The 56,247-nt window shown below is 69.0% G+C and carries 47 protein-coding genes and 2 pseudogenes (1 of these 49 cut by a window edge); 28 read left to right on the forward strand and 21 right to left on the reverse strand.

Annotation, left to right across the window (positions count from 1 at the left end; all coding sequences use genetic code 11):
- Positions 1-8: the start of an ergothioneine biosynthesis protein EgtB gene (gene egtB, locus ASF58_RS14520; protein ID WP_055953394.1), read on the reverse strand. 1,264 nt of this gene lie to the left of the window's left edge; the window shows 8 of its 1,272 coding nt (coding positions 1-8); its start codon is at positions 6-8; the stop codon falls past the left edge of the window.
- A gap of 213 nt (positions 9-221) precedes the next feature.
- Here egtB and murI point away from each other — a divergent pair, with 213 nt between their 5' ends.
- Entirely contained in the window at positions 222-1,100 is an 879-nt protein-coding gene (gene murI / locus ASF58_RS14525) for a glutamate racemase (RefSeq protein WP_055953397.1), read from the forward strand.
- 207 nt (positions 1,101-1,307) lie between these two features.
- Positions 1,308-1,925 carry a 30S ribosomal protein S4 gene (gene rpsD / locus ASF58_RS14530; RefSeq protein ID WP_055953400.1) on the forward strand — a complete coding sequence of 206 codons (618 nt, stop codon included), beginning with the start codon at positions 1,308-1,310 and terminating at the stop codon, positions 1,923-1,925.
- Between the two features lie 127 nt (positions 1,926-2,052).
- Here the strand turns inward: rpsD and ASF58_RS14535 are convergent, their stop codons facing one another.
- A complete protein-coding gene (locus ASF58_RS14535; RefSeq protein WP_055953403.1) occupies positions 2,053-2,325 on the reverse strand; it encodes a hypothetical protein in 273 nt (90 codons plus the stop codon).
- A 124-nt stretch (positions 2,326-2,449) separates the two neighbouring features.
- A complete protein-coding gene (locus ASF58_RS27495) occupies positions 2,450-3,214 on the reverse strand; it encodes a cold shock domain-containing protein (protein ID WP_055953406.1) in 765 nt (254 codons plus the stop codon).
- 379 nt (positions 3,215-3,593) lie between these two features.
- On the opposite strand from ASF58_RS27495, the gene ASF58_RS14545 reads away from it, so the two are divergent.
- The 6 genes from ASF58_RS14545 to ASF58_RS14570 all read left to right on the forward strand — a co-directional run bounded on the left by ASF58_RS14545 (position 3,594) and on the right by ASF58_RS14570 (position 9,865).
- Positions 3,594-4,064 carry a response regulator gene (locus ASF58_RS14545; RefSeq protein WP_055953409.1) on the forward strand — a complete coding sequence of 157 codons (471 nt, stop codon included), beginning with the start codon at positions 3,594-3,596 and terminating at the stop codon, positions 4,062-4,064.
- A gap of 186 nt (positions 4,065-4,250) precedes the next feature.
- Positions 4,251-5,351, forward strand: a complete 1,101-nt coding sequence (locus ASF58_RS14550; protein WP_055953412.1) for a Ppx/GppA phosphatase family protein — start codon at positions 4,251-4,253, stop codon at positions 5,349-5,351.
- Positions 5,348-6,064, forward strand: a complete 717-nt coding sequence (locus ASF58_RS14555) for an RlmE family RNA methyltransferase (RefSeq protein ID WP_055953416.1) — start codon at positions 5,348-5,350, stop codon at positions 6,062-6,064. Before ASF58_RS14550 ends, ASF58_RS14555 begins: the two co-directional genes overlap by 4 nt.
- Before the next feature lie 271 nt (positions 6,065-6,335).
- Positions 6,336-7,622 (forward strand): alpha-hydroxy acid oxidase, encoded by a 1,287-nt coding sequence (locus ASF58_RS14560; protein WP_055953419.1) that lies wholly within the window; start codon positions 6,336-6,338, stop codon positions 7,620-7,622.
- A gap of 439 nt (positions 7,623-8,061) precedes the next feature.
- On the forward strand, positions 8,062-9,258 hold the full coding sequence (locus tag ASF58_RS14565; RefSeq protein ID WP_055953422.1) for a hypothetical protein: 1,197 nt from the start codon (positions 8,062-8,064) through the stop codon (positions 9,256-9,258).
- 37 nt (positions 9,259-9,295) lie between these two features.
- Entirely contained in the window at positions 9,296-9,865 is a 570-nt protein-coding gene (locus ASF58_RS14570) for a hypothetical protein (RefSeq protein ID WP_055953425.1), read from the forward strand.
- A gap of 4 nt (positions 9,866-9,869) precedes the next feature.
- Here the strand turns inward: ASF58_RS14570 and ASF58_RS14575 are convergent, their stop codons facing one another.
- The 3 genes from ASF58_RS14575 to ASF58_RS14585 form a co-directional block, all read right to left on the reverse strand.
- The gene (locus tag ASF58_RS14575) at positions 9,870-10,292 is read right to left on the reverse strand and encodes a DUF779 domain-containing protein (protein ID WP_055953427.1); all 423 of its coding nucleotides are present in this window, start codon (positions 10,290-10,292) and stop codon (positions 9,870-9,872) included.
- A 154-nt stretch (positions 10,293-10,446) separates the two neighbouring features.
- Positions 10,447-11,967 carry an aldehyde dehydrogenase gene (adh, locus tag ASF58_RS14580; RefSeq protein ID WP_055953430.1) on the reverse strand — a complete coding sequence of 507 codons (1,521 nt, stop codon included), beginning with the start codon at positions 11,965-11,967 and terminating at the stop codon, positions 10,447-10,449.
- Between the two features lie 185 nt (positions 11,968-12,152).
- A complete protein-coding gene (locus ASF58_RS14585) occupies positions 12,153-13,577 on the reverse strand; it encodes a serine hydrolase (protein WP_082513084.1) in 1,425 nt (474 codons plus the stop codon).
- 366 nt (positions 13,578-13,943) lie between these two features.
- Between ASF58_RS14585 and ASF58_RS14590 the strand changes: the two genes are divergently transcribed.
- Together ASF58_RS14590 and ASF58_RS14595 are read left to right on the forward strand one after the other, a co-directional pair.
- Positions 13,944-15,113 (forward strand): multidrug effflux MFS transporter, encoded by a 1,170-nt coding sequence (locus ASF58_RS14590; RefSeq protein ID WP_103710171.1) that lies wholly within the window; start codon positions 13,944-13,946, stop codon positions 15,111-15,113.
- A 79-nt stretch (positions 15,114-15,192) separates the two neighbouring features.
- The gene (locus ASF58_RS14595; RefSeq protein ID WP_055953433.1) at positions 15,193-15,717 is read left to right on the forward strand and encodes a DoxX family protein; all 525 of its coding nucleotides are present in this window, start codon (positions 15,193-15,195) and stop codon (positions 15,715-15,717) included.
- A 21-nt stretch (positions 15,718-15,738) separates the two neighbouring features.
- On the opposite strand, the gene ASF58_RS14600 is transcribed toward ASF58_RS14595, so the two are convergent.
- Entirely contained in the window at positions 15,739-17,388 is a 1,650-nt protein-coding gene (locus tag ASF58_RS14600; protein ID WP_348271593.1) for an MDR family MFS transporter, read from the reverse strand.
- A gap of 105 nt (positions 17,389-17,493) precedes the next feature.
- Here ASF58_RS14600 and ASF58_RS14605 point away from each other — a divergent pair, with 105 nt between their 5' ends.
- The 4 genes from ASF58_RS14605 to panE all read left to right on the forward strand — a co-directional run bounded on the left by ASF58_RS14605 (position 17,494) and on the right by panE (position 21,581).
- Entirely contained in the window at positions 17,494-18,396 is a 903-nt protein-coding gene (locus ASF58_RS14605; RefSeq protein WP_055953439.1) for a DUF3313 domain-containing protein, read from the forward strand.
- A gap of 164 nt (positions 18,397-18,560) precedes the next feature.
- Entirely contained in the window at positions 18,561-20,054 is a 1,494-nt protein-coding gene (guaB, locus tag ASF58_RS14610) for an IMP dehydrogenase (protein WP_055953442.1), read from the forward strand.
- Between the two features lie 60 nt (positions 20,055-20,114).
- A complete protein-coding gene (locus ASF58_RS14615; protein WP_055953445.1) occupies positions 20,115-20,546 on the forward strand; it encodes an MAPEG family protein in 432 nt (143 codons plus the stop codon).
- 78 nt (positions 20,547-20,624) lie between these two features.
- Positions 20,625-21,581: a 2-dehydropantoate 2-reductase gene (gene panE / locus ASF58_RS14620; protein WP_055953449.1), complete on the forward strand. Its 957-nt coding sequence runs from the start codon at positions 20,625-20,627 to the stop codon at positions 21,579-21,581.
- Here panE and ASF58_RS26700 read toward each other — a convergent pair.
- Positions 21,575-21,748: a hypothetical protein gene (locus ASF58_RS26700; RefSeq protein WP_181017347.1), complete on the reverse strand. Its 174-nt coding sequence runs from the start codon at positions 21,746-21,748 to the stop codon at positions 21,575-21,577. The genes panE and ASF58_RS26700 overlap by 7 nt on opposite strands.
- A 165-nt stretch (positions 21,749-21,913) precedes the next feature.
- Here ASF58_RS26700 and ASF58_RS14625 point away from each other — a divergent pair, with 165 nt between their 5' ends.
- The gene (locus tag ASF58_RS14625) at positions 21,914-23,215 is read left to right on the forward strand and encodes an RsmB/NOP family class I SAM-dependent RNA methyltransferase (RefSeq protein ID WP_055953867.1); all 1,302 of its coding nucleotides are present in this window, start codon (positions 21,914-21,916) and stop codon (positions 23,213-23,215) included.
- A gap of 217 nt (positions 23,216-23,432) precedes the next feature.
- On the opposite strand, the gene ASF58_RS14630 is transcribed toward ASF58_RS14625, so the two are convergent.
- Positions 23,433-23,660, reverse strand: coding sequence for a hypothetical protein (locus tag ASF58_RS14630; protein WP_055953452.1), 228 nt, complete (start codon positions 23,658-23,660; stop codon positions 23,433-23,435).
- Positions 23,661-23,825: 165 nt separating this feature from the next.
- On the opposite strand from ASF58_RS14630, the gene guaA reads away from it, so the two are divergent.
- The 3 genes from guaA to ASF58_RS14645 all read left to right on the forward strand — a co-directional run bounded on the left by guaA (position 23,826) and on the right by ASF58_RS14645 (position 30,274).
- A complete protein-coding gene (guaA, locus tag ASF58_RS14635) occupies positions 23,826-25,382 on the forward strand; it encodes a glutamine-hydrolyzing GMP synthase (protein ID WP_055953455.1) in 1,557 nt (518 codons plus the stop codon).
- 429 nt (positions 25,383-25,811) lie between these two features.
- Positions 25,812-27,068 (forward strand): efflux RND transporter periplasmic adaptor subunit, encoded by a 1,257-nt coding sequence (locus tag ASF58_RS14640; protein ID WP_055953458.1) that lies wholly within the window; start codon positions 25,812-25,814, stop codon positions 27,066-27,068.
- Between the two features lie 32 nt (positions 27,069-27,100).
- A complete protein-coding gene (locus ASF58_RS14645) occupies positions 27,101-30,274 on the forward strand; it encodes a CusA/CzcA family heavy metal efflux RND transporter (protein ID WP_055953461.1) in 3,174 nt (1,057 codons plus the stop codon).
- A gap of 246 nt (positions 30,275-30,520) precedes the next feature.
- On the opposite strand, the gene ASF58_RS14650 is transcribed toward ASF58_RS14645, so the two are convergent.
- Together ASF58_RS14650 and ASF58_RS14655 are read right to left on the reverse strand one after the other, a co-directional pair.
- On the reverse strand, positions 30,521-30,853 hold the full coding sequence (locus tag ASF58_RS14650) for a hypothetical protein (protein ID WP_055953464.1): 333 nt from the start codon (positions 30,851-30,853) through the stop codon (positions 30,521-30,523).
- Between the two features lie 266 nt (positions 30,854-31,119).
- Entirely contained in the window at positions 31,120-32,742 is a 1,623-nt protein-coding gene (locus tag ASF58_RS14655; RefSeq protein ID WP_055953467.1) for an ABC-F family ATP-binding cassette domain-containing protein, read from the reverse strand.
- A gap of 170 nt (positions 32,743-32,912) precedes the next feature.
- Between ASF58_RS14655 and ASF58_RS14660 the strand changes: the two are divergent.
- The 3 genes and pseudogenes from ASF58_RS14660 to ASF58_RS14670 form a co-directional block, all read left to right on the forward strand.
- Positions 32,913-34,802 (forward strand): annotated as a pseudogene (locus ASF58_RS14660) (MHYT domain-containing protein); the annotation flags it as partial.
- Positions 34,803-34,837: 35 nt separating this feature from the next.
- The gene (locus tag ASF58_RS14665; RefSeq protein ID WP_055953871.1) at positions 34,838-35,251 is read left to right on the forward strand and encodes a response regulator; all 414 of its coding nucleotides are present in this window, start codon (positions 34,838-34,840) and stop codon (positions 35,249-35,251) included.
- A gap of 13 nt (positions 35,252-35,264) precedes the next feature.
- A complete protein-coding gene (locus ASF58_RS14670; protein ID WP_055953471.1) occupies positions 35,265-36,314 on the forward strand; it encodes a histidine kinase dimerization/phosphoacceptor domain -containing protein in 1,050 nt (349 codons plus the stop codon).
- A 7-nt stretch (positions 36,315-36,321) separates the two neighbouring features.
- Here ASF58_RS14670 and ASF58_RS14675 read toward each other — a convergent pair whose 3' ends face one another.
- On the reverse strand, positions 36,322-37,761 hold the full coding sequence (locus tag ASF58_RS14675; RefSeq protein ID WP_055953474.1) for an FAD-binding oxidoreductase: 1,440 nt from the start codon (positions 37,759-37,761) through the stop codon (positions 36,322-36,324).
- 249 nt (positions 37,762-38,010) lie between these two features.
- On the opposite strand from ASF58_RS14675, the pseudogene ASF58_RS14680 reads away from it, so the two are divergent.
- Positions 38,011-38,520: pseudogene (locus tag ASF58_RS14680) on the forward strand (IS1 family transposase); the annotation flags it as partial.
- 19 nt (positions 38,521-38,539) lie between these two features.
- A complete protein-coding gene (locus ASF58_RS25875; RefSeq protein WP_156375681.1) occupies positions 38,540-39,490 on the forward strand; it encodes a hypothetical protein in 951 nt (316 codons plus the stop codon).
- Positions 39,491-39,673: 183 nt separating this feature from the next.
- On the opposite strand, the gene ASF58_RS14685 is transcribed toward ASF58_RS25875, so the two are convergent.
- Positions 39,674-41,455, reverse strand: a complete 1,782-nt coding sequence (locus ASF58_RS14685) for a GGDEF and EAL domain-containing protein (protein WP_156375682.1) — start codon at positions 41,453-41,455, stop codon at positions 39,674-39,676.
- Positions 41,456-42,258: 803 nt separating this feature from the next.
- On the reverse strand, positions 42,259-43,269 hold the full coding sequence (locus tag ASF58_RS14690) for a 1-aminocyclopropane-1-carboxylate deaminase (RefSeq protein WP_055953477.1): 1,011 nt from the start codon (positions 43,267-43,269) through the stop codon (positions 42,259-42,261).
- A gap of 154 nt (positions 43,270-43,423) precedes the next feature.
- On the opposite strand from ASF58_RS14690, the gene ASF58_RS14695 reads away from it, so the two are divergent.
- Both ASF58_RS14695 and ASF58_RS14700 read left to right on the forward strand, forming a co-directional pair.
- A complete protein-coding gene (locus ASF58_RS14695) occupies positions 43,424-43,888 on the forward strand; it encodes an Lrp/AsnC family transcriptional regulator (protein WP_055953482.1) in 465 nt (154 codons plus the stop codon).
- A gap of 55 nt (positions 43,889-43,943) precedes the next feature.
- Positions 43,944-45,206 (forward strand): D-serine ammonia-lyase, encoded by a 1,263-nt coding sequence (locus ASF58_RS14700; protein ID WP_244477327.1) that lies wholly within the window; start codon positions 43,944-43,946, stop codon positions 45,204-45,206.
- A gap of 112 nt (positions 45,207-45,318) precedes the next feature.
- On the opposite strand, the gene ASF58_RS14705 is transcribed toward ASF58_RS14700, so the two are convergent.
- The gene (locus ASF58_RS14705) at positions 45,319-45,714 is read right to left on the reverse strand and encodes a helix-turn-helix domain-containing protein (RefSeq protein ID WP_055953489.1); all 396 of its coding nucleotides are present in this window, start codon (positions 45,712-45,714) and stop codon (positions 45,319-45,321) included.
- A 107-nt stretch (positions 45,715-45,821) separates the two neighbouring features.
- On the opposite strand from ASF58_RS14705, the gene ASF58_RS14710 reads away from it, so the two are divergent.
- Positions 45,822-46,568 carry a glucose 1-dehydrogenase gene (locus ASF58_RS14710; protein ID WP_055953492.1) on the forward strand — a complete coding sequence of 249 codons (747 nt, stop codon included), beginning with the start codon at positions 45,822-45,824 and terminating at the stop codon, positions 46,566-46,568.
- Between the two features lie 55 nt (positions 46,569-46,623).
- On the opposite strand, the gene ASF58_RS14715 is transcribed toward ASF58_RS14710, so the two are convergent.
- Genes ASF58_RS14715 through ASF58_RS14730 form a run of 4 tightly spaced genes read right to left on the reverse strand, consistent with a single transcriptional unit; the run spans position 46,624 to position 50,253 of the window.
- Complete coding sequence (locus ASF58_RS14715) at positions 46,624-47,589, reverse strand: aliphatic sulfonate ABC transporter substrate-binding protein (protein ID WP_055953494.1); 966 nt, start codon at positions 47,587-47,589, stop codon at positions 46,624-46,626.
- 14 nt (positions 47,590-47,603) lie between these two features.
- Positions 47,604-48,158 (reverse strand): cupin domain-containing protein, encoded by a 555-nt coding sequence (locus tag ASF58_RS14720; protein WP_055953497.1) that lies wholly within the window; start codon positions 48,156-48,158, stop codon positions 47,604-47,606.
- A 29-nt stretch (positions 48,159-48,187) separates the two neighbouring features.
- The gene (locus ASF58_RS14725) at positions 48,188-49,150 is read right to left on the reverse strand and encodes an ABC transporter substrate-binding protein (protein WP_055953499.1); all 963 of its coding nucleotides are present in this window, start codon (positions 49,148-49,150) and stop codon (positions 48,188-48,190) included.
- Entirely contained in the window at positions 49,150-50,253 is a 1,104-nt protein-coding gene (locus tag ASF58_RS14730) for an LLM class flavin-dependent oxidoreductase (protein ID WP_055953502.1), read from the reverse strand. The genes ASF58_RS14725 and ASF58_RS14730 overlap by 1 nt, the downstream gene beginning before the upstream one ends.
- A gap of 313 nt (positions 50,254-50,566) precedes the next feature.
- Here ASF58_RS14730 and ASF58_RS14735 point away from each other — a divergent pair, with 313 nt between their 5' ends.
- Both ASF58_RS14735 and ASF58_RS14740 read left to right on the forward strand, forming a co-directional pair.
- Complete coding sequence (locus ASF58_RS14735; RefSeq protein WP_055953505.1) at positions 50,567-51,952, forward strand: FAD/NAD(P)-binding protein; 1,386 nt, start codon at positions 50,567-50,569, stop codon at positions 51,950-51,952.
- 261 nt (positions 51,953-52,213) lie between these two features.
- Positions 52,214-52,483 (forward strand): hypothetical protein, encoded by a 270-nt coding sequence (locus tag ASF58_RS14740; RefSeq protein WP_200930200.1) that lies wholly within the window; start codon positions 52,214-52,216, stop codon positions 52,481-52,483.
- A gap of 30 nt (positions 52,484-52,513) precedes the next feature.
- On the opposite strand, the gene ASF58_RS14745 is transcribed toward ASF58_RS14740, so the two are convergent.
- Together ASF58_RS14745 and ASF58_RS14750 are read right to left on the reverse strand one after the other, a co-directional pair.
- Entirely contained in the window at positions 52,514-55,171 is a 2,658-nt protein-coding gene (locus tag ASF58_RS14745) for a glucosidase (RefSeq protein ID WP_055953508.1), read from the reverse strand.
- Positions 55,172-55,484: 313 nt separating this feature from the next.
- Positions 55,485-56,105, reverse strand: coding sequence for a pyridoxamine 5'-phosphate oxidase family protein (locus ASF58_RS14750; protein ID WP_055953511.1), 621 nt, complete (start codon positions 56,103-56,105; stop codon positions 55,485-55,487).
- Between the last annotated feature and the right edge of the window lie 142 nt (positions 56,106-56,247).

Raw genomic sequence — 56,247 nt, forward strand, 5'->3', positions numbered from 1 at the left:
GCTGCCATGGCGGCCACTCCCATACCTGAACCCGCAAACCTGAACGTGAGAGAGGAGATATGGCCCCGCGGCCATTCGGCAACGGAGACCGTGCGGGGTCCTTCGTCGCGGCTACGCTCGGACCGCCGGGTCGATCGCCTTTTTCCGGCCACGGTGACCTCCCCTTAACCCTTCGGGGCCGACACTTCGCCGTTCACGCGGGACAGTCGGGCCGGACTCGGATGCGGATCGATCTCATGGCAGGAGCGACCACGGCGGCCGTGGCACGGAGCGTAGCGCCCGCGCCCACCATCCTGGTGTTCGATTCCGGGCTGGGTGGGCTGACGGTGCTGGAGCAGGTCCGGCGGGCCCGACCGGATGCCGCCTACGTCTACGCCGCGGACGATGCCGCCTTCCCGTATGGCCGCCTGTCCGAGCCGGTGCTGGTGGAGCGGGTGCTCGGCGTCATGGAGCGCCTGCTCGGGCTGCACGCGCCGGACCTCGTCGTGGTGGCCTGCAACACCGCCTCGACCCTGGTGCTGCCGGCCCTGCGCCAGCGCTTCGCCACGCCCTTCGTCGGCGTCGTGCCGCCGATCAAGCCGGCCGCGGAGGCGACGCGCTCGCGGGTGGTCAGCCTCCTGGCGACGCCCGGCACCGTGGCACGCGCCTACACCCACGAACTCGTCGAGACCTACGCGAGCGCCTGCGCCGTCACCCTGGTGGGCGCCCCGAACCTCGCCGGCTTCGCGGAAGCCGAGCTGGCCGGCCAGCCCGTGGACGACGCGGCCCTGGCCCGCGAAATCGCCCCCTGCTTCGTCACCCTGGAGGATGGCCGGCGGACCGACGTGGTCTGCCTCGCCTGCACCCACTACCCCCTACTCCTAGCCCGGTTCCGGGCCCTTGCCCCCTGGCCCGTGACCTGGATCGACCCGGCCCCGGCCATCGCCCGGCGGGTGACGCAGCTGATCGGGCCGAGCCCCCGCGCCCTGGGCCGGGACGATGCGCCGGTGCTCGGCGCCTTCACCAGCGGCGCCGGCCTCACGGCGCCCCTGCGCCGCTCCCTGGAGGCCCGCGGGGTCGGGCGCGTCGCGGTGGAGGCGATGCCGCTCGGCCTGCAATAGGTGATGGGCAGCCGGCTCGGCATTGACGGAGGCGGCCGCGTGCTCTAACGAGGCGCCGGTAACGGGGCTCCGACGAGGGGCCCCGATGCTTTTCAAGCGCACCCGTGGGCGGCAATGTCCGTCCTGTCGCTCCGCTCCAGGCTTCCGGGCCCGGCGGAGAGAGGAGGGCGCGTTCCTCGATAGATCTCCATTGCGAGAGGAACCGCGATGTCAAAACGCATTCAGGCGAAGCACAAGCTCGATCGCCGCATGGGCCAGAACATCTGGGGCCGCCCGAAGAGCCCCGTCAATCGCCGCGAGTACGGCCCAGGCCAGCATGGCCAGCGCCGCAAGGGCAAGATGTCCGACTTCGGCACGCAGCTGCGCGCCAAGCAGAAGCTCAAGGGCTACTACGCCAACATCACCGAGAAGCAGTTCCGCCGTTACTACGCCGAGGCGATCCGCCTGCGCGGCGATTCCGGTGAGAACCTGATCGGTCTGCTCGAGCGCCGCCTCGACGCCGTCGTGTACCGCGCGAAGTTCGTGCCGACCCCGTTCGCGGCGCGTCAGTTCGTCAACCACGGTCACGTCAAGGTCAACGGCCAGCGCGTCAACATCGCCAGCTATCTCGTGAAGCCGGGCGACCTGATCGAGGTCAAGGATTCCTCGAAGCAGCTCGAGATCGTCGTCGTGGCCGCGCAGCTCGCCGAGCGCGACGTGCCGGACTACATCGAGGTGGATCACTCCAAGATGACGGCCCGCGTCACCCGCGTGCCGAACCTCGGCGAGGTTCCCTACCCGGTCCAGATGGAACCGAACCTCGTGATCGAGTTCTATTCGCGCTGATCCCAGCGGATCATCGCCGACGATACGAGAGGGCCGCCCGCGAGGGTGGCCCTTTCTCGTTGAAGCGCCGGTTTCGGGAACAACGGCTTCGGAGGCGAGGGTCTCGGCCGAAACAGGTCGCGAGAGCTCAGCGGGGGAGGGTGCCGGCGCCCGGGGCTGCGCGGTTGAGCGACCGCAGGGCGCGGGACGCATCCCGGGCGCTCGGGGGAAGACCGCCGTCGGCGGCTCCCGGCTCATCACCCGGCGCACCCGGCACGACGCCGCGCCTGTCCCGCCCGCCGGTCTCGAAGCCGTAGCCGGCATTCACGCCGGCATAGAAGCCGGTGAAGTCCTCGGCCGCGGCCGGAACATGCGCCGCCAGCCCGGCAAGGCCGATCAGCGCGAGGAGGGTGGTCCGCATCCCGATCTCCGGAGGCACTGGCGCCTCTCGCGACGTCAGCCTGAAACGCGAAACGGCGGCCCGGGCGGGCCGCCGTTTCAGTCATGCCGTGAAAGGTGGCCGCAACGCGGCCAGCCCGTGTCGATCAATCGTCGACGTTGATGCTCTGGGCCTCGCGGCCCTTCTGACCCTCGACGACGCCGAGGACGACCTGCTGGCCTTCGGCCAGGGAGTCGAGACCGGCGCGGGAGAGGGCCGAACGGTGCACGAACACGTCCTTGCCACCGTCGTTGACGGAGACGAAGCCGAAGCCCTTGGCCGGGTCGTACCACTTCACCGTGCCGGTCATCTCGGTGGACGGGCCGCTGGCGAAGCGGCCGCCGCCACGATCACCGCCGCGGTCGCCGTAGCTACCGCCGCCACCGCCACCACCGTAGCCGCCGCCACCGCCGAAGCGGTCGCCGCCACCGAAGCCGCCGCTGCGGGGCGGACGCGCGTCGCGCATGGGAGCGGCCTCGGCCGTGGAGGTGTCCACGCTGGTGACGTCGGTCACCTGCGGACCCTTCTGGCCCTGGGCGGTGTGAACCGTCAGGCGCGTGCCGGGGAGGAGGTCGGCATGGCCAGCAGCTTCAACGGCGCGGATGTGGAGGAAGGCATCGCCCGAACCGTCCGCCAGCTCGACGAAACCGAAGCCTTTCTCCTTGTTGAACCACTTGACCGTCGCATCGCGCTCCGGTCCAGAGGGCGCCGCAGCGGCGCGCGACGGACCACGGTCGAAACCGCCGCCACCGCCGAAACCACCACCGTAGCCACCGCCGCTCGGAGGAGCCTGATCCGGCCAACGCGGCTCGGCTCCACCCTCATCGAAGCCGCGCTTCTGCGGCCCCCGAAAATCACGACCACGTCCCATAGAAAGCTCGCAAAAACCGTCCGCCGACCATCAGTTTCGATAACCGCGTGCGCGCCATCCCAGACAGCCCACGCTCCGCTCTATCATTACTCCCAGCAGCGGTGACCAAGAATAACGCCTTAGTCCTGACTGAAAGCCGCCTTGATCGCAAGATGCTTCTGCCCCGGTTGGCGAGAGTTCCGTAACTTTCCTGCGGCAAAATGCGTAGCTTTTTAGCGCACCCCCGCGCCGCTCCCGGCCCGTGCCCGCCGCTGAGGCAATTCTCGCGACCGCCGATCGAATCGATTTGCTGGCCGATGTTAGCAAAGCGCAAAGTCCCGAACGGTAGGCTACCGGCGGGGCATGTCCGCCCCGAGCCGCCGGGCCCGATGCCGCATCCATGATCGCGACCCCGAGTTTTCCGGACCTCTCGGCACTGGTGGTCGACGAGAGTCTCTACATCCGCCGCATCGTCCGCGACATGCTGATGCGCGTCGGGATCAAGCGGGTGCTGGAGGCGCCGGACGGGGCCGAGGCCCTCGGCGTCCTGGCGGAGAGCAAGCCGGACCTCACCATCATCGACTGGGATCTGGCGATCCTCTCGGGCGAGGAGTTCATCCGCCTGGCGCGCACGCCCACCACCTCGCCGTCCCCCACCGTCCCGATCATCCTGATGCTGGCCCAGCCCCGGCGCAACGTGGTCGACCGGGCGATCTCGCTCGGGGTCAACGAGATCATCGCCAAGCCGTTCTCGCCCAAGACCTTGTGGTCGCGCCTCGACGAGGTGATCAACCGGCCGCGCCCGTTCTCGCAGGTGAAGAGCCTCCTCCGGCCGGTGCCGCGCATGGCGGCGGCCAGCAAGCTCGGGTGAGCGTCCGCGCGGAAAGCCCGCTCGGGTGAGGCCCGGCCTGCTTCGTTCGAGCGGCTGAATTCATCCCGGATGCGGTCGTCCGGGCGATCGAGGCTTTGCAGTTTGCCGGGGAGACCTGTAGCGTCTCACGGGACTGTTGGTCCGGCTCTCCGCCGAGGGCCATGATCGAGGATTTCGGCTCAGCCGATGAGGGACGAGAGCGCCGCGACCATGCCGGCCCGCCCGAGCGGCGGGAAGACGCCGCTAGCGGCACCGGTGGCGCGCGCCGATACGCCGGCTTCGGCCAGCCGTCCGGGCCGGCGCAGCGCCTATGCGGCCCTCGACCTCGGCACCAACAATTGCCGCCTCCTCGTGGCCGAGCCGGCCTCGCACGGCTTCCGGGTGATCGACGCCTTCTCGCGGATCGTCCGTCTCGGCGAGGGGCTCGGCAACGCGGACCGGCTCAGCGAGCCCGCGATCGAGCGGACCCTCGAGGCCCTTCGGGTCTGCAAGGCCAAGATGCAGGCCCGCGGCGTGGTGCGGGCGAAGATCATCGCCACCGAGGCCTGCCGCCTCGCGGTGAACGGCGCCGCGTTCGTCGAGCGGGTGCGCAACGAGGTCGGGCTCGACCTCGAGATCGTCGACCGGCAGACCGAGGCCTACCTGGCGGTGACGGGCTGCGCCGCCCTGGCCGACCCCTATTCCGAGTCGGTGGTGATCTTCGACATCGGCGGCGGCTCCACCGAGATCGCCTGGCTCGACGGCGCGGCGACGAACCCCTCGGCCGATCCGACCCTGCGCATCCGCGCCTGGGATTCCCTGCCCGTGGGCGTCGTGACCCTGGCCGAGCGCCACGGCGGCTCCGACGTCACCCGCCTGACCTTCGAGGGCATGGTCGAGGAGGTAGCCGATCTCCTGGCGCGCTTCGCCATTCGGGCCGCGCCCGCCGCGAATGCCCGGCACTTCCACCTGCTCGGCACCTCCGGTACGGTAACGACGCTGGCGGCGATGCACCTGCGTCTCGCCCGCTACGAGCGCCGGCGGGTCGACGGTCTCTGGATGAGCGACGCCGATGTGGGCGAGGCGATCGACGACCTCCTCGACACGCGGCTCGAACAGCGCGCGGACAATCCCTGCATCGGGCGGGACCGGGCGGACCTGGTCCTGGCGGGCTGCGCCATCCTGGAGGCGATCCGCCGGGCGTTTCCGTCGGACCGCCTGCGCATCGCCGATCGCGGCCTGCGCGAGGGCCTCTTGATGAACATGATGCGTGAGGACGGCGTCTGGCGCCGTGGGAGCTACCGGTGAGTGACAGGCGTGGTGCCGGCGCGGGTCTGCGCGGCGAACTCAAGCAGCGGGTGAAGACGGGGCGGGGCCGGACCGCCTCGCAGAAGCGCTGGCTGGAGCGCCAGCTCAACGATCCCTACGTGGCCCGGGCCAAGCGCGAGGGCTATCGCTCGCGCGCAGCCTTCAAGCTCATCGAGATCGACGAGCGCTTCAAGCTCCTGAAGCCCGGTCAGCGCATCGTCGACCTCGGCGCGGCCCCCGGCGGCTGGTCGCAGGTGGCGGCCAAGATCGTGGGGGCCAGCGGCAAGATCGTCGGGATCGACCTGCTCGAGATCGAGCCGATGGTCGGGGTCGACTTCATCACCCTCGACTTCCTCGCTCCCGAGGCGCCGACGCTGCTCACCGACCTCCTCGGGGGGCCGGCCGACCTCGTGCTCTCCGACATGGCCGCCAACACCACCGGCCACAAGCAGACCGACCACTTGCGGATCATCGGCCTCGCCGAGACCGCGGCCGAATTCGCCCGTGAGATCCTGGCGCCCGGCGGGTCCTACCTTGCCAAGGTGTTCCAGGGCGGCACCGAAGGGACGCTGCTCGCCGACCTGAAGCGGGACTTCGCCAGCGTGCGCCACGTGAAGCCGAATGCGAGCCGGGCCGATTCGAGCGAACTCTACGTCTTGGCGACGGGCTACCGCGGCCCGACCGGCGCGGTGGTCGAATCGCAGGACGACTGAGCCGGACCGATCCCGGCCATGGAAGCGTGACCATAATGCACTGCGTGCAATGCAGCATGCAGACTCACGCAGAGCTCTGCATTTCCGACGACTTCCGCCTCAAAAACTTATGCGATGCGTAACCATTAAAATTTCGATTTTTGCATTATAATTGGTGCCTTTCCGGAGCCTGTAGAGAATTATAGGCCCAGGCCGCATTGTTGCGCACTGCAACATCCCTGGTGCAGGACGGCGGCTTCGCGAGATCGCCGAGAGCCTTTTTAAGTTCGAGATGTTTCAACCTCAGCCCGGTTCTGAGACTGAAAAACTGTTCCACCGTCGCAAGTTCCTGGAATTCCTGTCGGCCAGCCCGGTGGTGGCGCCGTCGATGGTCACCGCCCTCGCGGGCCTGTCGGCCCTCGGCACCGACGCCGCCATGGCGCAGAGCTACGACGTCCTGCGCCAGTCCCCCGGCAATGTCGGCGAGATCATCGATTCGCCGAGCCAGGCCCTCAACGTCTTCGATTTCGAGCCCGCCGCGAAGAAGGCTTTGCCCCCAGCCCATTACGGCTACCTGGCAAGCGGCGTCGACGGTGACGAGACCCTGAAGGCGAACCGCGAGGGCTTCGAGAAGATCCGCATCCGCGCCCGCCGCCTGATCGACGTGCGCAAGATCGACACCACCGTGAAGATCTTCGGCGAGACCTGGGCGAGCCCGATCGTCCTGGCTCCGGTGAGCAGCCAGGCCGCCTTCCATCCCGAGGCCGAGTCGGCGGTGGCCCGCGGCGCCAAGGTCAAGGGTCACCAGATGATCCTGTCGACCGTGGGCAGCACCGCGATCGAGGACGTGATCAAGGAGCGCGGCGCGCCGGTCTGGTACATGCTCTACCCGACCGACGACTGGACCGTGACCGAGGCCCTGGTGAAGCGGGCCGAGAAGGCCGGCGCCCCCGCCATCGTGCTCACGGTCGATCGCCAGGGCGGCCGCAACACCGAGACGCTGTTCCGGGAGCGTCGCCTCGACACCCGCACCTGCTCGGATTGCCATACGCCGGGCTTCAAGAACGAGGTCAGCCGCAAGCCGATGTTCGACGACATCGACGTGTCGAAGGTGACGAACCTCTACGGCACGGGCATGACCTGGGACTACGTGAAGCGCCTGCGCGGCATCGTGAAGGGCAAGCTCGTCCTCAAGGGTATCGTCACCCACGAGGACGCCAAGAAGGCCCTCGATTACGGCGTCGACGCCCTGATCGTGTCGAACCATGGCGGCCGCGCCGAGGAGAGCCTCGAGGCGACGATCGATGCGCTTCCCGAGGTGGTCCAGGCGGTCAACGGCAAGGTGCCCGTCCTCATCGACGGCGGCTTCCGCCGCGGCACCGACGTGATCAAGGCCCTGGCGCTGGGCGCCAACGCGGTCTGCATCGGCCGCCCCTACGTCTGGGGTCTGGCCGCCTTCGGCGAGCCCGGCGTCACGGCGGTCCTGGCGATCATGCAGCGCGAGTTCGAGACGATCATGCGCCAGGTCGGCGCGACGAAGCTCTCCGAGATCACCGCCGCCAGCGTCAGCCGCGCCTGAGATCGTCACCGGGCGGCGAAGCCCATTCGCCGTCCTCTCCGGATCGCTTCTCGGGCAGAACCGCCCGGGGCGCGATCTGCGGTTCAGGGCCCGGCCGGCAGACCGGCAGGACAGGTTCGGGAAGACTGCGCATCCCCTGGACCATCCCTGTCCCTCGCCGGTATTGCGCCGAAGGCTCAGGACACCTTCGGCCTTCAAGTCGGAACGGGGCGAGACCCAGCGCAGAGAAGGATCGCCGCGCAGCTGCCGCGCACGGGATCTGTCCAGCGCCGCAATCGTCTGATCTTCAGGGCCGGATCATTACGCTTTCATTAGCCCTGATCGCCACGATCCTTCGACGACGTCGCCGACATCAACACATCTTCCATGATCCGCAGTCCAGGTTGCCGGTCTTGATCCGGGCGCCTGCCCCGGACGCGCAGGCGATGTGGAGTTGTCGATGGTATCCCGGTTTCTGGTCTCCCTGTTCGCGGCCGGGATCGGCTTCGCCGCGACGACGGCGGCGGCCAAGGACATTCCCTTCGCGAAGGTGGCGGATTGGGACATCAGCCGCAGCGGCGATGGGGCCAAGGCCAAGTGCATGATGGTGCGCGGCTACCAGGATGCGGACGACGAGAATGCCAGCGCGGTGGCGATCGGGACCTACCCGGGATTCCTGGTCATCTCCCTCGGCTACCAGGGCTGGTCGCACGACAAGGGCGACCGCACCGTCGTTCTCCTGGCGGGCGGGAAGGTGGTCGACCGGCGCTCCAAGTGGAAGGCCGACGACACCCAGTTGACCGGCGAGTTCCCGGACACGCTCCTGCCGCACCTCATGGGCGCCGACGCCATCGTGCTGCGCTTCAAGGACGGCGACGCCGACTTCAAGATCCCGGCCTTCGCCGAAGCCTTCGCCGCGTTGAAGCGCTGCAGCGGCACGCCGGCAGAGGTCGCGGCGGAGCTTCCCTCAGAGGGCCGCATCGCCAACTACGCGAGCGGGCTCTTTTTCGAGAAAGCCCTCAAGGAATGCGAGGTCGCGAGCACGGGCAAGCAGCGCGCCGATCTCGAGGCCAAGCTGGCGGCGATGCGCCCGGAGATGAGCCCGATCCAGGCGGCCATCGACAGCGAACTCGGCAAGCGCTTCACCGACCCGAAGGCCCCTTTCTGCCCGAAGGCGGAGGACGCGGCGAGCTTCGGCACCGCCCTCGACCAGTACCTCGCCCTGGGGCCGGACGCGTTCGCGGCCGCGAAGGCGCGACGCCAGGATGAGCGGAAGGCGGCCGCACGGCCCTCGGAGACCCGGATCAAGGTCTACGGCATGGGCCTGATCTTCCAGAAACTCCTCGGAAGCTGCGAGATCCCGACGACGGCGCGGCAACGGGCCGCCTTCGATGCCAAGCTCGCCGCCCTCGGCCCCGAGATGGCCCCGGTCATGGAAGAGATCCAGGGGAAGCTGCAGCCGACCTTCGCGAAGCCGGCGCCGGAGCTCTGCACCGCGTTCCGCGACCTGTCGGACGACCCGCAGCCTATCGTCGCCTTCACGACCCAGACGCCCGAAGCGTTCGCCGGGTTCATGGATGCCCGCGAGGCCGCCGAGTCGGCCGCCAAGTCGGCCGCCAAACCGGCGGAGACGCCGTTGCCCGATGCCAAGCTCTGAGCCGCGACCGCCCCCGTTCCCATCGGAGAATCCCGTCATGAAGCGCCCGTCGCCGGCCCGGTCCTGCCTGTTCGGCCTGCTCGCGAGTCTCGTCGCCTCCGGGGCCGCACGGGCCCAACAGCCTCTTCCGCAAGAGGCACTTTCGCAAGAGGCACTTCAGCAGGAGCGACCGCTGTTCGAGAGCCTGAACGGCTGGCAGGTCGAGCGCGCCACCAGCGTCACGGGCAGCCCCGCCTGCGTGATCGTGCGGTCCTACGTCGACGAGGACGATGACGACGCCGACAATTCGATCACCTTGGCGCTGGAGAACAAGGCCCTGGTCGTGGTGCTGACCTACAGCAAGTGGCAGCACGACCGGGACGAGAAGATCACGGCCGCCACCGAACTCGGTGGCAAGACCGTCAACGCCAAGGCGACCTGGACCGGCAACGGCACCCGGCTCGTCGGGACCTTGCCCGCCAACCTCGTCGAGAAGGCCGCCGAGTCCGAGGAGATCCTCCTCAAGGGCAAGGGCAGGAAGGCGGGCTTCGACCTGAGCGGCGTCTCCGAGGCCGTCGCGGCGATGAAGCGCTGCAACGCCGGCGAGCGACCGAAGCCGCGCTCCTGACGCCTCAGATCCGGCAGGCGCCCTCCAGCGCCGTGTTCTCGGCCTCGGTGAAGACCCGCGACCGGATCAGGAAGCGCTTGTCGCGCCCGTTCTCCAGCGAGAACATGCCGCCGCGGCCGCGCACCACGTCGAGAATGAGATGCGTGTGCTTCCAGACCGCGAATTGCGGCCGGCTGATCCAGAAATCGGCCCCCGCCACGGTGCCGAGATGGACGTCGCTGTCGCCGGTGAGGAAGTCGCCGAGGGGGTAGCACATCGGCGACGAGCCGTCGCAGCAGCCGCCGGACTGGTGGAACATCACCGGTCCGTGCTCGGCCCGCAATTCCTCGATGAGGTCGATGGCGGCGGGGGTCGCGGTGACGCGCAGGGGCGTCCCGTCGGCACCGACCTGGTCGGCGGTGGTCGGATCGCGGGCGGTCTCGCTCATGGAGAATCTCCGGGGGAGGACGTTCGGGCAGAGACGCCCGGGAGAGGACGCCGGGGAGAGGACGCCAGGATGAGATAGGGCGGCCAACGAAAAAGCCCCGGCCGTCATCCGGCCGGGGCAAGTTTCACTCGGGTGTCAATCTCGAAACCGGCTCCTAGAAGAAACCGAGCTTCTTGGCGGAGTAGCTGACGAGCATGTTCTTCGTCTGCTGGTAGTGGTCGAGCATCATCTTGTGGTTCTCGCGCCCGATGCCGGATTGCTTGTAGCCGCCGAAGGCCGCGTGGGCCGGGTAGGCGTGGTAGCAGTTCGTCCAGACGCGGCCGGCCTGGATGGCGCGGCCGAAGCGGTAGGCGCGGGTGCCGTCGCGGGTCCAGACGCCGGCGCCGAGGCCGTAGAGGGTGTCGTTGGCAATGCTGAGAGCGTCGGCATCGTCCTTGAAGGTCGTGACCGAGAGGACGGGCCCGAAGATCTCTTCCTGGAAGATGCGCATCTTGTTGTGGCCGCGGAACACGGTCGGCTTCATGTAGTAGCCTTCCGCGAACTCGCCGTCCTTGACGTTGCGCTCGCCGCCGGTGAGGCACTGGGCGCCTTCCTGCTTGCCGATGTCGACGTAGCTGAGGATCTTCTCCAGCTGCTCCGAGGAGGCCTGGGCGCCGATCATCGTGGCGGGATCCAGGGGCGACCCTTGCGTGATCGCCTCGACGCGCTTGATCGCCCGCTCCATGAAGCGGTCGTAGATCGACTCGTGCACCAGGGCGCGGCTCGGACAGGTGCAGACCTCGCCCTGGTTGAGGGCGAACATGGTGAAGCCCTCCAGCGCCTTGTCGAAGAAGTCGTCATCCTCGTTGGCAACGTCGGAGAAGAAGATGTTCGGCGACTTGCCGCCGAGCTCCAGCGTCACCGGGATCAGGTTCTGCGAGGCGTACTGCATGATCAGCCGGCCCGTCGTCGTCTCGCCCGTGAAAGCGATCTTGGCGATGCGGGGCGAGGAGGCCAGCGGCTTGCCGCACTCGAGGCCGAAGCCGTTGACGATGTTGAGCACGCCCGCCGGCAGCAGGTCGGCGATGAGCTCGGCCACCACGAGGATCGAGGCCGGGGTCTGCTCGGCCGGCTTCAGAACGATGCAGTTGCCGGCCGCGAGCGCCGGGGCGAGCTTCCACACCGCCATCAGGATGGGGAAGTTCCACGGGATGATCTGGCCGACGACGCCCAGCGGCTCGTGGAAGTGGTAGGCGACGGTGTCGTGGTCGATCTCGGAGATCGAGCCCTCCTGCGCACGGACGCAGCCGGCGAAGTAGCGGAAATGGTCGATTGCCAGGGGGATGTCGGCGTGGGTCGTCTCGCGGATCGGCTTGCCGTTGTCCCAGGTCTCGGCCAGCGCGATCAGGTCGAGGTTCTCCTCCATCCGGTCGGCGATCTTGTTCAGGATGCGGGCGCGCTCGCCCGGCGCGGTGCGGCCCCAGGCCTCCTTCGCGGCGTGGGCGGCGTCGAGGGCCTTGTCGACGTCGGCGGCGTCCGAGCGGGCGACTTCGCAGATCACCCGGCCGGTGATCGGGGAGGTGTTCTCGAAGTAGCGGCCGGCAACGGGCGCGACCCACTGGCCGCCGATGAAGTTGTCGTAGCGCGCCGAGAACGGCGCCTTGGTACCCTGGTTGAGAAATTCCGGCTTGTTCATCGCAGTTCCTCCTGATTGTTCTTATGGGCGGCAGCCAAGGCCAGGCGCGGCGTCAAATCAAGGTGGACTTTTGGCCAACGGATCGTCGCGCAGGGGCGTGGCTCGGATGATCGGCGCGCCCGATGGCGTCGTGACGCGGCGCGGATGTTAGACCCGTTCGGGCGGGTTGGCGACCCGAACGGCCCTCAGCGCGGCCCGAGGCGGGCCAGGCGGCGGTTGCCGATGCGACGGGCCGTCTGCGCGTCGATCCGGGGGCCCGCGCGCGCGCCGCCGGGCAGGTCGAGGAGGAGGCCCGTCGCCCGGCCGTCCGGCTCGATGTCGAGGGCGAGGCGGGTGCCGTCCTCGGCCACGAAGACGCGGTCGCTCTCCGGGGTCAGGCCGAGGCGGGCGGGCCCGGCCCCGCGGGCGACGAGGCGGTCGCCCTCCCGGGCGAGGGAGACTACGGCGCGGGGTCCCATCCGGTAGACCCCGACGTAGCGGTCGAGCACGGCGGCCGGCACCGCGATCTCGGTGACCTCCGGCTGCCCGAGGGCGAGGGCGCCGAGGCGGCGGGACAGGGTCTGGGCCGGCGTCGTCTCGGTGTTGCCCAGGACGACGACCGTCAGGCCGAGATCCGGGTAGCTGTCCTTGATCGCCGAGAACCCGTCGAGGAAGCCGCCGTGGGACAGGAGCCGCTGGCCATAGGCGCGGCCGACATAGAGCCCGAGCCCGTAGCCGTGGCCGCTGTCCCGGACCATCTCGGCCAGCGCGGCCGGGCGCAGGATCCGGCCGGAGAACAGGGCGGCGTCCCAGGCCACGAGGTCGTCCAGGGTGGAGACGAGGCCGCCGGCCCCGAGGACGGCCGCCGACACCACCGGGGGCGCGTTGCGCCACTGCCCGGCGACCCGGTGATAGCCGGCGGCCCGCTGCGGGATCACCGCCTCGGGATCGGCGTCGCCGGTCTCGGCGAGGCCGGCCGGGGCGAGGACGAGGCGGTTCAGCGCGGTGGCGAAGGGCGCGCCGGTGATCCCCTCGACGATCGCCGCCAGGAGGATGTAGCCGGTGTTGCTGTATTCCTGGGCCGAGCCCGCCGGGAACAGCAGCGCCTCGCGGAAGAGCCGGCCCACCACCGCCATGGGCGTGCGGGCGGTCCGGGCGAGGAGGGTCGGGTAGTCGGGCAGGGCGGTCACGTTGGGCAGGCCCGCGGTGTGGTCGAGGAGCATCCGCAGGGTGATGGGCGCCCAGGTCGCCGGCAGGCCGGGCATGTGCTGCGCGGCCGGGTCGTCGAGCCGGAGTTGCCCGGCCTCCTGCAGCGTCAGGATCGCGGCGGCGGTGAACTGCTTCGTCAGGGAGGCGATCCGGAAGCGGGTCTCGGGGGTGTTGGGCACGGACCATTCGCGCTGCGCCGCCCCGTAGGCCTGCCGGAATAGCACCGCGCCGTCCCGGGCCACGATGACGGCGCCGGAGAAGATCCCGGCCCGGGCGTAGGGCCGCACCAGGGCGTCGGCCCGGGCGGCGAAGTCCGACTGATGCGCCGCGACCGGCGCGACGGCCTCGGCCCGGACCGGCCGGCCCGACAGGAGGGCACCGAGGAGCCCAAACTGGACGATCCGGCGACGCGTCTCCTGCATGCTGCCGCTGTTCCGCTCCCCGACGCGCCGCATCTCCGGCACCCGGGCACGGTTCTCCGAAATTGTGGCGCGAGCGCGCCGAGGAGCCCGCGCGGCAGCCATGCAGCGCCCCGGATGGCCCCGCCGTGCCGAAGGCACCAAGAGCCGGACGAAACGTTCTGGCTCGACGGTGATCCGCCGCGCCGCCCCAGCCCCCGAGGACCGTCCCAGGTGAGCACCACCCCGGCCCAGACCGCTCCGGCCAAAATCGTCCCGGCCCAAACCGCGCACGCCCCGGCACCCCCGATCCCCGACGCCGTCTCCGGACCCGACGCACGGCCCTGGACGGGCCCGGGCTTCGGCGAGTTCGTCGGGATCGTCGCCCTGATGATGGCCGTGACGGCGATCTCGATCGACAACCTGCTGCCGGCGTTCCCGGCGATCCAGGCGCGGTTCGGCGTGGTCGACCCGAACAGCCTGCAGCTCCTCATCTACGTCTACATGATCGGCTTCGGCACGGCGCAGATCGTCTACGGGCCGCTCTCGGACACCTACGGCCGGCGCTCGGTGCTGCTGGCGGGCCTGGCGATCTACGTCGTCGGCACCGGCCTCGCCATGGTGGCGCCGTCCTTCGGCTGGCTCCTGGCGGCGCGGATCATCCAGGGCATCGGCGCCGCCAGCGGGCGCGTGCTGTCGACGGCGATCGTGCGCGACCGCTTCGCGGGGCGCGAGATGGCGAGCGTGATGTCGCTCATCATGATGGTGTTCCTGATCGTGCCGATGATCGCGCCGGCCATCGGCGGCGCCATGCTGCTGTTCGGCTCGTGGGTCTACGTCTTCGTCTCGATGCTGGCGCTCGCCGGCATCCTGGTGCTCTGGTTCGCCTGGCGGATGCCCGAGACGCTGCATCCGGAGTACCGGCGGCCCTTCTCCCTCGGCGCGGTGGCCCAGGCGGTGGCCATCACCTTCCGCAACCGCGTGGCGGTGGGCTACGCCACGGCGCTGGGCCTGCTCACCGGCTGCATCATGGGCTATGTCGGCTCGGCCCAGCAGGTTTTCGACACGGGGCTCTACCATCTCGGGGGCCTGTTCCCCCTGGCCTTCGGCCTCGTCGCCGGCGCCATGGGGGCCGCCACCCTGGTGAATGCCCGCCTCGTCCGGCGCCTCGGCATGCGGCCGCTGTCCCATGCGGGCCTGAGCCTGTTCGTCGTCGTGGCGGTGGGGCAGGTGGTGGCGGGGCTCGCCTATCACGGTCACCCGCCCCTGGCCCTGTTCCTGACGATCCTGGCCGCCAACCAGTTCCTGATCAGCTTCGCCATGCCGAACTTCAACGCCCTGGCGCTGCAGCCCCTCGGCGAGATCGCCGGCACGGCCTCGTCTTTCCTCGGCTTCTACACCACGATCCTGGGCGCCTTCTGCGGCTTCCTGATCGGGCATGCCTTCGACGGCTCGGTGCTGCCCATCGGCATCGGCTACGCGCTCCTCGGCGGCCTCGCCCTCGCGGTGGTGGCCTGGACCGAGCGGGGCCGCCTCTTCCGCGGTGGCGTCTCCGGTTGAGGAGACCGCAGCCTTAACGCCGTCTTCAGGCGGTCACGACAAAGCTCGGTGTCCCAGGATACCTGACGGAGCCCCAGACGTGACCGGCCGTGCCCAAGACGGACTGCTCTTCCTCACCCGGCTGCTGCTCGCCGCCGCGCTGCTGCCCACCGGGGTCGCCCGGGCCCTGAACGTCTCCGGCTTCGCCATCACCCTCGCGGCCACCGGCCTGCCGTCGCCGAACGCCGTCGCCACCGCGGCCGTGATCGTCCAGGTGTTCGGCCCGGTGGCGCTGATCCTCGGCGTGCTGCCGAGCCTCAGCGGCCTGGCGCTCGCCGTCTTCGTCGGCGTGATGGCGGTGCTGCTGCATCCGTTCTGGCAGTTCGTCGGCCCGAGCGCGGTGGCCGAGCGCACCCTGCTCCTGGCCGATTTCGGTCTCGCCGGCGGCTTCCTCATGTACGCGATGACCGGACCCGGCCGCTGGAGCTGGCAGGGCTGGCGCCAGGGCGCCCGCGCCGCGGCGAGCCCGGCCCGGTCGGCGGCCAAGCCGACGGCCGGCGCACGGGGCGGCTCGAAGCCGAAGCGCGCGCCCGGCGGCCGGGCGCCCGCCCGCGCCGCGGCCTGAGGCCCGCGCCCCCCGGGCGTCCTACGGCATCGCATTGCGCGGGGCGGCGGCGACCAGCCGGTGCCCCGAGACCTCGGCCCCGGCCTCCGGGCTGAGCCGGCGGAAGGGGAAGAACGACATCACCGAGATCAGCGCCACGGCCAGGAAGGCCGGGGCGAAGTCCTGCGCCGCGATCTCGCTGCGGCCGTGGAACGCGGCGGCGCCCTCCAGGGCCAGGGCCCCGAGGGACACGCCCAGGCTGAGCGAGAGCTGCTGCGCCACGCTGGCGAGGCTGGTGGCCGCGCTCATCTCCCGGGTCTCCAGCTCGGCATACGCGATGGCGTTGACGCAGGTGAACTGCAGGGAGCGCACGCAGCCGCCGATCAGCAGGAGGCAGATGATGATCGCGTGCGGGGTCTCGGCGGTGAACAGGCCGTTCACGGCGAGGAAGGCCGAGGCGACGAGGGCGTTGACGAGCATCACCCGCCGGAAGCCGTAGGCGCGCAGGATGCGGGGGCCGATGATCTTGATGAGCAGCGCCCCGGCCGCCGCCGCGAAGGTGATGAGGCCCGAGCGCAGGGGATCGAGCCCGAAGCCGATCTGCAGCATCAGCGGCAGCAGGAACGGGATCGCCCCGGTGCCGATCCGGAACAGGCTGCCGCCGGTCACCGCCGCCCGGAAGGTCGGATAGCGCAGCAGGTCGAGGCGGATCACCGGATGGGCGATGCCGCGCGAATGCCGGAAATACAGCGCCAGGAGGAGTCCCCCGGTAACGAGGCAGCCCCAGGAGACCCCGTCCGGCAGGAGGTGGCGGCCGGTGGAGGCCAGGCCGAGCATCAGCGTGGCGAGCCCCAGCCCGGAGAGCAGGAAGCCGAGGACGTCGAGGGGCGGCCGATCGCCTTCGCGGATATTCTCGAAGTAGAGCGTCGACAGAACGATGCCGGCGATCCCGATCGGGATGTTGATGAAGAAGATCCACCGCCAGTCGAAGTAGGTGGTGATGAAGCCGCCCAGCGGCGGACCGAAGATCGGTCCGATCAGGGCGGGGATCGTCAGGTAGGCGAGGGCGCTGACGAGTTCGCTCTTGGGCACGCTGCGCAGGATCACGAGGCGTCCGACCGGCACCATCATGGCCCCGCCGATCCCCTGGAAGAACCGGGCGGCGACGAAGCCCGCCAGGGAGTTCGAGGCCGCGCAGGCCAGCGAACCCGCCATGAACACCCCGAGTGCGACCCGGAACACCGTGCGGGCCCCGAACCGGTCCGCCATCCAGCCGCTGATCGGGATGAAGATCGCCAGGCTGACGAGGTAGGCGGTCAGCGCGAGCTTGAGGGCGATCGGGTCCTCGTTCAGGCTCCGGGCGATGGCCGGCAGCGCGGTGGCGATCACGGTGGAATCGGTGTTCTCCATGAACAGCGCGGTGGCGACGACGAGGGGAACGATCTGGGAGGTGCGCATCGGCGAGACATAGGTCCGGTCGGGCCGTTCGGGTGCCTCATACCGACGAAAAGCCGCGCCGCGGCAAGCGCGCGTCCCGTGACGAATGGCACGGGATGAAAGCGGCATGTCGCACGTGCAGGGCCTGGGGTCTCCGGCGGCGTGGCCCTGCGGCCACATCGGTCCAGCATCGGACCGGCGACGGGCCTGCTCACCTTTCCACAATGTTGCTGGAGCCGCTAAGCTCGCCGGCATGATCTGGACGCCGCAGGTCTCCCCTCGGAAAGGGCTTCTTCGGGAGACGCCTTTCCCGGGGAGGCGTGCCGAGCGTCCACCCGCGCGTCCCCAAGAAAGTTACCGATGCTTCCGAGGTTCGAACATCGACGCAGGCTGGCAGGCTTCGTCTCCAGCCTCGCCCTGGCGGCCGCGGTCGCGGGCTGCGGCACCGTGGTGCTCACGGAATCCGGCGCCCTGACCCGCTACGACCGCCTCGCCAGCAGCGACGAGACGGCCAGCTCCTCCCGAATCTTCGTCGATCCGGCGGCCCTCGCGGCCACCCGGACGGTGCGGATCGTACCCACCTCCTTCTCCGAGGTCGTAGCCCCGGGCCTGACCCCGGCCGAGCGCAAGCTCGTGGCCAACGCGGCCGACCGGGCCCTCTGCTACGAACTCTCCCTGCGCTACGACGTGGTCTCGGGCCGGAAGGCCGACCTCACCGTCCGCTCGGCGGTGACCCGGATCGACCTCACCAACGTGCCGGCGGCCGGCGCCACGGTGGCGACCTCGGCGGGCATCACCATCGCGTCCCAGCTCGGCGCCGGTTTCGCGACGGCCGTCGGCCGCATCCCGATTCCCCGCATCCCCATCGGTCTCGGCAGCCTGACGGTCGAGGCCGAGGCCCTCGACAGCCGCAACGTGCAGCGGGCCGCCATGGTCTGGGGCGGGGCGAGCAACGCCTTCACCAACCAGGCCCGGTTCTCCCCGGCCAGCGACGCCTACGACCTCGCCGGCGAGTTCGGCCAGGATTTCGGCTTCTACCTCGCGACCGGCCAGGACCCGTTCAAGGCGCCGCTCACGCTGCCGACCTACGATCGCGTCCGCATCACGACCCTCGGCGAGGCGCCCCTCGACCCGGATTGCGAGGCGTTCGGCCGCGCACCCGGCATCGACGGCATCCTCGGCGACTACGTCGGCGCCCCGCCGGAATGGACCGACAAGGGACCGGCCGAGGGCCTGCCGGGCGCCCCCCGAGGCGTGCGCTAGGCGCAACCCCCACCGGAGAACGGCGCCCCGAGCGCATTTTCCTGTCGGACGCGCACACCGGCGGCTTTGCGCCGGTTCCTCGCGCATGATACTGGCCCGTGCCAACCCAGTGACGTCGGAACGCCCGTGAGGGCCCGACGCAGCACCCGTTCCGGAGTTGGTTCATGGCCCGCATCACCGCTGATTCGATCATCGAGGGCCTGACCTTCGACGATGTCCTGCTGCGCCCCGCAGCCTCCTCGGTGATGCCCACCGAAGTGAAGATCGCGAGCCGGCTCACCCGCTCGATCCACCTCAACCTGCCGATCCTGGCCTCGGCCATGGACACCGTCACCGAGGCGCCGATGGCGATCGCCATGGCGCAGAACGGCGGCATGGGCGTCATTCACCGCAACCTCGAGCCGGCCGAGCAGGCCGAGCAGGTCCGCCTCGTCAAGAAGTACGAGTCGGGCATGGTGCTGAACCCCATCACCATCCACCCGGACGAGACCCTGGCGGACGCGTTCTCGCTGATGAAGCAGAACCGCATCTCCGGCATCCCGGTGGTGGAGCGCGGCCCCAACGGCTCCCGCGGCAAGCTCGTCGGCATCCTCACCAACCGCGACGTCCGCTTCGCCACGAACTCGTCCGAGACCGTCGCCGACCTGATGACCCGCGACCGGCTCATCACCGTGCGCGAGGGCGTGAGCCAGGACGAGGCCAAGCGCCTGCTGCACCAGTTCCGCATCGAGAAGCTGCTCGTCGTCGACGACCATTACCGCTGCATCGGCCTCATCACGGTCAAGGACATCGAGAAGCAGGTCGCCTATCCGGGCGCGGTCAAGGACGAGCAGGGCCGCCTGCGGGTCGCCGCCGCCACCACCACCGGCGACAGCGGCTTCGAGCGGGCCGAGCGCCTGATCGATGCCGGCTGCGACGTGATCGTGGTCGACACGGCCCACGGCCACTCGATCAAGGTGCTCGACGCGGTGCGCCGGGTGAAGCAGCTCTCCAACGCCGTGCAGGTGGTGGCGGGCAACGTCGCGACCCGCGACGGCGCCCAGGCCCTGATCGATGCCGGCGCGGACGCCATCAAGGTCGGCATCGGCCCGGGCTCGATCTGCACCACCCGCATCGTCGCCGGCGTGGGCGTGCCGCAGCTCACCGCCCTGATGGAGGCCGTGGAGGCCGCCCATGGCGCGGACGTGCCGGTCATCGCCGATGGCGGCATCAAGTACTCGGGCGACCTCGCCAAGGCGATCGCGGCCGGCGCCTCCGTGGCCATGCTGGGCTCGCTCCTGGCCGGCACCGACGAGGCCCCGGGGGAGGTGTTCCTGCACCAGGGTCGCTCCTACAAGAGCTACCGCGGCATGGGCTCGGTGGGCGCCATGGCCCGCGGCTCCGCCGACCGCTACTTCCAGGCCGAGGTCAGCGACACCCACAAGCTCGTTCCCGAGGGCATCGAGGGGCAGGTGCCCTACAAGGGCCCGGTGGCGGCGGTGCTGCACCAGCTCGCCGGCGGCCTGCGGGCCGCCATGGGGTATGTCGGCGCACCGACGATCCCCGAGTTCCAGGAGAAGGCGCAGTTCATCCGCATCACCAATGCGGGCCTGCGCGAGAGCCACGTCCACGACGTGACCATCACCCGCGAGAGCCCGAACTACCCCGGCCGCGCCTGACCGGCGCTGCGTGCGCCCGTGCCGGATGTCCGGCCGGGTCGCCGCCCGATAGGAATCGCCGTGTCCGTCCAAGCCATCCTGGCCCCCGTCTTCGCCCAGGTCTTCCTCACCTTCGCGCTGCTGTTCTGGACCGGGCGGATGCGCCTCTCCGCGGTGCGCGGCGGTGCCGTGAAGGGCCGCGAGCTGACGCTGGGCCAGCGCAACTGGCCGGCCCCGGCCCAGCAGGCCGCCAACACCTTCTCGAACCAGTTCGAGATCCCGGTGCTGTTCTACGTGCTCGTCGGCCTCGCCCTGGCCACCCGCAAGGCCGACCTCCTGTTCGTGGTCATGGCCTGGGTCTTCGTCGCGACGCGCTTCGTCCATGCGGGCGTGTATCTCTCCACGAACCACATCCCGTACCGCTTCCGGGCCTACGCCGTCGGCACGCTGGTGCTGCTCGCGATGTGGATCCTCTTCGCGATCCGGATCTTCCTGGCGCCGATCGGCATCTGACCCGGTACGATGGCGCGGCCTGACGGATGGGTGGCCGCCAAGGGGCCGCGATCCACGAACGACGAAAGGGATGAGACCATGCGCGTTCTCGTTGTCGGCGCCGGCGCCACCGGCGGATATTTCGGCGCACGCCTCGCCGAGGCCGGCCGCGACGTCACCTTCCTCGTCCGTCCGGCGCGCGCGGCCAAGCTCGCCGATGCCGGCCTGACGGTCGAGAGCCCCGTCGGCAACTTGCACATCCCGGCACCCCAGACGGTCACCGCCGCCGACCTCGCCGCCGGCAAGGGCGGAGCCTTCGACCTCGTGCTGTTCTCGTGCAAGGCCTACGACCTAGACGGCGCCATCGCGGACGTCGCGCCGGCGGTGGGTCCCGACACCGCGATCCTCCCGGTGCTCAACGGGATGCGCCACCTCGACGCGTTGGACATGGTATACGGTGCGGACCGCGTGCTCGGCGGATCCTGCGCCATCGTGGCGACCCTCGGCCCCGCGGGCGAGATCCGCCAGATGAATCCGCTGCACACCCTGACCTACGGCGAGCGGTCCGGCGGCCGCTCGGCCCGGGTCGAGGCCATCGAGTCCCTGATGCAGGGCGTGACGTTCCAGCCCCGCCTCAGCGAGAGCATGGTGTTGGAGATGTGGGAGAAGTGGAGTTTCCTGGCGACGCTGGCCGGCTCCACCTGCCTGATGCGCGCCACCATCGGCGACATCCTCGCCGCTCCGGGCGGCCTCGCCGTCATCGAGGCGCTGATGGAGGAGTGCCGGGCGATCGCCGAGGCCGCCGGCTACGCGCCGCGGCCCGGCGTGATGGAAAACACGCGCAAGACGCTCACGACCGAGGGATCGGCCTTCACCGCCTCGATGCTGCGCGACATCGAGGGCGGTGCCCGGATCGAGGCCGACCACATCATCGGCGACCTGATCGCGCGGGCCCCCGATGCGACCGCACACCCGGTCCTCGACCGCGTCTACACGCATCTGAAGGCCTACGAGAACCGCCGCGCCCGCGAGGCAGCGGCGGCGAAACCTCAGTAGCGCGGGCCGGGCGGCGGAGGCGGGGGCGCGCCGTATTCCAGCTGGGTCTTGGCATCCGGCCGGCGCGGGGGCGGCGCCGACAGGTCGGGAGCATCCGGCGCCGTGGAACAGGCGGCGACTGCCAGCATGACGAGGCCGGCGAGGCTGAGATGGATGACGGGAGACATGGGGTTCTCTAAAGCTCCAGGCGTCCGCTCCACGCGGCACCGTGGCGCAAGCTAAGCCGTAAACGTGCCGGAAGCTCGACTGTATTGTGTCCGGCCCTCGCCCGAAGCGTGGCGGTATCGCGGCGCCTACGGAAGGCGACGGCCCTAAAACTCGAGGATCTTGCCCTGACGCCCCCCGCCCGCCTCTCCGCCGCCATCGAGGTCCTCGCCGATATCGCCGCGCGCCGCCGCCCCGCCGCCGATGCGCTGAAGGATTGGGGTTTAAGCCACCGCTTCGCCGGGTCGGGCGACCGCGCCGCCATCGCCAGCCTCGTCTACGACGCCCTGCGTCGGCGCGCCTCCGCCGCCTGGATCATGGCTGACGAGGGCGCGCGCAGCCTCGTGATCGGCATGCTGCGGCTCCAGTATGGTCTCGCAGCGCCGACCATCGCGGAGATGTTCAGCGGCGAGCGCTTCGCCCCCGAGCCCCTGACCCCGGAAGAAAGGACCCGCCTTGTGGAAGGGACCCTGGCTGATGCCCCGCTCCACGTCGCCGGCGATGTCCCCGAATGGGTGCTCCCCTCCTTCGAAGCGACCTTCGGCTCCGAGACCCTCGACGAGCTGCGCGCTCTTGGCCGACGGGCCCCGCTCGATATCCGCGTCAACACGCTCAAGCGCAGCCGTCCGGAGGCCCTGGCGGGTCTCGTCCACCTCGCGCCGGAGCCGACCCCGCACGCGCCCAACGGCCTGCGCATCCCCATCGGCGATGATGGGCGAGGTCCCGCCCTCCATGTCGAGCCGGAATTCATCGACGGCTGGTACGAGATCCAGGACGAAGGCTCGCAGCTTGCGAGTCTTCTCAGCGGCTCACGCCCCGGCGAGACTGTCGTCGATCTCTGCGCCGGCGGTGGTGGAAAGACCCTGAGCCTCGCCGCGATGATGGAGAATACCGGGCGATTGGTGGCCAGCGACGACGATCCCCGCCGGCTCGCCCCGATCCACGAGCGTCTGCGGCGCGCCGGTGCCGTCGCGGAGATCCGTACGCCCCGCGCCGGCAAGGCCCGCACCGACGTTCTCGGCGACCTCGACGGGTGCGCGGACCGCGTCCTCGTCGATGCGCCCTGTACCGGCTCCGGAACCTGGCGGCGCAATCCGGATGCCAAGTGGCGAATGCGCCCGAATGCCCTGGGCACACGTGTGGCGGATCAGGCCACAGTGCTCGACCGGGCCGCGCGGCTGGTACGCCCCGGCGGTCGCATCACCTACATCACCTGCTCGCTGCTGCCCGAGGAGAACGACGCGGCCGTCGCCGGTCTTCTCGCGCGCCGGCCGGACGACTTCGCGGTGCTCTCAGCCTCCGAGATCCTCGCCACGCACGCGCCCGATCTCGGCTCGGCGGTCCGCCTGACCCGGTACGGTCTCCAGATGAGTCCCGCCCGGACCGGCACCGACGGCTTCTACGTCGCCACCCTTGAGCGGCGGGCCTGAAACGAGGATTGGCCCCGCAAGGGGGCCAATCCATACGACTCGTCAGAAGCAGCGGCGCTCTTTCAGAAGCAGCGGCGCTCTTTCAGAAGCAGCGGCGCTCTTTCAGAAGCAGCGGCGCTCTTTCAGAAGCAGCGGCTTCAGAAGCAGCGGCGCTCTTTCAGAAGCAGCGGCGCTCTTTCAGAAGCAGCGGCGCTCTTTCAGAAGCAGCGGCGCTCTTTCAGAAGCAGCGGCGCTTGCGCACCACGACCATCCGACCCATCGGCCCACGGCGCTTGGTAACGACGGTTTTGCAACGGGGGCCGCGGATCACCGTGCGCTCGACGATGCGGACCTGCTGGATTCCGCCGGCCGGTGCGATGCCGGCCGAGACGGGCAAGGCGGAGGCCGAGGTGGCTCCGAGTCCGGCGAGGGCGAGTGTGGCGATCCCGAAGATGGTGGCTCTCATGGCTGAGGCTCCTGTTCGTTGCTGGGGGCACTCGGTGTCGGCGCCCGGCGGTGAACGACCGGTTAACGGGACTGCACCCCGGATCCCCAGGCCGACGCCAGCCGCGGGGCGGCTCTGCGGACCGATGCGTTGCACCAGACCGAGGCCTCGTCTAACTCCGGTGCCATGACTACAGAGCACGACAAGATCCTCATCGTCGATTTCGGCAGCCAGGTGACGCAGCTCATCGCGCGCCGCGTCCGCGAGGAGGGCGTCTACTGCGAAATCGTCCCCTTTACCAAGGCGGCCGAGGCCTTCGCCGAGACGAAGCCGAAGGGCGTGATCCTCTCGGGGGGGCCCGAATCGGTGACGACCGAGGCCTCGCCCCGGACGCCGCAGATCGTCTTCGATTCTGGCGTGCCGGTCTTCGGTATCTGCTACGGCCAGCAGACCATGGCCGCCCAGCTCGGTGGCGAGGTCGAGGGCGGCCATCATGCGGAGTTCGGTCGGGCCGAGATTGAGATCCTGTCGGAATGCCCCCTGTTCAAGGGCGTGTGGCACGTCGGCGAGCACTACCCCGTCTGGATGAGCCACGGGGACCGCGTCACCAAGCTGCCAGACGGGTTCACCACCGTCGCCATGTCGAAGAACGCCCCCTTCGCGGCGGTCGCGGACGAGGCTCGCCGGTACTACGCGGTGCAGTTCCACCCGGAGGTGGCGCACACGCCGCATGGCGCACTGCTGATCCGCAATTTCGTGCGCGACATCGCCGGCTGTACGGGCGACTGGACCATGGGCGCCTACCGCGAGGAAGCGATCGAGAAGATCCGCGCGCAGGTCGGCAAGGAGCGGGTGATCTGCGGATTGTCCGGCGGCGTCGATTCCGCTGTGGCGGCGGTCCTGATCCACGAGGCGATCGGCGAGCAACTCACCTGCGTCTTCGTCGACCATGGCCTGCTGCGCATGGGCGAGGCCGAGGAAGTCGTCCGGCTGTTCCGCGACCACTACAACATTCCCCTCGTCCATGTTGAAGCGCAGGACCTGTTTCTTGGGGAGCTCACCGGCGTCAGCGACCCGGAGCAGAAGCGCAAGACGATCGGGCGCCTGTTCATCGACGTCTTCGAGGCCGAATCGAAGAAGATCGGCGGGGCCGCCTTCCTGGCCCAGGGCACCTTGTATCCGGACGTGATCGAGAGCGTTTCGTTCACCGGTGGTCCCTCGGTGACGATCAAATCTCATCACAATGTCGGCGGCCTGCCCGAGCGCATGAACATGCAACTCGTCGAGCCCCTGCGCGAGCTGTTCAAGGATGAGGTCCGTGTCCTCGGGAAGGAACTGGGCCTGCCCGAGGCCTTCGTCGGACGACACCCGTTCCCGGGTCCGGGCCTCGCCATCCGCTGCCCCGGTACGATCACGCCCGAGAAGCTCGAAGCCCTGCGCAAGGCCGATGCGATCTACCTCGACGAGATCCGCAAGGCCGGCCTCTACGACACGATCTGGCAGGCCTTCGCGGTGATCCTGCCTGTAAAGACCGTCGGAGTGATGGGCGACGGGCGTACCTACGACCACGTCTGCGCCTTGCGAGCCGTGACCTCGGTCGACGGCATGACCGCCGATTTCTATCCCTTCGACATGGCCTTCCTCGGCCGCGTGGCGACGCGGATCATCAACGAGGTGAAGGGGATCAATCGCGTGACCTACGACATCACCTCGAAGCCACCGGGAACGATCGAGTGGGAATGAGCTGCAGGCAGTCTGTTCAGAAAAATTTCTCTACACGGTACGACCAATCGGCAAAATAAGACGCGACAAAGCGCAACGAGCCTTGCCGTCCCTGAATTGGCATGTAGTATACCAATGGTCCCTCCCAGGGATTCATGTGACGCAACTTTAACCCCGCAGACCTTAGGGTCCGCGGGGTTTTGTCGTCAGGCTGCTCGGCACTCTCGTAGGCCGAGCAGCGGGCGAGAGCCCAATATTCGGCAGCCTCTCAATCTGTCGGAGTGACCGCTTTCATTGGGCAGGGAAGCCACACCGAGCAAGCGATACACGGCACGACCAAATCGTGAATCGGCCACGCTTGTATCTCAAGCGACGGCCCTCTACAGACCGACGCGCCATCCGGCTGGATCGGTTTAGTGCAAAAACGCCAAGACGCGCGAGATTGATTCGATGGTTGAGCCTCAGGGGTCGTTCGCTCCACTCGCCGGGCTGAAGCATCGCACCCAGATCTTTATTCTATTAGTCGCTTCAAGTCTTTGCGTTGCTGGATTTTTATGGTTTCCAGGCGCGTTCGCTGGGGCTGCGACGTCACCGACGCCGGCCGCCGTCACCGTGATGCCGCCGAGCAACGGCGATTTCATCCTCAGCCCCGACCAGCTGGCCGCCATCGATACCGAGACGGTGGAGCAACGGCTCTTCTACGAAGAGATCACCACCGAGGGTAAGATCGGCGTCGACGAGTATCAGGCCACCCCGGTGTTCTCGCCTTACCCGGGTCGGGTCATTGCGATCTTCGCGCGCACCGGCGAGCAGGTGCAGAAGGGCGAGCGCCTGTTCTCGATCCAGGCCAACGAGATGGTGCAGGCCCAGAACGACTATCTCGCAGCCCTGAACGTCCTCGCTAAATCACGCTCGCAGCTCGGCTACGCCCAAGCCGCTGAGAAGCGGCTGCACGATCTGTATGATTCGCGGGTCACCACCCTGCGCGAGCTTCAATCCGCTCAGAACGACCTGAATACGGCCACCAACGATGCCCGGACGGCCGAGGTCGGTTTGGAAGCCGTGCGCAACCGGCTGCGCATCCTGGGCCTGCGCGACGACGAGGTGGCCAACTTGCAGAAGGGCTCAATCAACCCCGAGACGGCGATCAATGCACCCCTCAAGGGAACGATCATCCAGCGCAAGATCGGACCGGGCCAGTATATCGGCACCAGTGGGAGTGACCCCTCATACATCATCGGCGACCTGTCCAAGGTCTGGCTCATCGCGCAGCTGCGCGAGCCGGACGCGGCGAAAGTCGATCTCGGCGATCGCCTGAAGTTCCGCGTGCTTGCCTATCCGGACAAGGTCTTCGAGGGGCGGATCAATTTCATTGGTTCGTCCGTCGATCCCACCACCCGTCGCATCACGGTCCGGGCCGATATCGACAACACTCAAAATCTGCTGAAGCCCGAGATGTACGCCATTGTGCGCATCATCAACGAGCGTGAGACCCTGTCGCAATCGGTACCTCGTGCGGCGGTGGTGCTGGAGGGCAGTAAAGCGAGCGTCTGGGTGTTGAAGGCCGACAACACGGTCGAGAGCCGCCGGGTCAAGCCTGGCATCATCGACGGAAGCAAGATCGAGATCCTCGAAGGTCTGGCGACTGGCGAGCGCGTGATCTCGCGCGGCTCACTGTTCATCGACCGGATGGTGACCCGGGGCTGATTCGTCGGCTCCCGGCAGCAGGAACCCAACGCATGACCGGCCTCGTCCATCTCGCGCTGCGCCAGCGTGCCCTGGTGGTTCTCGCGTTCGTGCTGCTGCTGACCTGCGGGCTGGTGGCCTTTCGAACCCTCAACATCGAAGCCTATCCCGACCCGACCCCGCCGATGATCGACGTGATCACGCAGGCGCCTGGTTTGTCGGGCGAGGAGATCGAGCGCTACGTCACAGTGCCGATCGAAGTGATCACCTCCGGCTTGCCGAACCTGAAGCAGGTCCGCTCGGTCTCCCTCTACGGTCTGTCGGACGTGAAGCTGCAGTTCGGCTTCGAGTTCAGTTACCGTGAGGCCGAGCAGCAGGTACTGAATCGGCTGGCGCAGCTCGACGCCCTTCCCAATGGCGCCAAGCCGACCATTTCCCCGGTCAGCCCCATCGGTGAGATCTTCCGCTACAAGCTGACGGCCCCGGCAGGCTACAGCGTCCTCGACCTGAAATCCCTGCAGGACTGGGTGCTGCGTCGGCGCTTCCGCGCCGTGCCGGGCGTCATCGACGTCATCGGCTGGGGCGGCAAGACGAAGACCTTCGACATTGCTGTCGACCTCGACCGGCTCACCGCCTACGGGCTGACGCTGTCCGGCGTTGTGAAGACCCTGAACGACAGCAACCTGAACGTCGGCGGCAACCGCATCAATCTCGGCACCCAGTCGGCGGTGGTGCGCGGCGTCGGCCTGATTCGCTCCACGGACGACATCGGCGAGACCGTGCTCACCCAGTCGGGCGGTGCACCGGTGCTGGTCAAGGACGTCGCCACGGTTACGATCGGGCACCAGCCGCGCCTCGGCATCGCCGGCATGAACGACGACGACGACATCGTCCAGGGTATCGTTCTGATGCGGCGGGGCGAAGAGAGCACGCCGACGATCGAGGCCGTGCAGGCGGAGGTCGGGCGCATCGAGGCCATGGGCCTGCTACCGCCCGGGGTTCGCATCGAGCGGATCTACGACCGCGCCGACCTCATCGCGGTCACCACGCACACCGTGCTGCACAACATGCTGGTCGGCATCGTGCTGATCCTGATCGTGCAGTGGCTCTTCCTCGGCAACCTGCGCAGCGCCCTCATCGTGGTGGCGACGATCCCCTTCGCGCTGTTCTTCGCCGTCATCATCCTGGTGGTGCGCGGCGAGTCGGCGAATCTGCTCTCCGTCGGCGCCCTGGATTTCGGCCTGATCGTCGATGGCACGGTGATCATGGTGGAGGCGATCTTCCGGCGGCTCTCCGGTCACGGCGCGCCGACAGGGGAAGTGGTCCGGCCCGGTCTTGCCGGCAAGCTCCTGCGGATCCGTCAAGCCTCTGGTGACGTCAGTCGCTCGATCGTCTTCGCGGCGATCATCATCGTGACGGGCTTCCTGCCGCTCTTCACCTTGACGGGGGTGGAGGGCCACATCTTCGGGCCAATGGCGCAAACCTACGCCTACGCGTTGCTCGGCGGCCTCATCGCCACCTTCACAGTCACGCCCGTGCTCTCCGCCTACCTGCTTCCGGCCCGTGTCGAGGAGGTCGAGACGATCCTCGTGCGAACCCTCGACCGTCTTTACCGACCCGCCATCCGCGCCGCCCTTGGTAACCGCATTCTCACCCTCGGCCTCGCGCTGTTGCTCACCGCCGGTGTCGGCGTGGCGGGGCGCCAGCTCGGCCTGGAGTTCCTGCCCAAGCTCGAGGAAGGCAATCTCTGGCTGCGCGCCACCATGCCGGCGACGATCTCGCTGGAGGAGGGCAACCTCTACGTCAACCGGATCCGCCGCATCGTCGCAGCGGTGCCGGAGGTCGAGAGCGTGGTCTCGCAGCACGGCCGGCCGGATGACGGCACCGATGCCGCTGGCTTCTTCAACGGCGAGTTCTTCGCGCCGCTGAAGCCGGCCGAGAAGTGGCGTCCGGGCATGACCAAGGACCGAATGGTCGGCGATCTCCTGGACCGACTACGCACCGATTTCCCCGGCGTGGAGTTCAACGTCTCGCAGTACCTGCAGGACAACGTCGCCGAGGCGGTCTCCGGCATCAAGGGCGAGAACTCGTTCAAGGTATTCGGATCGGACCTCGAGACCTTGACGGAGGTCGCCAACCGTGTGGAGGCCGTGCTCCGCAAAGTGCCCGGCGTCACCGATCTCGGGGTGTTCACGTCGCTCGGCCAGCCCACGGTGCAGATCGACGTCGACCGGGTCCGTGCCGCGCGCTACGGCCTCACCCCCGGCGACATCAACGCTACGGTCCGCACCGCCATCGGCGGCGACAGCGCCGGCGACCTCTACGATAGCGGTTCGGATCGGCACTATCCTATCGTCATCCGCCTCGCCGAGCAGTTTCGCCAGAGCGTGGCCTCCATCCGCAATCTACGCATTTCGGGGCAGGGGCCGAACGGCACGCTGATGCAGGTGCCGTTGAGCGAGGTCGCTCAGGTCGCCCTCGTCTCAGGGCCCGCCTACATCTATCGGGAGGGACAGGAGCGCTACCTTCCGGTGAAGTTCAGCGTCCGCGACCGTGACCTCGGTAGCGCGATCTTGGAGGCACGCGAGCGCGTGAATGCCGACGTAGCCCTGCCGCGGGGCTACCGCCTCGAACTCGTGGGCGAGTTCAATAACATGCAGGGCGCCCTGGCGCGCCTGTCGGTGACGGTCCCGATCGCCATCGGCCTCATCGCGATCCTGCTGTTCATGAATTTCGGCTCAGCGATCGACATGCTGCTGGCGCTCAGCGTCATCCCGATGGCGGCGGCCGGTGGCGTCTTTGCCCTCGTGATCACCGACACGCCCTTCAGCGTTTCGGCGGCGATCGGATTTATCGCGCTCCTGGGCATTGCCGTGATGGACGGTATCATCGTGCTCTCGCACTTCAACGGTCTGATCGGCGAGGGGGAGGAGCGGGTGCGCGCCATGCTGCGAACCTGTCACACGCAGCTCAGGCCGGTGGTCATGACCTGTGTGGTCGCTGGCGTCGGCCTCCTGCCGGCCGCCTTTTCAAACGGTGTGGGTTCGCAGGTTCAGAAGCCCTTGGCTCTGGTCGTCGTCGGCGGCATGAGCCTGGCACCGCTCCTCATTCTGCTGATCCTGCCGGTGCTCATCCTCACGCTGTCGCGGCGGAAGCCGGGACTGGTCGACGACGAAGCGGCGGACTCATCGACGGCAGTTCCTCAACCGGCTTCGGTCCACGCCTGAACCCGGACCAACCGTGAGCAGACACGCCGCTCAGGCAGGGCTGACACGAGCAATCGGGGGACGCACAGGAAGAGAGGCCGCAAGGGGGCCGGCCATATTTTGATCGTCAGGTGACGACCCGACTCGTCGCAAGACGATAGCGGAGTGGCCTCGGCCGCAGAGGGTAATGTCGCTGCCGCAACGATTGGGTGGGCAGCCCGACGACCCGCTCGAAAGCGGGTCAGTCATGACCGGCGCTGGAAACGCTCAGTTATTGATCGTGAGTGTGGCCTTCGTCACCGGCATGTCCGGCGGAGTCGCGTCCGCGATCTGGCCCGTGGTCGGATGCGGGGTCCGGGTATTGATCCAGTCCGCGCCGATCTGCACCGACAGAAGAAGCAGGAGCGCCGCCATCAGGGCGTTCGCAGCCCGCTGCAAGGGACGAACCGACAATCGCACAGCTGCTTCCAGTCGATCCGCATCCGTCTTCGCGGAATCCATCCGGTCCGAGATCGGGAGGAGCCACGGCTCACTGGGAAGAGCCTGAAGCCCTCCCATCTCGTGAGCGCCCGGCAGGTTCTGGAACAGTCCGCTGGACATATCCGTACTCCTGGTTGGTGAGTGGCAGCCGACTGTGGAAGGCTGATCGTTCATATTCAGTTAATCTGACTTTTTGTTCATTTCAAGTTCAGGCTCGGAACGTGCCTCTCGTCCATCGCTCGCCCTGTGACTGATGGTACCCGCGCATCGCTCGCCGGGCTGCCGTTCCTCTCAATCCAAGGCCAACGGGTTGGCGATGCAACTGGCGGGCGGTTCAGCCCGCATTGGCTTAGCCGATGAGCCGGCCTACCTCTTTGCTCCGACCATCAGCTTCGCAGTCCCGGCGCCTCCTGGCCGGTGCGTGCGACGTACTCGGTGTAGCCGCCACCGTACTGATGGATTCCGTCCGGGGTTAGTTCGAGGACGCGGTTCGATAGCGCGGCGAGGAAGTGCCGGTCGTGGCTCACGAACAGCATCGTGCCCTCGTAGGTCGCCAGGGCGGCGATGAGCATCTCCTTGGTACCCATGTCGAGGTGGTTCGTCGGCTCGTCGAGGACGAGGAAGTTCGGCGGATCGTAGAGCATCCGCGCCATCACCAGACGGGCCTTCTCGCCACCTGAAAGCACGCGGCAGCGCTTCTCCACGTCGTCTCCCGAGAAGCCGAAGCAGCCGGCAAGGGCCCGGAGGGAGCCCTGGCCCGCCTGTGGGAAGGAATCCTCCAGGAACCCGAACACCGTGCGGTCGCCGTCCAGCACGTCCATGGCATGCTGCGCGAAGTAGCCGAGCTTGACGCTGCCACCGACTGCGACGCTCCCGTTATCGGGCTCGGCAGTTCCGGTCACGAGCTTGAGAAGCGTCGACTTGCCGGCCCCGTTGATGCCCATCACGCACCAGCGTTCGCGTCGCCGGATCGAGAAGTCGAGGCCGTCGTAGATCGTACGGCTGCCGTAACGCTTGTGCACGTTCTTGAGCATCACGACGTCGTCGCCCGAGCGGGGGGCGGGCAGGAATTCGAAGGCGACACTCTGGCGGCGCTTGGGCGGCTCCACCCGCTCGATCTTGTCGAGCTTCTTCACCCGGCTCTGCACCTGGGCGGCGTGGGAGGCCCGCGCCTTGAAGCGCTCGATGAACTTGATCTCCTTGGCGAGCATCGCCTGCTGACGCTCGAACTGGGCCTGCTGCTGCGTCTCGTTGAGCGCCCGCTGCTGCTCGTAGAACGCGTAGTCGCCTGAGTAGGTGGTGAGCTGTCCGCCGTCGATCTCGACGATCTTCGTGACGATGCGGTTCATGAACTCGCGATCATGCGAGGTCATCAGCAGGGCGCCCTCGTAGCCCTTGAGGAAGGCTTCGAGCCAGATCAGGCTCTCCAGGTCCAGGTGGTTGCTCGGCTCGTCCAGGAGCATGACGTCAGGATTCATCAGGAGAATGCGGGCGAGCGCCACGCGCATCTTCCAGCCGCCCGAGAGCTTGCCGACGTCGCCGTCCATCATCTCCTGGGAGAAGCTGAGGCCCGCCAGCACCTCGTAGGCACGCCCCTCCAGCGCATAGCCATCGAGTTCCTCGAAGCGAGCCTGGACCTCGCCGTAGCGCTCGATCAGCGCCTCCATCTCGTCGGCCCGGCCCGGGTCCGCCAGGGCCTGCTCGACCTCCTTCAGCTCGGCCCCGATCTCGCTGACCGGGCCCGCGCCGTTCATGACCTCGGAGACCACCGTGCGGCCGGACATCTCGCCGACATCCTGGCTGAAATACCCGATGGTGATGCCGCGATCCGCGGCGACCTGTCCCTCGTCGGGCTGCTCCTCGCCGGTGATCATCCGGAACAGCGTGGTCTTGCCGGCACCGTTGGGACCGACCAGACCGACCTTCTCGCCCCGCTGAAGGGCGGCGGAGGCCTCGATGAAGACGATCTGGCGGCCGTTCTGCTTGCCGATTTTTTCGAGGCGAATCATGGGGTGCGGATCACGGGGTCACGGAGGTTCGGGCGGGTGCTGGGGCCTTACGGCATGCGGGCCCCGAGGGGTAGTGCACCCGGCACCCGGCCGGTGTCTTCTAGGGGTTCGACGCCGATGGTCCTCGTGTCGAAGACCCGCTAGGCTGGCGCTTTCACGGTCAGAATGGTCTCTCCGCGCCCCCGATGGTCCACACCGGCTACAATCCGGCGCTCGTCGCCTTGTCCGTCACGATCGCGATCTTCGCCTCCTACACCGCGCTGGATCTCGGCGGCCGCGGCCGAGTCTCGGCGGGCGGGCCCCGCTGGGCCTGGATCGCTGCCGCCGCCTGCGCGATGGGCGGCGGGATCTGGTCGATGCACTTCGTCGGCATGCTGGCCTTCGAGATGGGAATGCCGGTCGCCTATGACCTCGGCACCACGGCGCTGTCCCTGGGGCTGGCCATCGCCTGCACCGGTGCCGCCTTCGGTTGGATCAGCCGGCCGAGCGCGACCCGACGCAACCTGTTCATTGCCGGCCCCGCCATGGGCCTGGGCGTGGCCGCGATGCACTACACCGGCATGGCCGCGATGCGGATGCCGGGCCATCTCACCTATGCCTGGCCGCTGGTTGCGCTCTCGGTCGTCATCGCGGTCACGGCGGCGACAGCGGCCCTCTGGCTCACCCTGCGCCAGAACAGCGTGTGGCAGACGCTCATCGCCGCCACCGTGATGGGTCTCGCGGTGGCGGGCATGCATTACACCGGCATGGCCGCGGCGACCTTCTTGCCCGACGGTGCTGATGCACATGCGACCGGTCTCAATGCGGCGCAGCAGAACCTCGCCCTGGCGGTGGCCGGCGCGACGTTCCTGATCTTGTTCCTGGCGATGCTCGCCTCCTCCTTCGATCAGCAGCGGGTCCAGGGCGACCTCCAGGCCAGTGAAGCGCGTTTCCGCGCCGCCGTGCAGGCCGTGCGTGGCGTGCTCTGGACCAACGATGCGGAGGGCCGGATGCTCGGCGAGCAGCCGGGCTGGAGCGCCATCACGGGGCAGAACCGGGCCGAATACGAAGGCTACGGCTGGGCCAACGCCGTTCACCCTGACGATCGGCAGACCAGCATCGCGGCGTGGAACGAGACGGTGCGGGCGCGGCGAACCTTCGTTCACGAGCACCGGGTACGTTCTGCCGATGGCGCCTGGCGCCACTACGCCATCCGCGCCGTCCCGGTCCTGCATGCCGACGGATCGATCCGGGAATGGGTGGGCGTCCACACCGACATCACCGAGCAGCGTCAAGCCGAAGCCGAACTGCGCGAATCCAACGAGGAGATCCAGCGCTACGCCTACATCGTGAGCCACGACCTGCGCGCGCCCCTCGTGAATGTCATGGGGTTCACGAGCGAGCTGGAAACGACCCGCGAGGACGTACGCGCCGCCCTGCAGGGGCATCCGCAGGCGGAGCGGATCGATGCGGACCTCGGTGAAGCCCTCGACTTCATCAAGGCCGCGGTAACCCGCATGGAACGCCTGATCGCCGCCATCCTGAAGCTGTCGCGGGAGGGGCGGCGCAGCTTCACGCCGGAGCGTCTCGACATGACGAGCCTGCTGCGCCGCCTCGCCGATGCGCAGCACCACCAGATCGAGCAGGTCGGCGCTCGCGTCGTCGTCGCGCCGGACCTACCCCGCCTCGTCGCCGACCGGCTGGCGATCGAGCAGATCTTCGGCAATCTCATCGACAATGCGGTCAAGTATCTCGACCCGGCGCGGCCGGGGCGGATCGAGATCAAGGCGCAGGTGCTGGGTGGCGGTCGCATCCGCTACAGCGTCGCCGATAACGGGCGCGGCATCGCCGAGCGGGATCACGCACGGGTGTTCGAGCTATTCCGGCGCTCCGGTGCACAGGACAAGCCCGGAGAGGGCATCGGGCTCGCCCACGTCAAGGCGCTGGTCCGGTCCCTCGGCGGCCGGATCGCGGTCGCATCGGAGCTGGGGGTGGGCACAACCTTCAGCGTGACGCTGCCGCGTGAGACCGCTACAGGTCAGGGACAGGACGGGCCGCCGATGCGGCTCGCCGCCGAATAGGTGCGGAGCGAAGCGTGAACGCCGTCGAAATCGTCATGATCGAGGACGATGAAGGCCATGCGCGCCTGATCGAGCGCAACATTCGCCGCGCCGGCGTGAACAACACGATCCTGCCCTTCCGGGACGGGACATCGGCGCTCGCATATCTCTTCGGGACCGACGGCACCGGTGAGGCGAGCGCCAAGCGCCATCTGCTGATCCTGCTCGACCTGAACCTGCCGGACATGACCGGTATCGACATTCTCGAGAAGGTGAAGGCGAACCCCCACACCAAGCGCTCGCCGGTCGTGGTCCTCACCACGACGGACGACCAGCGCGAGATCCAGCGCTGCTACGACCTCGGCGCCAACGTCTACATCACCAAGCCCGTCAATTACGAGGGTTTCGCCAACGCCATCCGACAGCTTGGGCTGTTCTTCTCGGTCATGCAGGTGCCGGAAAACCCATGAAGTCCGCCCGCTCATGACAGAGCCCGCGCCCCTCGGCCGCGGTCGCGTCCTCTACATCGACGACGACCCCGGCCTGGGGCGGCTCGTGCAGCGCGCCCTCGCGGCGCGGGGCTACGCCGTGGAGCTCGCCCTCGACGGCGATGCCGGACTGGCGCGTCTCGGGGAGGGCGGCATCGACGTGGTCGCCCTCGACCATCACATGCCCGGTCAGACCGGCCTCGACATCCTGCCCGCGATCCGCGCCCTGCCGGAGGCGCCGCCGGTGGTCTACGTCACCGGCTCGGAGGACAGCCGCGTCGCGGTCGCAGCCCTGAAGGCGGGGGCCGTCGACTACGTCTGGAAGGACCTGCAGGGTCAGTTCCGGGAGCTCCTCGGGGAGGCGATCGATACCGCCCTGCGGCAGGAGGCGCTGCGGCGGGACAAGGAGCGGGCCGAGCAGGCGGTGCGGGAGGCGCGCGACCGGGCGGAGATCATGCTGCGGGAGGTCAACCACCGCGTCGCCAATTCGCTGGCGCTGGTGGCGGCGCTGGCGCACATGCAGACCAACGCGGTGACGGACCCGGCCGCGAAGGCCGCCCTCCGGGAGATGCAGGCCCGGATCTCGGCGATCGCCGGCATCCACCGCCGGCTCTACACCTCCGACGACGTGGAGGCCGTGGACCTCGACGCCTACCTGACGAGCCTCGTGGAGGAGCTCCAGGCGGCCATGAAGGCAGCCGGGCGCGATCACGCCATCCGGCTCGACGCGGCGCCGGTGCGGCTCGCCACCGACAAGGCCGTCTCGGTCGGCGTCGTGGTCACCGAGCTGGTGACCAACGCCTACAAATACGCCTATCCCCCTGATGCGTCTGGGGAAATCCGCGTCTCCGTCGCGCGCCAGGGGACCGATGGCCTGACCCTCACGGTGGAGGATGACGGCATCGGCTGGACCGGCGAGGGCCAGCCGCGGGGCACAGGCCTCGGCTCCCGGATCATCCGGGCGATGGCGGCGAACCTGCGCTCGGCCCTGGTCTATGGCGGTGGTCCGATCGGCACCCGGGCGACGCTGTCGTTCCAGGACTGAGGACACCTCAGACCAGCGCGCCCGCGTTCATGATTCCGTCGGGGTCGAGGCCGCGCTTCACGGTCTCGATCAGGCGCAGGCGGGCGGGGTCGGCGTAGCGCTCCAGCAGGTCGCGCTTGAAACGGCCGATGCCGTATTCCGCGCTGTATCCGCCGCCGTATTCCAGCGCGATCGCGTAGAGGTCGTGGGCAAAGCCCTGCTCGATCTCGCGCGTGAACGCGAGCCGGTCGTGACCCGCGGGCACGACGAGATTGTAGTGCAGGTTGCCGTCGCCGACATGGCCGTAGACCGAGAGGCGGACGCCCGGCAGGCGCTCGGCGAGCAGGGCGGCGGCGCGATCGAGGAAATCGGTCAGGCGGGAGATCGGCACGGCGATATCGTGCTTGACCGATCCGCCGGCATGCTTCTCCCCCTCGGGAATCGTTTCGCGCACCGCCCAGAAGGCCCGGCGCTGGGTCTCGGACTGGGCCAGCACCGCGTCGACCACCCAGCCCCGTTCCATCAGGGTCTCCAGGCAGCCCATCAGCACGTCGTCGAGGGGGATGCGGTCCGAGGAGGCGGTGAGCTCGAGGAGCACAGCGCCGCCGGGTCCGGCCTTCAGTCCGGTCTCGGCGCCGCGCATCTCGGTGACGAGGCCGAGGGAGGAAGCGGAAATCAGCTCGAAGGTCGAGGCGAGGTCGGAGGTTTCGCGGCGCACCAGCGCGGCCATCTCGGGGATCGGCGCCCCCTCGGCGAGCTCGAGCCAGGCGGTGGCCCGCTGGCCCTGGGCCGGCCAGAGCTTGAGCACCACCCCGGTGATGATGCCGAGCGTCCCCTCGGCGCCGATGAAGAGCTGCTTCAGGTCGTAGCCGATGTTGTTCTTGCGCAAGGTCCGCATGTCGGAGAACAGCGTCCCGTCCGGCAGCACCACCTCGAGGCCGAGGACGAGGTCGCGGGCCATGCCGTAGCGCAGGACCTGGAGGCCGCCCGCATTGGTGCCGAGGTTGCCGCCGAGGCGGCAGCTGCCTTCGGAGCCGAGGCTCAGCGGTAGGAACAGCCCGTCGGCATCGGCCGCCTTCTGGGCGTCCGCCAGGATGGTGCCGGCATCGCACGACAGGGTGAAGTTCAGGGGGTCGACGGCGCGGATGCGGGTCATCCGCTCCAGGCTGACCACGAGCTGGCGCCGACCGGGTTCCGGGGTCGCCCCGCCGACGTAGCCGGTGTTGCCGCCCTGGGGCACGAGGCCGAACCCGTGGGTCCGCGCGAGCCCGACGAGGGCCTGGACCTCGGCCACGCTGTGCGGGCGCAGCACGGCGGGGGTGTCGCCCTGCATCAGGTCGCGCTGGTCACGGGTGTAGCGGGCGGTCATCGACGGATCGGTGAGGACCCCGCCGGGACCGAGCAGGGCCTCGAAGGGGGCGAGGGCGTCGCGATCGGGGACGTCGCGGTTCGACAGGGATTCCACCATGGGCAGGGCTCTTCGGGGCGTGCGTCGTGCAGGTTCGGCCGTTGCGGACCGACCATGTCGCGCAGCCGCTCCGAAGGGAAGCGCCTTTCCCGATGGGACTCCGCGGGATGGGACGGCCGCGGCCCTGGGACATTCCGGCCGATGCCGTCGCGATCGGCAGGGCAAACCGGGCGAGAGATCGCGAGTAAGACATCGCGAGCGAGAGTAGTGGGGCAGTTTGAAATCCCACCTGATTGACCCGCCCTTGGTGGCAGCGTCGACGATCTCAAGGCTCGGCTCGCCACGCGCGTCCAGCTCACGTCTGACGGGCATAAGGCGTATCTAGAGGCCGTCGAGAGCGCCTTCGGTGCCGATGTCGATTATGCGCAGCTTGTGAAGCTCTACGGCACCCCGCCGGGCGTGGAGAAGGGCCGCTATAGCCCTGGCGAATGCACCGGCACCCGCAAGACCACGGTCGAGGGCAAGCCCGACGCTGCGCACGCTTCCACGTCCTACGTCGAGCGTCAGAACCTCACGATGCGGATGCACATGCGCCGCTTCACCCGGCGCACGAACGCATTCTCGAAGAAGGTCGAGAACCACGCTTACGCGGTGGCGCTGCACTTCATGTACTACAATTTCGCGCGGTTACACGGGAAGCTTAGGGTCAGCCCGGCGATGGCGGCAGGCGTAAGCGACCGGCTGTGGGAGGTTGCTGATATCGTCGCGCTGGTAGAAGCTGCCAATGCGAAGCCCGGCAAACGGGGACCGTACAAATAACGCCCAATGGAGACTGACGGTGGAAGAAGATCAGTCATTCCGCGAAGATTTTATGAAGAACGCCCGGATAACATTAGATCGTTGCCATAACCCTATCGTCAGATGCACAAATACAGCAATTAAGGCGCACTCTATCCAAAATAGTAAGGTAATAGACTTGCTGCATTCGTCTGGAAAAGTCTACATGATGACCTCCAGACTTGAGAAGAATGGTCCAGCTATTCGTTTGAGGTTAGAGGGTAGAAATCGAGCTAGTACCTTCACGGGATTGTGCTCGGGACATGATGCAATGCTATTTGATCCAATCGACAATCATCCAATAGATACGTCGAATGCACAACAAATGTTTTTATGTGCGTACCGTTCGGTGCTGCGCGAGCTACATGTTGTTATGGAAGGGGCGGCGCGGGCTCGAGATATGCTCAAAACCGCCGTAGATCGAGGTGTGGAGACAGAAGAATGTGACGGCCCAATTAGAAAACGCGCAACATCCATGACAATTTATGCTTATAAATTCTATCTTTATAAATTTAATCAATTCGATGAGATATATCGCTCGGGCGAATATACAAAATTGGAGTATGACAGTTTCCTTATAGACCACGCACATGCAACTATCGCCGTATCATCTGTCTATTTTATCGAACCATTTACATCGTCACAATATGCCCCAATTATCTTCAATCTGTTCCCCTTGGACGACAATCGGAGCGTTGTTTCGTTCTGTTATTCTCAGGAGCACGCTTCGCGCTGCAGGGCTAGCCTTGGAAGAATACTGCAATCTGCCGGAGAGCATCGCAATTATGAATTGTCTCGCCTTGTTATTGCAAACACAGAGAACTTCATTCTGTCTCCGAAGTTGGTATCAACGTGGGCGCCAGAGAAAATAAAAGCGATAGAGGACGCCTTCAATCTAACCACGGGGCCAATGATCGAAATCGGCGAGTCACCCCACTTCATGCTTTTTTGAAGGCACGCGAAAAAATTCAAACTGACCCACCACCCGATCAAGCCATCGCGCGCCTTCGGAACGAGCGCACGGATTCGGCCTTCGCCCGAGCGCCGTGCGGGCTTACCGGACAACGCCGCGCGGGCTCGCGGGATACCGATCCCGGTCCGATCAACCGGGGCCCCGGTCGGCCTCCGCCTCGGACTAGGCCGCTTCGTCCCGGACGGTCGCCTGCGCCCCGAGCCAAGCCTGCAGGTCGATCGCGGCGAGGGGCGGAGACATCCAGTATCCCTGGGCTTCCTCACAGTGCCAGGACCTCAGGATCTCGTAAGCCTGTGCGTCCTCGACCCCTTCGGCAACCACGCGGAAGCCCAGCCCGCGGGACATCTCGATGAGATGCCGAACGAGCATCTGCCCCTTCTGATCGCCCGCCAGATCGCGCACGAACGACTGATCGATCTTCACGAGGTCCGCCGGCAGGTGCCTCAGGTAGGAAAGACTGCTGTAGCCGGTCCCGAAATCGTCGATCGCCACGCGGATGCCGGCGTTTCGGATCGTCCGCAGCTGCTCCTCGACATGCGTTCGGTTCTTGATGAGGGCGCTCTCGGTAACTTCGACCTCGAAGGCCGAGGGACGGATGCCGGCCCTTTGCAGGTGTTCGATGAGGTCGGTCGCGAATTCAGGCTGGTCCAGGTTCGCCACGGAAACATTGACCGAGACGGACAGCTCGATGGCCATGTCCCGCCAGGCCATGATCTGGCGGATGGCCTCGGCGATGACCCAGGCCGTGAGCGGACCGGCGAGATCGGTCTGTTCGACCAGCGGGATGAATTCTCCCGGTGAGACGCCGCCGAGTTCGGGGTGCTTCCAGCGGAGGAGCGCCTCGGCCCCGATGCAGGCTCCCGTTCGCAGGTCGATGCGCGGCTGGTAGACGAGCGAGAGCTCCCGGCCGGAGATCAGTGCCGTACGCATGTCGCTCAAGAGCCGGAAACGCCTCCGATGGTGATCGTCGGCGACCATCGAGTACGTGCTCACCGATTGGCCCGTGAGGCGCGCCTCCTGCGCGGCGTTGTGGGCCATGCGGATCGCGTCTTCGGCGAGGGTCTGTCCGACCGCGATCGGCGCGACGCCGATGACCGGGTTCAGGGAGATCCGGACGGGCGCCGAACTCAGGTGCTTGTGCAGATGGGCCCCCAGATCACGCAGACGGTCCTCGAGTCCGGTCTCGGCCTGGGACGATCGAACGATCCAGGCGAATTGGGCCGCGCCGACGTGATAGATCTGGGTGTCGAGCCCGAGGTTGGCCGAGATAGCACGGGTCGCCTCCCGCATCAGGTCTTCGATGACCCCGACGCCGAGCACCCGCACCGTATCCGACATCTTGAGGGCATCGATGACCTCGGCCAGCACGAGGTGACGCGGCCCTCCGTCCCCGCCGGCGGCCTGGTCGTGCAGGTCCTCGAGAAGCTGATGCCGGTTCGGGAGGCCCGTCACGGCGTCGACGCGCCCGAACGCGTGCTGAAGCTCGACCTGCGCCATGACCATGGCGTCCAGATCTTTGAGGGCGGCCTGTTCCTGCTCGGACACCTGGCGCGGCTCCGTACCGAGGACGCACATGGCGCCCAGGCAGAACCCTTCGCGGGTGATCAGCGGCGCGCCCGCGTAGAACCGTATCCCGGATTGCGCCAGCAGGCTGTCCCGGTAACAGGGATGGTCCCTCAGGTCGGGAATCAGCACGGCACGGGTCGTGTCCGCCACCTCACCGCAGGGCGCTCGATCCCGGGGGATCTCCCAGTGATCGACGCCGACCCGGGACTTGAACCACTGCCGGTCACTGTCGGTCAGGGAAATCGCGGCGATCGGTAGATCGAACAGCTGACTCGCCATTCGGGTGATGCGGTCAAAGCTTTCAGCGGGAGGCGTATCGAGGAGCCTCAGTTGCTTGAGCGCGTGAAGCCGCTCGTCCTCGGTAATACTGATCGCCATTGCCTAACTCATGTTAGCATCGACACGATACTATCAGCAAAATACGAACATAGGACTAACGGGTTACGCAGCTTCTATTGCACTTAACGCCCTAAGCGCTTGAGTCGCACCTCAGATGCAGCCTTCGACGTCGCTCGCGCGCCGCGCGGGCATCGCCCGATCCCACATCCACGACGGGAGGTCCCAACCACACACCGCGCCGTTTCACGCGGTCCGTCCGATCCGGCGTCGTCCGACTGCTTCGCGTCCCCGTGGTTCCGAGTGTCCCTATCGTCCCGAGCGTTCAAGTCTACGCCGCAAGCCTGGAGGAACGCCGTTTCGAGATCGTTGCGATTTCGGGGAGGGCAACGAATCCTTGAGTCATCGTTGTCCAAAGGTGAATCCCGCCGACACCGATGGTCTACAGGCCCTGACGTTCTTAACGTTACGCTCGGCGATCTCCATCAAAAGATAGAGTTGCTTCTCGGCCGAGAGGCATGACCTTTCTGGATGCCCGGAACGCGGCATCCAAGCCAGGTCTCGCCGAACTCAGCCTTCTCCGGAGCGTCGGCGCGGGCGAGCCTGTGCCGGTCGACGGACCGACCGGCAAACCCCCGCTTGCGCGGTTCGCGACGGGGATCGTCGATCGGCATTCGACGCCCAGGCGGGGGGCTCCGCGCTCGCAGGCTCTCGGCGGACCCGTCGCCGAAAAACCTCGGAAGCGCGAAACCGGAAGGCGAGAGCGCCATGGGGCGGCCCCCTCGACCCTGTGGCGGAGCCGGGGCCCGTCCGGGGCCGGCAGCGACGCCGGCCCGTCCGGCACCTCAGCCGTTGCGGAAGGTGTAGCTGTAGCCGTTGAGGGCCGGGGCGCCGCCGAGATGGGCGTAGAGCACCTTCGAACCCTTGGGGAAGAAGCCCTTCTGCACGAGGTCGATCATGCCCTGCATGGACTTTCCCTCGTAGACGGGATCGGTGATCATGCCTTCCAGGCGGGCCGAGAGGCGGATGGCCTCGACGGTCTCCTTCGAGGGCACGCCGTAGACCGGGTAGGCGTAGTCCTCGTTCAGCACGATGTCGTCGGCGGTGATGGCCGGGGCGCCGATGAGCTCGGCGGTGTTGCGGGCGATCTCCAGCACCTGCGCCTTGGTCTGGGCCGGGGTGCAGGAGGCGTCGATGCCGATGACGTTGCGGGCGCGCCCGTCGGCGGCGAAGCCCACCACCATGCCGGCATGGGTCGAGCCCGTCACGGTGCAGACCACGATGTAGTCGAAGTGGACGCCCATCTCGGCCTCCTGAGCGCGGACCTCCTCGGCGAAGCCGACGAAGCCGAGGCCGCCGAACTTGTGCACCGAGGCCCCGGCCGGAATCGCGTAGGGCTTGCCGCCCTTCGCCGTCACGTCCTCGAGGGCCTTCGTCCAGCTCTCGCGGATGCCGATGTCGAAGCCGTCATCCACGAGCTGCGTCTCCGCGCCCATGATGCGGGACAGCATGATGTTGCCGACGCGGTCGTAGACGGCGTCCTCGTGCGGAACCCAGGCTTCCTGGATCAGCCGGCACTTCATACCGATCTTGGCGGCCACCGCCGCCACCATGCGGGTGTGGTTGGACTGGACGCCGCCGATGGTCACCAGGGTGTCGGCCCCGCTCGCGATGGCGTCGGGCACGATGTATTCGAGCTTGCGCAGCTTGTTGCCGCCATAGGCCAGGCCGGAATTGCAGTCCTCGCGCTTGGCGTAGATCAGCACGTCGCCGCCGAGATGGGCGGTGAGGCGGGGCAGGTGCTCGATCGGGGTCGGGCCGAAGGTGAGGGGATAGCGCTCGAATTTCGACAGCATGGACGGGGTCCTTCGTGGTCAGCCCGGAAAAGCTAGCAAAGACCCTGCGAAAGGTGCTCTCGAAATCGTGGCGCGGATTTTGCAATGTTGGGCGTTGGGCGCCCTGGGACGAACTCCCCTTTCGTCAGTCGCGCCCTTGCCGAGAGGATCTTTCATGGATGCAGGGCTGGACCGCATGGACCTGAAGATCCTGCGCCTGCTCCAGGCCGACGGGCGCATGGGCAATGCCGAGATCGCCAAGCGGGTGAACACCAGCGCGGCCACCTGCCATCGGCGCATCCAGCGCCTGTTCGACGAGGGCTACGTCCGGGGCGTGCGGGCGCAGATCGCGCCCGAGAAGGTCGGGCGCGGCTCCCTCGTCATGGTCGGGGTGGTGCTGGACCGCTCGACGCCGGAGAGCTTCGCCGCCTTCGAGGCCGCGGCGCGCGCCATGCCCATGGTGCTCGACTGCCACCTCGTGGCCGGGGACTTCGACTACTTCCTCAAGATCCGCGTCTCCGATATGGCGGATTTCAACCGCCTCCACAGCGCGACCCTGATCGCCCTGCCGGGGGTTCGCCAGACCCGGACCTTCTTCGTGATGAAGGAGGTGGTCGACAATGCGCCGCTGGACATCTGAGACGGCCGTCGACCGCGTACCCGCGTCACCCATCACCCGAGAAGGGATGCTGCCCATGTCCGACCAGCCGCAGGGGATTCCGGAGGCCGTGCGCGCGGGGCGTCCGACGGTCTGGCGCAATCCGCACGGCCGGCCGGCCGCCGAGATCCTGCCCGGCCTCGCCTACGGCCTCGCGGCGGTCCGCGACGCGGAGGCGCGCTGGCGCCGGTTCGACCCGCTGCTGGCGGCCCTGTTCCCCGACTTGGAGACCGGGCGAATCGATTCGCCCCTGTTGGCGCTGGCACCGGACGTCGCCGCCCATGTCAGCGGCGGCGCCGCAGCGGCCGTGTGGGTGAAGGCCGACCACGACCTGCCGGTGACGGGCTGCATCAAGGCCCGCGGCGGCGTCTACGAGGTGCTGGTCACGGCCGAGCGGCTGGCCCTGGCGCGGGGCTGGCTGCGCCCGGGCGAATCCTACGCGCGCCTGGCCGAGCCCGAGCTCCACGCCGCATTCGGCGCCGTCACCGTGGCGGTGGGCAGCACCGGCAATCTCGGGTTCAGCGTCGGGGTGATGGCCCGTGCCCTCGGCTTCCAGGTCGAGGTCCACATGTCCCACGATGCCAAGGCCTGGAAGAAGCAGCGCCTGCGCGACATCGGCGCCCGGGTGGTGGAGCATGCGGGCGATTACGGCAGCGCGGTCTCGGCGGCGCGGGACGCCTTCGCGGGCCGGGCGGACGCGCATTTCGTCGATGACGAGAGCTCGGTCGACCTGTTTCTCGGTTACGCCGCGGCGGCCTTCGACCTGGAGCGCCAGCTGGGGGCGGCCGGCATCCCGGTCGATGCCGCGCATCCCCTGGTGGTCTACCTGCCGTGCGGGGTCGGCGGCGCGCCGGGGGGCGTCACCCTGGGGCTGAAGCTCCTGTTCGGCGACGCGGTCCACTGCGTCTTCGTCGAGCCCGTCGCCGCCCCCTGCATGCTGGTGCAGCTCGCCGCCGGGCTCGACCGGCCGGTCAGCGTCTACGACATCGGCCTCGACAACCGCACCGCCGCCGACGGCCTCGCGGTGTCGAGCGCCTCGCTCCTCGTCGCCGGCACCGTCGGGCCCCTCATCGCGGGCGTCGTCACCGTGGCGGACGCGGCGCTCTTCGCCGGAGTCCGCGACCTCTGGCAGCGGGCGGCCCTGCGCCTCGAACCCTCGGCCGCCGCCGCCTTCGCGGCCGTCCGCCCGACCCTGGCGGCCCTGCCCGAGCTGCGCGACGCCACCCAGGTGGTGTGGACCACCGGCGGGGCGCTCCTGCCCGAGGCGGAATTCCAGAAGGCGCTGGCGGCCGCGGCGTGAGGCGGTTCGGCTTCCGAGGCGGGGAGGGGCGACGGGCGGGTCCGCCCCCGGCACCGCGTCCTTCCGGGCCCGCCTAAGGCGCCCCGGGAGGACGGCGCGGAGTGATCGGCAGTCAGACCGACGACCCGTTGTCGGGAGGAATGGGCGCTGGGGGTCGCTCCGCCGCCCCATCCTCCATCCGCGGACCCTCGCCCGCATAGGCGTTCAGGATCGACACGAGCAGGCCCGGGAAGCGGGCCTCGACCTCCGCCCAGCGGGCGTGGTTGCGCATCTCGACGCCGTGGCGCTCGCTGCGGATCAGCCCGGCCTCGCGCAGCACCTTGAAGTGGTTGGAGAGCGAGGATTTCGGGATCACCCGGTCGCCCACCGCCGAGAGCGCCGAGCAGGCCTCGACGCAGCCCGCCCGCATGATGTTGGCGAAGATCGCGGCCCGGTTCGGGTCGGCCAGCGCGTGCAGGATCGCACTCGTCTGCAGGTCCTCGGGCGCGGGGTGGAACAGCGGTCTCATGTTTTCGACATCTAGGGACTTGATCCGCGCTTCGGAAGTTCCGAACTTCCGAACTATGGGATGCAGGGCGCCAGGGCGGCGCCGGCCCAGGGTGGAAGGATCCTCAGATGTCGAAGCTTCAGGGCAAGGTTGCCGTCGTGACCGGCGGGTCGAAGGGCATCGGTGCGGGAATCGCCAAGGCGCTGGCGCGGGACGGCGCGGCGGTGGTGGTCAATTACGCCTCGAGCCAGGCGGGGGCGGAGGCGGTGGTCGCGGAGATCACCGCCGCAGGGGGCCGTGCCGTGGCGGTGCGGGCGGACGTCTCGAAGGCCGCGGAGGCGCAGGCCCTGATCGAGGCGGCGGTGGCGCAGTTCGGCCGGCTCGACGTGCTGGTCAACAATTCCGGCGTCTACGAATTCGCCGCCATCGAGGAGGTCACGGAGGCGCATTACCGCCGGCTCTTCGACATCAACGTGCTGGGCGTCCTGCTCGCTTCCGGGGCGGCGGCCAAGCACCTCGGCGAGGGCGGAAGCATCATCACCATCTCCTCGGCCATCACCCATGTCAGCACGCCCGCCGCCGCGGTCTACAGCGGCACGAAGGGGGCCGTGAACGCGATCTCGGGCGTGCTCGCCAACGAGCTCGCCCCGCGCCGCATCCGGGTCAACACGGTCAGCCGGGGCTACGTGGTCACCGAGGGCACGCACAGCGCCGGCATCACCGGCTCGGAGATGGAGGCGGGTTTCGTCGCGCAGACGCCGCTGGGCCGTGCCGGCCACCCGGGCGACATCGCCGACGTCGTCGCCTTCCTCGCCTCGGACGAGGCCCGCTGGCTCACCGGCGAGAACATCACCGCCAGCGGCGGCATCCGCTGACCGGTTCGGCCTCGGGCGCCCCCGACGGGGCGCGGCGAGGCCGGAGCCGGCCCGATCAGAGGCTCGGCGGCGCCCAGATCGGCAGGGCCGCGGCGTCCACGGCGCGGGGGAGCAGGCCCTCGGCGCGGAAGGCATCCGCGATGGTCTGCTGCTCGGCCAGGGCGGCGCGGGTCACGGGCTCGACCTGATAGCTGCGCCGGGCGTTCGCCTGCCGGACGATGGCGGGGTCGAGCTTCCACAGGGCCCCGAGCCGGGCGGCGGCGGCGTCCGGGTTGGCCTTCACCCAGGCCCCCGTCTCGCGCAGCTTGGCGAACAGGAGCGCGAGCACGTCGGCGCGCTGCGTCGCGTAGTCGGCCCCGGCGAGGTAGTAGCGCTTGTACGGGGACAGGCCGGTGCCGTCGCGCAGGATCCGGGCCCCGGTCTGCTGCTCCGCCGCGGACAGGAACGGATCCCAGGCGACCCAGGCCTCGACGCCGCCGCTGGCCAGGGCCGCACGCCCGTCCGACGGCGTGAGGTAGGCCGGGCTGATCGCCCGGAACGGCAGTGTCTCGGCCGCGAGGGCGGCCAGCAGCAGGTAATGGCTGCCGGCCCCCTTCGTCACCGCGACCTTGCGGCCCTTGAGATCGGCCACCGAGCGGATGGGCGAATCGGCCGAGACCAGGATCGCCTGCGCCGCCGGCGAGGCCGCCTCCTGCGCAATGTAGGCGATCCGCGCCTGGGCGGCCTGGGCGAAGATCGGCACGGTGTCGGCGACATCCGCCGAGACGTCGATCTGCCCGGCATTCAGGGCTTCCATGATCGGCAGGCCGCTGGTGAACTCGTGCCACGTGACGGTGACGTTCAGCGGCGCCAGGGCCTTCTCCAGCGCAGAATCCTCCTTCAGCAGGGCGATCAGCGTCGAGGATTTCTGGAAGCCGATGCGGAGCTTGCCCGCCTCGGCGGCCCGGGCGTTTCCGGGGACCAGGGTCAGGGCGAACAGGCTGAGCGCGGCGGCGCGCAGCGCGTGGCGGCGATGGATCATGGAGTCTCGTCTCGTCAGGGATGCTTGTGGATGGGGTCGACCCAGTGGACCGTCTCGGGCCGCTCGACGGGCTCGACATCGGTGATGTTGACCACCACGGCCTCGTTGTCGGAGCGCACGAGGACGCAGTTCAGGGGCTGGTCCGGGTCGGCGTTGATCTCCTGGTGCGGCACGTAGGGCGGCACGAAGATGAAGTCGCCGGGTCCGGCCTCGGCCACGTATTCGAGCCGGTCGCCCCAGCGCATGCGGGCGCGGCCCGAGATCACGTAGATCACGCTCTCCAGGGCGCCGTGGTGGTGGACGCCGGTCTTGGCGTCGGGGGCGATCGCCACCGTGCCGGCCCAGATCTTCTGGGCGCCGACCCGGGCATGGTTGATCGCCGCCTGCCGGAACATGCCGGGGGTCTGGGCCGTGTTGGCGTCGAGCTTGTCGCCCGGGATCACCCGCACGCCGTCGTGCTTCCAGCGCGCGGCCGCCGCGTCGTCGTGAGCGTGGTCGTGGTGGCCGTGATCGTGGGCATGATCGTGGTCTTGGTCTTGGTCTTGGTCGTGGTCGTGATCGCCGTGCATGGGTCGCCTCGCGTGCTGGGGGTCGCGGCTCATCGTACCGCAGCGGGCGCCGGTTCGAAGCTGCGATCGAGGATCGCCGCGGCGCTCGGGGCGCGGGCCTGCGGGATCAGCCCGGACCGGACGTAGAGGTCGATGGTGCGCTGCTCGTCGGCGATGACGGCCGCGTCGATCGGCACGGCCCGGTACTGCGCCCGCGCGAACCAGCGCAGGGGCACCGCCTCGGGCAGGCCGATGAGCTTCGACCAGATTGCGGCGTAGGGCGCGGGGTCCTTCAGGGCCCAGTCCCGGGCCGCCACGAGGCGCCGGCCGAAATCGGCGAGCTGCGCCCGCTTGGTCTTCAGGGCCGCGTCGCTCGCCACCGCGAAGCTCAGGCCCGGGGTGATGCCGTTGCCGTCCCGGACCACCCGGGCGAGGCCGGCGAGCTCGGCGGAAGAGGTGTAAGGCTCCCAGGTCGCCCAGGCGTCGACGCTGCCGCTGGCCAGAGCGATCTTGGCATCCGCGGGCGGCAGGAAGCGCAGGGTCATGGCACTCGTCGGCAGGCCTGCCTCCTCCAGGGCCGCGAGCACGACCTGATGGCCGATGGAGCCGCGGTTGGTGGCGATGCTTTTCCCCTTCAGGTCGCCCACGGACCGGATCGGCGACTCCTTCGCCACCAGGATGGCGAGGCCGTCCTGCCGGTTGCGGAAGGCGAGGTACGCCTTCACCGGCACTCCGGCGGCGGCCGCGAAGGTGAAGGGCGCGTCGCCCACCCCGCCGGCATCGATCGCCCCGGCATTGAGCGCCTCCAGCAGCGGGGCCGCGGCGGGAAACTCGCTCCAGTCGAGGCGGTAGGGCAGGTCGGCCAGCACGCCGGCCGCCTCCATCAGCGCCCGGGCGTTGCCGCGCTGGTCGCCGACACGCAGCACCGTGCCGTCGGCACGCGGCACGGCGTCGTCGGCGCGGGCGAGACCCGCGAGGGCCAGAAACGCGAGGACTGCGAGGGGGATACGCATCACGCCGCCTCCGCCCGGGCGCCACGTCGGGCGAGCAGCCGGCGGAAGGCCGGGATCAGGTCGCGGCCATACGCGAGGGCGTCCGTCAGCGGGTCGAAGCCGCGGATCAGGAAGGTGCGCACGCCGAGCGCGTGATAGGCCAGCAGCGCCTCGGCGACCTGCTCGGGCGTGCCCACCAGGGCGGTGGAGTTGCCGGACGCCCCGGTCTCCCGCGCGATGGCGGTGTAGAGCCGGGCGTCGAGGCGCGTCCCTTCGGCCGCCGCCGCCAGCAACCGGCGCGAGCCCTCGTTCTGCGGAGCCGCGGCGGGGCCGAGCCCCTGCGCGGCGCGGGTGGCACGGGTCCGGGCCAGGATGTCCTCCGCCCGCGCCCAGGCGGCGTCCTCCGTCTCGGCCAGGATCGGCCGGAACGACAGGCTGAAGCGCGGGTGCCGTCCGTAGGGCGCCGCCGCGGCGCGAACCTTGGCGATCGCCTCGCGGACCTGGTCCAGGCTCTCGCCCCAGAGGGCGTAGGTGTCGGCGTGGCGGCCCGCCACCGCGATGGCCGCCGGCGAGGCCCCGCCGAAATAGACCGGGATGCCGCGCGGATCGACCGGCTTCACCTCGGAGAATCCACCCGCGACCCGGTAATGCGCCCCGGCGAAGTCGAAGGGGCGCGCGGCGGTCCAGGCCTGCCGGGCGATGGTCAGGAACTCGTCGGTGCGGGCGTAGCGCTGGTCCTTGGTGAGGTGGTCGCCGTCCCGGGCGAGCTCGCGGTCGTCGCCGCCGCTGATCGCATGGAGCGCGACGCGGCCGCCGGTGAGCTGGTCGAGGGTCGCGAACTGGCGCGCCGCCACGGTGGGGGCGGTGAAGCCGGTGCGATGGGCGATCATCACGCCGATGCGCTCGGTCACCGCCGCGATCTGCGCCGCGAGCAGGAGCGCGTCCGGCGCGGTGGCGTAGAAGGCCACCAGGATGCGGTCGAACCCGCCCCATTCCTGCGCCTGGGCCAGGAGGCGCAGGTAGTCGCGGTCGATGGCCGGGCCGGTGGGCGCATGGATCTCCGACTGTTCGCGGGGGGCGGCGAAGCCGATGAACTCGACGGCGTCCGGATCGAGGAAGCTCATGACGGCCCTCTCAGGGGTGGGTGTCGGCGGCGGGCGAAGGGGTCCGGCACGGTCGTGGCGCCCCCCCTGCATCGTCCCGATCACCGCGGCGCGAGTCAACGAGAACGTTCTCTTTAAAGAACGATGTACGGGAGGAAAGCGTCCCCCTTCGTCCCGTGATCTTGGAATATTGCGTGTGAGTAGGGGATATACACTCAAATCGGGGGGCGATCACGGTGCCGGTCCCCGTCTCACGGGCCTTCGATCCGCGGCTTGTTCTCTTTAAAGAACCTTCGTAAGACCCTGGCGCCCAGCAGCTTCGGGAGCCCCCACCATGTCCTCGACCCACGGGCCACGTCCCATCGCGATCATCGGCGGCGGTTTCAGCGGCCTGATGGCGGCGGAGCAGCTGCTGCGCGCCCTGCCGGCGGATCGTGCGGTGCTGCTCTGCGAGCGCAGCCGCCCCTTCGGCCTCGGGCTCGCCTACGCCACCACCAACCCGGAGCATCTGCTGAATCTCCGGGCGAGCCAGATGAGCGCCGATTCCGAGCGGCCCGAGGACTTCGCGGATTGGCTGGCGCGCACGCCCTTCGGCACAGAGGAGCGGCGGGGGATCCGCGAGACCGAGGCCGGCACCTTCGCGGCGCGCGGGCTCTACGGCCGCTACCTGGCGGAGCGCTGGGCCCGCGTGTTGGCGAGCGCCGGCGACCGGCTGGTCCCGCTTTCGGCGGCGATCGTCGACGTGGAGCCGGTGTCGGAGGGCTTCGTCCTGCACGGGGCGGGCGTTCCGCCTCGACCGGTGGCGGGCCTGGTCCTGGCGATGGGCAACCTTCCGGGTCCGACGGTCGTGCCGAGCCGGTACCGGCTCGATCCGTGGCGTCCGGAAGCGTTCGGCGCCCTCGATCCGGCGCGCGACGTCCTGGTGATCGGCACCGGCCTGACCATGATGGATTCGGTGGCGGCCCTGCGCCGGGAAGGGTTCACCGGCCGCATCGTCGCCGTGTCCCGCCGGGGGCTGCTGCCGAAGCCCCACGCGGCCGTCCCGGCAGGCCGGCGCCCCGAGTTCACCCCCGAGATCCGCGCTTCCGCCCGCCAACTCGTCGCCGCCGTCCGGCGCAGGATCGCGGCGGCCCGGGAGGACGGCGACGATTGGCGCGGAGTCATCGACGCCCTGCGGCCGATCACCGACGCGCTCTGGGCCGGGCTGCCGCGGGCCGAGCAGGCCAGGATGCTGCGCCATGTCCGCCCCTACTGGGACGTGCACCGCCACCGCACGGCCCCCCCGGCGGCGGAGGCCATCGCGGCCGAGATCCGGCGCGGCGGCCTCGTGGTCCGGGCCGGGCGCATCCTGGCCATCGACGCGGCGCCGGACCGGGCGGTGGTGACGCTGCGCCCGCGCGGCACCGACCGGCGCGAGCGGATCGAGGCGCAGGGCATCCTCGACGCCACCGGCTTCAGCCGGCTCGCCGAGACCGACGATCCGCTGCTCCGCACCCTGCTGGCCCGCGGCCTCGTCCGGCCCGGCCCGTTCGGCCTCGGGATCGCAGCGAGCCCCGGCGGCACGGTCGTGGGTCCGCCGCACCACGCTCCGATCTGGGCCTTCGGGCCGATGCTGCGCGGCGTGGTCTGGGAATGCATCGCGGTGCCGGATATCCGCGACGCGGCCCGTCACCTCGCTCGCGCGGTGGCCGACGAGCTCGGCCACCGCCGGGCCGCCTGAGCCTTCCGCCGAACCAGCCTTCGGTGCGACGCCGCTCTCCGGCGCGCCGGATCTTTGGAAGCACATTCCCGGGCGATGCAGCTATCGTCCTCTGCATCGGCGGCACGGGCACGCCGACGACCGGAGCCGACGCCATGAGCCAGCCGATGCAGCTTCACCGCCGCCTTGCCCGCCAAGGCGCCCGCCACCCCGCCCCCTGTCGCCGCTGCGTAGGACGCGACGCGACGCAGACAGGGCAACACTTCGGCGGAGATGACGACCATGAGCGTTCACACCACAGCCTTTGAGCCGACCGGACCGGCAAACCCCGCGATCCTGGCCGGACCGCGCGACCTGCGGCGAAGCTACGGCCGGGCGGCGGCCGCCGCGGCGATCGAGAACGGGCTCCTGCCGCACGAACTCGCGGAGGTCCTGGCCGGCCGCAGCGTGGTCGAGGCCTTCCCGGTCACCTGGCGCGAGAGCGTCACGGACTATGCCGACCGGGCCGTCGCCGAGATGATGGTGGCCTATCTGAGCCAACCCATCGCCTGACGGATCGCCTCCCGACCGCGCGCCGGCATCCTACTCCGCCGGCCTCCGGGCACGGGTGTGCAGCAGGTTGAGGATCAGCGCGGTCCAGCCCGTCTGGTGCGAGGCGCCGAGGCCGCGGCCCGTGTCGCCGTCGAAGAACTCGTGGAACAGCAGGGCCTCCTCGGCGCCGGGGGCCGGCGGGATCGGGGGCCGGTCGCCGAAGGCCGGGCGGCGGCCGTCCGCATCCTTGGTGAACAGGGCGATCAGCCGGTCCTCCAGGGCGTCCGCGATGGCGGCCAGGGTCCGGTGGTCGCCGGAACCGGTGGGGTACTCCACCAGGAAGTCGTCGCCGTAATAGGTATGGAAGCGGCGCAGGGCCTCGATGATGAGGTAGTTCATCGGCATCCAGACCGGCCCGCGCCAGTTCGAGTTGCCGCCGAACATGTTCGAGGTGGAATCGGCCGGATCGTAGCGCACCGTGAAGGAGGCGCCGAACTCGTTCAGCGCGTAGGGCTGGTCGCGGTGCGCCTTCGACAGGGAGCGGATGCCGTGGGCCGAGAGGAACTCGGCCTCGTCGAGCATGCGGCGCAGGAGCGCCTTCATCCGGTGGCCGCGCAGCAGCGACAGCAGCTTGCGGTCCTGCACGCCGCCCTCGTCCCAGCGGGAGACGAGGCAGGCGAGGTGCGGGCGGTGCTCGAGGAGCCAGTTCAGGCGCCGGGCGAAGTCGGGCAGGCGCTGCAGCACCCAGGGCTCGATCACCTCGACGGCGAAGAGCGGCACCAGGCCGACCACCGAGCGGACCCGCAAGGGCAGCATGCCGCCGCCCGGAATGTCGACCTCGTCGTAGTAGAACTCGTCCTCCTCGTCCCAGAGGCCGAAGCCCTCGCCGCCCATGTCGGTCATCGCCTCGGCGATGAGCAGGAAGTGCTCGAAGAACTTCGAGGCGGTGCTCTCGTAGACGTCGTTGTGGAGCGCCAGCTCCAGGGCGATGCGCATCATGTTGAGGGCGTACATCGCCATCCAGGCGGTGCCGTCGGCCTGGTGGATGCGGCCGAAGCCCGGCGGCGGGCGCGAGCGGTCGAACACCCCGACATTGTCGAGGCCGAGGAAGCCGCCCTGGAAGACGTTGCGGCCCTCCGCGTCCTTGCGGTTCACCCACCAGGTGAAGTTGATGAGGAGCTTGTGGAACACGCCCTCCAGGAAGGCGAGGTCGCCGCGCCCGCCGCGCCGGTCCCGGTCGATCTCGAACACCCGGTAGGTGGCCCAGGCATGGACCGGCGGGTTGGCGTCGCCGAACTCCCACTCGTAGGCCGGCAGCTGCCCGTTCGGGTGCATGTACCATTCGCGCGTCAGGAGCAGGAGCTGCTTCTTGGCGAAGTCCGGATCGAGCAGCGCCAGGGGCAGGCAGTGGAAGGCCAGGTCCCAGGCGGCGAACCAGGGATATTCCCACTTGTCCGGCATCGAGAGCACGTCCGCTCCGGCGAAGTGGCGCCAGTGCACGTTGCGGCCGCCGTCGCGCTCCTTGGGCGGTTCCGGCTGGAGCGGGTCGCCCTTGAGCCAGAGCCGGACGTCGTAGGCATAGAGCTGCTTCGACCAGATCAGGCCGGCGGCGGCCTGCCGGTAGATGGCGCGGGAATCGGCATCGCCGATGCCGTCCTGCAGCGCCTCGTAGAAGGCATCCGCCTCCGCGATCCGGCGATGGACGATGGTGCCCTCGCGGTCGACGGGGCGCAGGCGCGGGCCGGCCGAGAGGCGCAGGGTGACCCGGGTGGTCTCGCCCGGCTCGAGCTGGCGGAAGTAGTGCAGCCCGAGCTTGGTGCCGGCGTCGCGGCGCACGGCCCCGTCGTCGCCGTCGACGATCGCCGCGTGCAGGCCGTCCTTGAACGGGCCCGGAGCGTCGGGCTCCCAGCCGTGCAGGCGCAGGTTGGTGTCGTTCTCGCAGAACAGCGGGTCGGGATAGCCGTCGAAGCTGAGGCGGTAGAGCCCGAGGCGGGGATGCTCGCAAGCGATGCCGCCGTCGGGGCGTAGGGCGAGGGCCGGGCGCCGGTGCGCCGCCGTCTCGCTCCAGGACCAGGTGTTGCGGAACCAGAGCTGCGGGATCAGGTGCAGGTCCGCCGTCTCGGGCCCGCGATTGACCGCCGTGATCACCACGTGGATGTCCTCGACGTCCTCCTTGGCGTATTCCACCGTGACGTCGAAGAAGCGGTTCTCGGCGAACAGCCCGGTCTCCTCGATCTCGTATTCCGGCTGGTCGCGGCCGCGCTGCAGTCCCTCGCGCACGAGGTCGTCGTAGGGGTAGGCCCCCTGTGGGTAGCGGTAGAGGAACTTCAGGTAGGCGTGGCTCGGGACCGCATCGAGGTAGTGGTAGACCTCCTTGACGTCCTCGCCGTGGTTGCCCTCCTCGTTGGCGAGGCCGAACAGGCGCTCCTTGAGGATGTGGTCCCGCCCGTTCCAGAGGGCGAGGGCGAGGCACATCTGACCGCGCTCGTCGCAGAGCCCGGCGAGGCCGTCCTCGCCCCAGCGATAGGCCCGCGAGCGCGCCTCGTCGTGCGGCAGCGAGCGCCAGGCATTGCCGTCCCGGCTGTAATCCTCCCGCACCGTGCCCCACTGGCGCTCGCTGAGATACGGCCCCCAGAGGGACCAGGGCCGCTCGCCGCGCCCCTGCTCGGCGATGCGGCGGCGCTCCGCCCAGCCGTCGAGCTCGCTCATGCCGGCCTCCCGGCGCCGGGCGACCGGCGCGCCGTCGCCATCCCGGTCCGGGGCGGGGCAGGGCGGGTGGACGGTTCGGCGGCGCGGTGGGGCGGGGGGAGGGCGATCATCAGGTCCGGGGGACTTTAGGGCGAGGGACTTCGGGGCGAGGGACTTTAGGGCGAGGGACTTCGGGGCGAGGGACTTCGGGGCGAGGGACTTCAGGACACGGGACTTCGAGACGGAGCGCGGCTCTGATGCATCATCAGCGCCAAGCCGGCCAGGCGCGGTGCGGATTCACATCCGCGGGGCCCGGCGGACCCCTGCCCGGCGGTCACCACATCGTCTGCCGCGCCCGCTCGGCCCAGGCCGCATCGTAGGCGTCGCCGCCGACCCGGCCCTCGCTGAGCCCGGCCAGGATCCGCCCGGGCGTCGGCAGGGTCTTCGGGTCGACGTGGCTGTCCGCGCGCCACAGGCCCGAGCGAATGAGGGCGCGCGCGCACTGGAAGTAGACCTCGCCCACGGTGATCACGAGGGCGGTGCGCGGCGCCTTGCCGTCGACCGCGAAGCTGGCGAGCAGAGCCGGATCGTCCTCGACCACGGCCCGGCCGTTGACCCGCAAGGCGTTGCCGACGCCCGGGATGAGGACCATCAGCCCGACCCGCGGGTCGCGCACGACGTTGCGCAGGCTGTCGATCCGGTTGTTGCCGCGCCGGTCCGGCAGGATCAGGGTGCGGGGATCGGCGACGCGGACGAAGCCCGGGACATCGCCGCGCGGCGAGCAGTCCAGCCCCTCCGGGCCGACGGTCGCCAGGGCGACGAAGGGCGCGACCGCGATGAAGCGCCCGTAATCCGGGGTGATGTGGTCGGTGACCTTGGTCGTCGAGGCCTCCCCGACGGCGCCGAGGTCTCCGTAGATGCGCTCCAGCGCTTCGATCGTCTCGACGGCCGCCATCGCTCTTCGTGTCCCTGCCTGGTGATCGGGTGGCGCGCGCGTCGGGAGACCTGCGCCGCCAGCCTCGTCGCAGGCCGGCGGCGTCGCCGAGCCGTGCCGGCTTCCTCATGGATCCGACTCGTGACGCCCCTGTGTCCGGCGC

It is taken from the genome of Methylobacterium sp. Leaf125 (assembly GCF_001423085.1).
Lineage (GTDB): Bacteria > Pseudomonadota > Alphaproteobacteria > Rhizobiales > Beijerinckiaceae > Methylobacterium.

Excerpts from the sequence above, each read along its gene's own strand:
- ASF58_RS14685 (WP_156375682.1), bottom strand. The coding sequence starts at position 41,455 with ATGGCGATCAGTATTACCGAGGACGAGCGGCTTCACGCGCTCAAGCAA.
- ASF58_RS14665 (WP_055953871.1), top strand. The coding sequence starts at position 34,838 with ATGATCGAGGACGATGAAGGCCATGCGCGCCTGATCGAGCGCAACATT.
- ASF58_RS14590 (WP_103710171.1), top strand. The coding sequence starts at position 13,944 with ATGATGGCCGTGACGGCGATCTCGATCGACAACCTGCTGCCGGCGTTC.
- ASF58_RS14725 (WP_055953499.1), bottom strand. The coding sequence starts at position 49,150 with ATGCGTATCCCCCTCGCAGTCCTCGCGTTTCTGGCCCTCGCGGGTCTC.
- ASF58_RS14600 (WP_348271593.1), bottom strand. The coding sequence starts at position 17,388 with ATGCCGGCGAGCTTAGCGGCTCCAGCAACATTGTGGAAAGGTGAGCAG.
- ASF58_RS27495 (WP_055953406.1), bottom strand. The coding sequence starts at position 3,214 with ATGGGACGTGGTCGTGATTTTCGGGGGCCGCAGAAGCGCGGCTTCGAT.
- murI (WP_055953397.1), top strand. The coding sequence starts at position 222 with ATGCGGATCGATCTCATGGCAGGAGCGACCACGGCGGCCGTGGCACGG.
- ASF58_RS14720 (WP_055953497.1), bottom strand. The coding sequence starts at position 48,158 with ATGCACGGCGATCACGACCACGACCAAGACCAAGACCAAGACCACGAT.
- ASF58_RS14745 (WP_055953508.1), bottom strand. The coding sequence starts at position 55,171 with ATGAGCGAGCTCGACGGCTGGGCGGAGCGCCGCCGCATCGCCGAGCAG.
- ASF58_RS14550 (WP_055953412.1), top strand. The coding sequence starts at position 4,251 with ATGAGGGACGAGAGCGCCGCGACCATGCCGGCCCGCCCGAGCGGCGGG.
- ASF58_RS14740 (WP_200930200.1), top strand. The coding sequence starts at position 52,214 with ATGAGCGTTCACACCACAGCCTTTGAGCCGACCGGACCGGCAAACCCC.
- ASF58_RS14730 (WP_055953502.1), bottom strand. The coding sequence starts at position 50,253 with ATGAGCTTCCTCGATCCGGACGCCGTCGAGTTCATCGGCTTCGCCGCC.
- ASF58_RS14575 (WP_055953427.1), bottom strand. The coding sequence starts at position 10,292 with ATGAGCGAGACCGCCCGCGATCCGACCACCGCCGACCAGGTCGGTGCC.
- ASF58_RS14670 (WP_055953471.1), top strand. The coding sequence starts at position 35,265 with ATGACAGAGCCCGCGCCCCTCGGCCGCGGTCGCGTCCTCTACATCGAC.
- ASF58_RS14655 (WP_055953467.1), bottom strand. The coding sequence starts at position 32,742 with ATGATTCGCCTCGAAAAAATCGGCAAGCAGAACGGCCGCCAGATCGTC.
- ASF58_RS14700 (WP_244477327.1), top strand. The coding sequence starts at position 43,944 with ATGTCCGACCAGCCGCAGGGGATTCCGGAGGCCGTGCGCGCGGGGCGT.
- adh (WP_055953430.1), bottom strand. The coding sequence starts at position 11,967 with ATGAACAAGCCGGAATTTCTCAACCAGGGTACCAAGGCGCCGTTCTCG.
- ASF58_RS14750 (WP_055953511.1), bottom strand. The coding sequence starts at position 56,105 with ATGGCGGCCGTCGAGACGATCGAAGCGCTGGAGCGCATCTACGGAGAC.
- ASF58_RS14645 (WP_055953461.1), top strand. The coding sequence starts at position 27,101 with ATGACCGGCCTCGTCCATCTCGCGCTGCGCCAGCGTGCCCTGGTGGTT.
- ASF58_RS14640 (WP_055953458.1), top strand. The coding sequence starts at position 25,812 with ATGGTTGAGCCTCAGGGGTCGTTCGCTCCACTCGCCGGGCTGAAGCAT.
- ASF58_RS14735 (WP_055953505.1), top strand. The coding sequence starts at position 50,567 with ATGTCCTCGACCCACGGGCCACGTCCCATCGCGATCATCGGCGGCGGT.
- ASF58_RS14560 (WP_055953419.1), top strand. The coding sequence starts at position 6,336 with ATGTTTCAACCTCAGCCCGGTTCTGAGACTGAAAAACTGTTCCACCGT.
- ASF58_RS14535 (WP_055953403.1), bottom strand. The coding sequence starts at position 2,325 with ATGCGGACCACCCTCCTCGCGCTGATCGGCCTTGCCGGGCTGGCGGCG.
- panE (WP_055953449.1), top strand. The coding sequence starts at position 20,625 with ATGCGCGTTCTCGTTGTCGGCGCCGGCGCCACCGGCGGATATTTCGGC.
- ASF58_RS14715 (WP_055953494.1), bottom strand. The coding sequence starts at position 47,589 with ATGATCCATCGCCGCCACGCGCTGCGCGCCGCCGCGCTCAGCCTGTTC.
- ASF58_RS14710 (WP_055953492.1), top strand. The coding sequence starts at position 45,822 with ATGTCGAAGCTTCAGGGCAAGGTTGCCGTCGTGACCGGCGGGTCGAAG.
- ASF58_RS14605 (WP_055953439.1), top strand. The coding sequence starts at position 17,494 with ATGCTTCCGAGGTTCGAACATCGACGCAGGCTGGCAGGCTTCGTCTCC.
- ASF58_RS14630 (WP_055953452.1), bottom strand. The coding sequence starts at position 23,660 with ATGAGAGCCACCATCTTCGGGATCGCCACACTCGCCCTCGCCGGACTC.
- ASF58_RS14650 (WP_055953464.1), bottom strand. The coding sequence starts at position 30,853 with ATGTCCAGCGGACTGTTCCAGAACCTGCCGGGCGCTCACGAGATGGGA.
- ASF58_RS14585 (WP_082513084.1), bottom strand. The coding sequence starts at position 13,577 with ATGCAGGAGACGCGTCGCCGGATCGTCCAGTTTGGGCTCCTCGGTGCC.
- ASF58_RS26700 (WP_181017347.1), bottom strand. The coding sequence starts at position 21,748 with ATGTCTCCCGTCATCCATCTCAGCCTCGCCGGCCTCGTCATGCTGGCA.
- ASF58_RS14695 (WP_055953482.1), top strand. The coding sequence starts at position 43,424 with ATGGATGCAGGGCTGGACCGCATGGACCTGAAGATCCTGCGCCTGCTC.
- rpsD (WP_055953400.1), top strand. The coding sequence starts at position 1,308 with ATGTCAAAACGCATTCAGGCGAAGCACAAGCTCGATCGCCGCATGGGC.
- guaA (WP_055953455.1), top strand. The coding sequence starts at position 23,826 with ATGACTACAGAGCACGACAAGATCCTCATCGTCGATTTCGGCAGCCAG.
- ASF58_RS14675 (WP_055953474.1), bottom strand. The coding sequence starts at position 37,761 with ATGGTGGAATCCCTGTCGAACCGCGACGTCCCCGATCGCGACGCCCTC.
- ASF58_RS14565 (WP_055953422.1), top strand. The coding sequence starts at position 8,062 with ATGGTATCCCGGTTTCTGGTCTCCCTGTTCGCGGCCGGGATCGGCTTC.
- ASF58_RS14570 (WP_055953425.1), top strand. The coding sequence starts at position 9,296 with ATGAAGCGCCCGTCGCCGGCCCGGTCCTGCCTGTTCGGCCTGCTCGCG.
- ASF58_RS14690 (WP_055953477.1), bottom strand. The coding sequence starts at position 43,269 with ATGCTGTCGAAATTCGAGCGCTATCCCCTCACCTTCGGCCCGACCCCG.
- ASF58_RS14545 (WP_055953409.1), top strand. The coding sequence starts at position 3,594 with ATGATCGCGACCCCGAGTTTTCCGGACCTCTCGGCACTGGTGGTCGAC.
- guaB (WP_055953442.1), top strand. The coding sequence starts at position 18,561 with ATGGCCCGCATCACCGCTGATTCGATCATCGAGGGCCTGACCTTCGAC.
- ASF58_RS14705 (WP_055953489.1), bottom strand. The coding sequence starts at position 45,714 with ATGAGACCGCTGTTCCACCCCGCGCCCGAGGACCTGCAGACGAGTGCG.